Raw genomic sequence first — 57,671 nt, 5'->3', positions numbered from 1 at the left:
GCCAGAAGACCACGCTGGGCTCCCAGGACATGCAGTCCCTGGACCAGTCCCTGACCGGACTCTTCTAAGCGAGAAGTCCGGTCCCACCCCGCGCGGGTGGCTCTCCTTTACCCACCCTGGCCCCGCCGCCATCCGGACCCCGAGGGACGAGCACCGTGCGGACGAACCCGTCAGCTGTTCCCAGCGCGCCCGCCGAAGAGTTCGGCGGGCGGCTGGGGCAGCTCGTCCTCGGGGTGCTCGACGGGATCGGGTGCCAGCCCGCTGCGCCAGCCGCGGCGGCGGCCCTTCGGCCAGAAGATCGCCAGCGCGATCACCAGTCCGGCCATCCCCACCCCGATGCCCGCGGCGCCGAAGCCCCACGCCCTCGCGTGGTCCTCGGCGGCCGTGCGCGCCTTCTCCTCGGCGGAGGGCTCCTCCTGCTTCAACGGCGGCAGGACCGCGGGGCCTCCCTTGGCCATCTGATCGATCACCGCCTGGTACGGGTTGACGATGCCGTCCCCGTAGACCCGCAGGTCCGGCCCCACGTTGGCCGGGGTGGTCGTGGCCCGCAACCGCTTCACGACCTCGGCGTTGGACAGGGTCGGCCAGTACGCGCGCACCAGTGCCGCGGCCGCCGCGACGTAACCGGCGGCGAAGGAGCTCCCGCCCCCGGTCGCCAGCCCGCCTCCGGGCGCGGTCGTCAGCACGTTCAGCCCCGGCGCGACGATGTCGATCTTGCTGGCGGCCGGTGCGAGCAGGCCGCCCTCGTCGATCGCGCCGACCGCGAGCACACCGTCCTGGGAAGCCGGGTAGGTCGGCTTGCCCGCGTACGGACTGTCGCCACCAGCGGGCTCACCCGTCGCCGCGACCACGACGGCGCCCTTCGCGAGCGCGTTCTGCACCGCCTGCCGCAGCTGGGCGCTGTCCTCACGAGCGACCTCCGCCACCGCGATCACCGAGGCCCCCTTGCCCACCGCCCAGTCGACGGCTTCGGCGAGCAGACCGGGCTCGACGGCCTTCGGCGGCCCTCCCGAGGTGTAGCTGTCCGCGACGACCTTGGCCGAGAGCAGCGCGACGTCCGGCGCGACGCCGTGAAAACCGACGCCCGTGGAGCTGGCGGCGGCGATGATGCCCGCGACGCCGGTGCCCGTGCCCATGCAGTCCGGCTTGCCGCTGGCGTTGCGGCCGTCGGCGCGGGCGAGGGTGGTCGAGTCGGCGACCTTGCCGGAGAGCAGCGGGTTGTCCCCGGTGCCGGTGCTGATCACCGCGACCTTCTGCCCGGAGCCGGTGGTCATCGGCCAGGCGCGCTCCGGCGCGAGCAGGCGCTGCGGCCACGGAACGGAGCGGATGTCGGAGCCGCCGGTGACGCACTGCTGCTGTGCGGTCACGGTGGCGGGAGCGGCGAGCAGGCCTGCGGAGAGCACGGCCGACGCGAGAAGCACGCGGCCGATGCGCTTGGCGTTCACGGCGGCGATAATAGGATAATGGCCCAGGGGCGCCAAGCCGGCGACCCGAGAACACGGCGCGCGTCAAGGGAGGGCAGCATGGATTACTCGATGCCAGGTGACAACTTCTTCGAGAGCATGCTGGAGCAGTTGCAAAAGACGACCGCCGCCATTCCACAGACCCAGCAACGGATGCTGGACATCAACGGCACCGCCTGGTCGGACGACCGGATGGTGAAGGTCGTGGTCGGACCGCGCGGCCAGCTGGTCGATCTGGAAATCGATCCGAGAGTTTTTCGCAAGCCGGACGCGGCTGAACTGAGAAGCAAGATTTTGAATACCTCCAACGCGGCGGTCAAGGACGCGACCGAGCAGGCGCAAGATATTATGGGCGAGCATTTCCCCCCGGAGATGCGTGAGCTGCAGAAGCTCGCAGGTGGCGGAACCTTCGATGAGGAGGACCCGCTGGCGAACGTCTTCCGCAGCGACGCCGAGGTCTATGCCGAACGGAAGGAGAAGAAGAAATGAGTGGAAACCTTCGCGTACTCCTCGAGCAGCTGGAGTCCCTGGGCAACCGCATCTCGCAGGCGGGCAAGGACTTCGGCACCGCCTCCGTCGACAACGCCAAGCGCGGTCACGAGACGGAGAGCGACCCCAAGACGTTCGGCAAGGACAAAATCGGTTTGGCGATGAACAACCCGAACCAGTACAAAGACGGCACCGCCACCGAGATGGGCACTGCGGGCCAGGAGGTCGGCAAGGTCATCTCGGACATCGGGACCTACATGGTCCAAGCGGCGGGCGAGTTGCGCTCCGGCGAGCAGGACAACGAGAAGCAGCACGGCTCGAAGTAGGCCCGAGCACGAGGCCTACGCGCACGTCTCCGAACACATCAGAATAGCTGATCGGCACGGAGACGTGCCTTTTTATCTTTTCACTTTGAGGGTCTGGGGTGCCTGGTGGGGAACTTTGTCGACTCGGCTGTCGACCCCTTCGCCTACGCGATGCAGGATTTCGCGAAGAAGGTCGACAAGTACGTCGACGAGTTCCGCGCCTGGGCGTCCCATCTCGGCGTCTGGGTGCCGCCGATCAACATGACCATGGTGGTCAACGGTCTGCTCGGTGACTACCCCGAGGCCGACGCGGACCTCTCGGCCGAGCTCGCCAAGCACTACTTCGACGAGTCGAACCGCATCACGGAGTTCAGCGAGGAGCTGCTGCGGATCAGCTCCGAGATGGAGTTCAACTTCGAGGGCGCGACGGCGTACGCGATCAACGAGAAGGTCGCCGAACTGCAACGCAGCCTCTACGACCTCTCCCAGGCCATGAGCAAGGTCGGCATGGGAGTGATGAACTTCAACTCCCAGGTCGTGCTCATGAAGAGCATGTACCAGGCCAACCTCATCTTGCTCGTCACCGAGGTGATCCGGGCGATCGCCGTTGCGATTCCGTCCGTGGGCGCCTCCCTGGCCACCATTCCCGCCACGTTCGTCGCGCGCACCCTCACGGCCAAGGCGATCGCCAAGGAGGCCCTGGAGGCGATCACGCGGATCGTCGCGCGGGGTGGCCCGATCCGCTCCGTCACCCTCGGTGGACTCAAGGCAGCGGGGCGCCAGGCGCCGCGAGTGATCGCCAAGACCATCGCCATCACGATCCCGAAGCTCGTCGCCAAGGGCGTCGGCAAGGCCGCGGTCAAGGTCGCGACAGTCACCGCCGCCGGGGCGAGTCACCTCGTCGCCGGCGCGGTGAACCTGGTGAAGAACCCGATGAACCTGGTGCGCGGCGCGGGCAGGGGGCTGGCCAGGGTCGGCAACGTGGTCCGGCCGTCGACGATCGCCGGGCGCGGTGCCGCGCAACGGGTGCAGCACGAGCTGGCGCAACGGCTGATCACCGAGGCCGTGCGAGAGACCGCCCAGCGTGGCGGGGGGCTGCTCGCCAGGGCACAGGCACGCAGGGCCATCACGGCGCGGGTGATGAGCACGGCGACGAACAGGGAGGTCGCCCGGCTCGCCGCGGCGCGGTTCGCCGGGCGAGAGCTGCCGCAGACGGCGCTGGAGCCCGCGCTGCGCAGGCAGCTGGTCAACCAGATGGAGCGGAGCCTGGCCAACACGAGCGCGCGCCGCGAGCTGTGGCAGCGCGTCAAGGGCTACGGTCTCCGCTCCGCCCTGCTCTACGGTGTGGGCACCGACGTCGTGGCGCAGGTCGTGACGGGTGCGCGCACCAACGGCTTCTACGAGTTCAACCCACTGGCGACCGCGCAGGCCTTCGTCGGCGCGGCCCTCGGTGGTGCTCCGCTCGGCATGGCCAACCGGACCATGGGCTACCTCACGCTCGGTGCGGCCGGTGGTATCGCCGGCGCGTACGCCTCCTACGGCGTGCAGGAACTCGCGATCAGCATGGGAGCCGCACCCGCGGACGTGATCGCGCAGCGCGCGGCACGCGGCAACCTCCCCGCCGAGGAGCTGTCCTCGGAGAACCTCTGGCAGGCGGCCGTCGGTGGTGCTCTCGGTGGTACCTGGGAGCAGGTCATCGGCGAGCGCAGCTGGGCCGAGGCCCGGATGAGCGTCCAGGACTTCAACCTCGCACGCCAGTCGATGGGGCAGATCGCCTCCGTCTCCGACCTGATCGGCTCGGTCGCCCAGCCCGTCAGCCCGCCGGACCCGTCGGTCATCGGGGGTGGCGGGCACACCGGTGGTGGCCAGACCGGTGGTGGGCAGACCGGTGGTGGGCAGCCCAACACCGGCGGCAGGACGGGCGAGAACGTCCCCGCTCAGCGCGGCGGCGAGAGCGAGCAGAGGCGCGTCGCCGAGCCGGGCCAGCCGACTCCGCAGCAGCAACAGCAGCAGAGCCCGGACACCTCGCAGGGCCAGGGTGAAGGGAACACCCGGACCCCGGAGCGCACCGAGGAGACCCGCAGGCCCAACCCCTCCCCCGAGAACGAGGCCCAGGCACGGCCCGAGCAGCAGGGGCAGCAGGCGCGGCCCGAGGGCGAGCGCGCCCCCGACACCAACACGAACACGAACACCGGCGAAGCCAACACCGGCGGCCGCGGCGAGGCGCAGAACCAGTCCGGCGAGGCGAACACCGGCGAGAGCAACACCGGTCAGACCGACCCCGACGGCACCCAGGGCACGGACCCCGGTTCCCGCGGCACCAACGAATCCGGCGACCCGAACACGACCGATCCGAACACGGCCGACCCGAACACGACTGACCCGAACACCGGGGAAACCACCGGCAACGACCCTGACAGCAACAACACCAACAGCAGCAACACCAACAGCAGCGACCCCGACGGCGGCGACCAGCGGCGCGGCAGCAGCACCATCGGCGACACCCAGCAGGCGCCCGAGCAGACGCTGGAGACGCCGGAAGACCGGATGGCGGAGTTCACGACGGAGGGCGAGAACACCGAAGCCCCCGTCGTGCACTCCGAGGAGATGACCAAGGCCTCCTTCTCGGCAGCCATCGAGGATCTCCAGAACCGCGGCACTCTCACGATCGACACCGACTCGCGCGGCAGGCCCGTCAGCATCACCGCCACCTCCGAGGACGGGACCGTCGTCAAGGTGACCCTCGCGGTCGACCCGGACCTGCCGCCCGGTGCCGTCCGCGCCGTGCCCGGCAGCTTCGAGCTGACCCCCAACGGCTGGGTGCAGACCAGCCCTGCGCAGATCCACCTGTCCACGGCCATCGCGAGCGACCCCCTGGGCATGATCGCGCACGCCAAGGCCCAGATGGACCGGGCGCTGCGGGTGCTGTGGACCAGCAGCCCGGTGGTGGAGGCCGGCAACGTCGGCCCCGGCAACGGAAGGGCTACCCCCGCCGACCCCGATGTCGCCAGGGAGGGCGAGAGCTGGCACACGGTGCCGCGCGCCGTTCAGGTCGAAGCCCCCAAGACCTCGCCGGAGAACGCCGCCGACAGCGACACCGACGACTCGGACCGCTCTCTGCAGGTGCTGTCCGAGGAGGTGCAGCGGCTGCAGAACGGTGAGCAGACGGGCTCCCCGGACGGCAGCCCGAGGCCGATCGCGGTCACCGGTCACGCCAAGACCACGGTCCCGTCGGCGAAGAGGGCGGCACTGGCGTTCGTCCAGCAGGAAGAAGAGCCGCGGCTGAGCACGCTGCTCGTGCACTACTCGACCGGCACCCGCATCGCGGTCGACGTCGTGGTGGACTTCGAAGCCGACCACGTCGTGGTCGACGCCGGTGACTGGATCGGCCTGCACGACGGGACGATCGCCCAGCAGAGCACCGCGCGGGTCACCATCCCGGCGACGGCAGACGCGGCGCAGATGCGCTCCTACATCGACACCGCGCTGCGCGAACTGCACGACACCGTGCCGGGCAACGACCCCGACGGCGCCCTGCCGCACGCCAGGACCTCGCACAACGCCGAGAGCACCTCGGGCGAGACCAAGACCAAGCCGCTCGAGGACAAGGTCGAGGTCAGCGCCGACTCGGAGTACCACCAGGAGTTCGACGGCGACCTCGTCGACGCGGTCCGCAGGCTCGTCGGGCAGACGGCCACCGATCCCGACACCGGTGCCGCGCTCCCCGTGCGGATGGAGGAGGTCAGCGACGAGCTGATCCGGCTGCACTTCCCCGACGGCACGGTCGTCGACGCCCAGATCCGGACCGTCAACGACCTGCGCGCGGGCGGCATGCGGATCACGCCGCCGCGGCGGGTCGTCGTCGACGGCGTGCTGCGGCAGGCGACGCCGATGCTGATCGAGGTCTCCGGGTTCAGCCCGGACAACGCCGGTCAGCGCCGGATGATCGCGGGCGTGCTGATGCGCAAGGCGCTGATGCGCGCGCACGAGGTGGTCATGGGCGAAGGCCTGCTGGCCGACGGCGACGTCATGCTGCGCACCAGCCAGCGGGCCGCTCCGGTGCTCGCGGCCGTCACCTCCGCGGTGCCCTCCGCGCGAGTGACCTCGGACCCCGACGCACCCGGCGACCGCTCGCGCTACACGGTGCGGCTGGCGGGGCCGGAGCACAGCGACGACGTCCGGCGGATCATCCTCGCGATGGAGGCGAGCGGGCACACCCTCGTCGCCGACGAGCACGGTGACGGCCTGGTCAACGGCTGGACGGCGGGCGGGCTCGGGGTGAGCACCACGTGGCTCACCCCCGGCGGCGACACCGTCGTGCTGAACCTGGAGACCCCGGGCTCGCTCACCGCGCGGCTGACCGGGATCAGGACCGAGCAGGCGCTGGACGGCCTCGCCGAGGACGACCCGCTGCGCGAGGCTCTGGCCAAGCGGATGGAAGAGGTCTACCGGGCCGTACAGGTGCCCGACGGTGTCGCCGAGCTGAGCGCCCAGGGCGACTGGCGCGAGGACGCGGGCGAGCTGCTCTCCCGGCCCAGCGCCGAGCCGGAGGCGAAACCCCGGGACCGGGCGATCGAGGCGCTGAAGAAGGCCGCCGAGCAGGCCGGCGAGGGCGTCGACATGCTGAACGACCTCGCGCTGCCCGGCGACGGCCCTTTGGTGATCGCCGCGATGGCCCGGCTGCCCGAGACCGGTCACGCCGACGCCGCCCGCGACCTGCTGCAGCGACTGCACGGGCTCGGGCTGCAGCTGGACGGACCGATCGTCAACGCGTGGGCCGACGGCGACAGCGGCCTGGTGGCCCAGCTGCGCGACGTGCGGACCGGGCAGCTGGTGCGGCTGCGCCTGGTCACCCCGCAGGGCGCGGAAGCGCGCAGCGTCGCCAACGGGCTGACCAGGCTGGACAGCGAGGAGAGCCGCCTGCGCGAGGCGGTGGAGGAACTCGAGGCTACCCGGCGCGACCTCCAGCGGCGCGCGGCCGAGGGCACGCTCACCGAGGAGGAGATCGACCGCAGGGTCGAGAGGTTCCGCCAGGAGCTGGAGCAGCGGGAGGAAGCTCTCCGGCAGCAGGAGGCGAAGCGGGCCGAGGCCGCCGAGCCCTCGCTGCGGAACGCGCCGGAGCAGACCCCGGAACAGACCCCCGAGCAATCGGAGCAGTCCGAGAACGCGCAGGGCGATCCGCTGGCGCGCGCGCTGGCTGATCTCGAGCGCAGGCTCGAGCAGCTGGAACAGCGGCGGGCCCAGCAGGTCCTGGGGCGCACCGAGCTGGAACAGCGGCGGGACGAGCTGGCCGAGGCCAGCATCGTGCCGCGCGGCCTCGACAACGTACGGCCGGAGGTCACCCCGATCGTGCGTTCGGCCTACACGCAGGCCAAGGCGCCCGACTGGGTCGCCGACGCGGTCGACGGCGAGGCCGCCGCCGAGCGGCTCGGCGAGATCCCCGAGGACATGCCCGAGCTGTCGCTGGGCGCGATGGCGGTCTTCGCCGACTCCGCGGAGGAGAACAAGCGGATCACCGAGGCGCACCAGAAGGCCTTGCAGATCCGCGCCGACAACCTGCGTCATCTCGAGCAGCAGCGGGCGCTGCTCAGGCCGGCGGCGTCCCTGAGCTACGTCAAGGACTTCCGGGGCAACCTCCGGGAGCTGTCGAGGCTGCGCAAGCTCGCGCGGAAGGAGAAGTGGGCCGACACCAGCCGGCCGATCACCGCCGAGGAGCTGGTGGAGACCGGCGTCTACGAGGAGCTGGTCGACGCGGAGGCGTTGAAGCGCTGGTACGGCTTCAACGACGTGCGGGTGAAGAACGAGCAGACCCTGCTCGCCAAGCGGGACGCCCGCGTGCTCAACGAGATCGCGGAGAGCCGCGGCGAGTACGAGACCGCCGTGACCGGTCCGGTCGCCGTGCGCTGGGGCTTCGAGGACCTCGTCGCGACCGTGGGCGCGGACGAGGCGAAGCTCATGGGGCACCGCTTCGCCTACGAGAGCCCGATCGCGGCGTCGACCAACACCGAGCACGCCGCCGACAGCGCCTACGAGGCTGTTGTCTACGTGCCCGGCGACGCGCGGGTCGTGCACATCGGCTCGGACGGCTGGACGGCTGACACGCTGCTGCCAGCCGGCTCGGAGTTCGAGGTCGTCCGCGTCCGCGAGGTCAACGGCAAGATCCAGCTGCACATCGTGCTCATCGGCGGACCCGCGCTGGGCACCTCCGCGATGGACACCGCCGACGCCGACGCGGACAACGAGGACGAGAGCAACGCCGAGCGCGTGCTGCGCAACCTCTTCAACGCCATCGACCGGACCGCGGACGAGATCGAGCGCGAGGAGGAGCGCCTCCCGGACGGCGCCCTGCGGCCGCACGTCATGGTGACGCTGCCGGAGGAGGGCCACGCCGACCACGTCCGCGCCCTGCTGCGGGAGATGCAGGAGTTCTCCCTGCACCTGGAGGGGGCGATCGTCAACGGGTGGCCGGACGGCGACCCGGGACTGCGCTTCACCGTGCGCGACGTCCACACGGGCGAGCGGGTCGAGGTGCGGGTGGTCACCGAGGAGGGCGCCGACCTCCGCCGGATGACCAACACCATCGCCAGGCTCGAGGCGAAGGTGGGCGACAACAACGAGATGATCAACCAGCTCAAGGAGATCAAGAAGACCCTCCTCACCTCCCCCGGCACCGACGAGGAGCGGGCCAAGGCCCAGACCGAGCTGAACAACCAGCTGGACAAGCTCCAGAACCAGCAGGAGGTGGACGGCGCACGGCGGCTCCGGCTGCTCACCCAGCAGGACGCCCTGCGCGAGGCGCTGGTCACCCCGGACGGGGTCGAGTCCGTGCGCGCGCCCCGGCGGATGACCCGCGACGAAGCGGCGCTGCGCAACGAGACGGTGGACCTGGCCGTCGACGCCGACGAAGGCTCGGTCAAGCGGATGACCGACGCCTCCGGATGGACCATGGGCATCGACCGCTCGTGGCGGATCACCGATGCCGACATCGACGCGCTGCACGGGCTCACCGGCGTCGGGTACGACGTGCGCAACAACGCCTACCGAGCGGTGATGGCGGGGCGTCCGGTCGAGGAGCGCACCGAGCCGGTCACCGGCGACGAGCTGTTCGCCACCGGGCTCTACGCGGACGCCAGCGGCCGCTTCAGCGAAGCGATGCTGCGGCGGGAGGCCGCCAAGGACGCCGAGTACCTCAACGGCGCCGCCGAGGTCTTCGACAAGGTCAAGCCGACGAAGAAGCCGGTGAAGCTGTACTGGGGCTACGACAACCTCGAACTGCTGGTCGGGCAGTACGGCGACCCCGGCGAGCTGCACGGCAGGCGGTTCACCAACCACGCGCCCACGTCGACCTCGGTCGTTCCGGTCAGATCCGGGCACCCGCACCGGGCCAACGTCTACGTGCCGAGCGGGCACAAGGTCATCCACATCGGAGACCTGTCCGGGACCCCCTCCGAGCGCGAGGCGCTGCTGGCCGCCGGCGCGGAGTTCGAGATCATCGACACCCGCGTGGTCAACGGCGAGCTCGTGCTCGATCTGCTGCTCGTCGGCACCGCCGCGAGCCCCTCCGAAGCGACGCAAACGTTCGTCCGTCCGGACGAGAGCTCGCGGGAAACCCCCGAAAGTGTCGCGCTCGACGACGCCGCGACCGAGCGGGCCATCGAGGTCCTGCGCGAGGCGTCGGCGCTCGCGCTGGGCGAGGGCAGGCCGGAGCTGGTCCCGAGCACCCTCGCCTCGATGGTGATGACGGGCACCGCGCCGCTGACCCCGTCCGGCACCGAACTGCTCTCCGCCGCACGCGACGTGCTCGACGCCGTGCGCGACCAGGAGCGGCTGCTGGCCGAGCGCGTGCACGCGGTGCGCGAGCTGCTGGGGCTGGCCAAGCTGGACGCGGCGACGACCGCCGCGGCCTCCACCACCGTCACCGAGCTGGACGAGCCCACCCGCGAGCTGGTCGGCAGGGTCGCGGAGTCGGTCGCACAGGAGATCTCCGACCTCACCGGACGCCCTGCCGAGGAGGCGCGGCGCATCATCCGGGACACCGTCGGGACGATGACCGTCCTGACGGACCCCGACACCGACGCGCGCGCCGTCGTCGACTGGTCCATCGGCGACGGACGGCTGGCCGTCCGGGTCGAGAACGGGGTCACCGTCGCCGAACTGGCGGGCCGCGTCGTGCACGAGGCCACCCACCTGCTCCAGGGCGATCCGCGCGGCCTGCCGACGGATGTGCTGCGCTCCATGGAGATCGAGGCGCACAAGGTCGAGCTGGCGCTGTACCAGTCGCTTCCGGCCTCGGTGCTCACCAGGGAACTGGCCCGGGTCGCGACGTGGACGCCGGACATGGTCGAGCGCGGCGCGGGTGCCATCCACCCGGCGGACAGCCCGCTGCTGGCCTCGCTGACCGACGGCGACAGTTCCCCGTGGCTCTCGCGCCGGGAGGACCCCCTGCGCGGCCTGGCCAACCGCGCCGACGACGTGATGCGCTCGGTGCTCCCCAGCGAGGGGATGACGCCTTCGGTCGCTCAGTTGCGCGGCCTGGTCGACAGCGTTCTGGAAGGCCCGGCCGGACAGCGCGTCCGGGTCTCCGAGGACGCGTTGAACGCCTTCGTCAACGCGCTCCCGGTGGTCGAGGGAACGCGCGGGGACACCTTCATCGCCTCCCCCAGGACGCGCTCGGCCGCGTTCGACGCCTACACCGCCGAGATGGCCCACTCCACCGAACCCGGCAGCGTGGGAGGTGCCCACAGGGAGAACCTGCGGCAGTTCGCCGCCGCTCAGCTGGCGGGGCGCTTCAGCAGGAACGAGGACGAGGTCACGCTGGAGCCGCTCGCCGACGGGCGCTCCTTCCGGGTGGTCGCCGACGGCGAGACGCTCGCCGTGCTCACCGTGCACAGCTCGATCGAGGACCTGGCCTTCCGCTTCTGGGCGAACGGGCAGCTGGCGGAGCAGGGCCGCACCAGCTTCGAGACGCCCGACTTCCTCGGGCTCGGTGTCGTGCACGGCCCGAACGACCTGCTGCTGGGCGTGTCCCTCACCGCGACGGCGCCCGGCGAGACGCTGGGCACGCTGATCCAGCGGGTGGCCGACAACCCCGGCGACGAGCAGGCCGTCGAGGACCTCAAGCAGGCGCTGGCGCTAGCGTCCAAGGCGCTCGCCGAACTGCACGCGCACACCCGCGAGGCCTCCGGCGAGGACGCCCCGGCCGGGGCGCACTGGCTCGGGCTCGCCACGGAGCTCGCCAACGCCGCCCACGAGCTGGCGGTGGCCGACGGCAACGGCGACCTGGTCAGCGGCGAGCTGGTCACGGCGCTGGCGAAGACCACGCGTCCGGCGGAGTTCCTGCCGAGCCGGTGGATGTCCGCGGTGAGCGGTGACGCTCCCGTCGACAACTTCCGCTTCTACCGGGACGAGCACGGCACCGGCAGGCTCGTCGTGCACGACAGCGCGGGTGAGACCGCCGCGGTCAGCAGCGACGTGGACGTCCGCAAGTTCGGCGACTCGCTCCGCTCCCACCTGGTCACCGCGGGCAGGCGCGACCTCGCCCAGGAGCTGGTCCGGCACTTCCGGGACTCCTACGACTCGGCGACCCGCGGGCTGGTGCTGGACGACGAGCTGGGCAACTACCAGAAGTTCGTCGCGGCGCAGCAGGTGCTCAGCGCCTACCGGGAGTTCAGCGAGACCGGCGACCGCACCGTTGTCGAGGACGCCGTGCGGGCGCTGCACGACCTGCTCGACCCGGGCCTGGCCACCGTGGCCGCCACCACCGTCACCGACCTCGACGCGGTGCGCGCGGAGATCGCCAGGGTCGCGGAGCTCGGCGTCGACGCGATCGCCGACGTGGTCGGCACCGCCAACGGCTACTCGCGGGAAGACATCGTCGACGAGATCCACCAGGTCGTCGAGACGATGACGGTCCTGCCCGACGGCACCACCCTCGCGGTGCTGAACTGGGAGAACGGACAGGTCTCCGTCCTGTTGGAGCCCGGCGTCACCGTCGGCGAGCTCGCCGGGCGCGTGGTGCACGAGGTCACGCACTGGTTGCAGGGCCCGCCGCAGGGGCTGAGCACGCTGGAGCTGCAGGAGCGCGAGGTCGCCGGCCACATGGTCGAGCGCGCCGTCTACCTGGCGGTCCCGGCCGAGGCGCGGACCGAGCGGATGGCCACCATCGCCGAGGCGATGGACTTCGAGTCGATCGTGCGCAACGAGCTGCACCCGGCGGGCAGCGAGTACCTGGCCGCGCTGAGCAGCGGCGAGACGATGCTGCAGCAGTCCGCCGACGACCAGGTGCTGCCCAGCGCCGCCCAGGAGCAGGCCTTCTGGGAGGCCGTGACCTCGCTCGGCACCTCGCTGGAGGCCGCAAGGCTGGTCCAGCCGGGCGCCGACGTCGACCTGCGCGAGCTGCACCGGCTGTTCGGGTCGCGGGACCTCGCGGGCGCCACCGTCACCGCGCTGGCGCGCGGCATGGACTACGTCAGGGCCATCAGCAAGACCCAGGACGCGCAGATGCGCCGGTCGATGCTGCACCACGCGTGGATCGGCGCCGACGACGAGGGCAAGGCGCGGGTGCCGACGTCGCTGCTGCGGGTGGCCATCGCCAACCGTTACGGCGAGAACGTCCCCGCCCGGGTCGCCCAGTTCCAGGTGGAGGTGGCGCGGCTCAGCCCGGCGACCGCGCCGCTGCCCGCCGACATCGGCAGGGCCGCCCAGCTGTTCGGCTACGACCGCTCCAACGCCGTCGACATGGCCGACTTCGGCGCCGCGCTGGAGCTGGCGGGCATCGACCCGGACACCCTTTCCTTCACCCAGCTGAAGGCGCTGCGCACCGCGGCTGCCGACATGTCCGTGCGCGGTGGTCTGGCGACCGCCGCGCAGCGCCGCACCGCGATCGAGGACAACCCGGAGGCACTGGGTGCCGCGGTCCGGCTGCGCCCGTCGTTCCTGGGCCCGGCCGAGACCATGCCCGCCCTGCCGCTGCCCTCGGACTCCGCCGCGCGAGCGGCGCTGGACGCGAGCGCGCGCCAGGTGCTGCTGCAGTTCCTGCACGGCCAGCCCGCAGGCTCCCCCGTCGCGGGCGGCAGCCTCGCCTCGCCGCGCCTGTGGGACCAGGTTCGCTCGACGATCTACTCCTACGGCATCGGCGCCGCGGCGCTGATGGTCAGCCAGTTGCCCGGCGCCCGCCAGGTCTCCGGCCTGGCCGACGCGGACTTCGTCGCACTGGTCGGCGACCCCAACGCGCCCTCGCGCGCGCAGCAGGAATTCCTCAACGACGGGTTCCTGCGCATCGAGTGGACGATGCCCGGTGAGGGCACGCTCGGCGCGGCGCTGGACCGCGCGGGCGCGCGCACGGGCACCGCAGAACTGGACGGGACCTCCGAGGCCGACCTCGCGGCCGTCGCCGACCAGCTCGGCGTGCGGATCGTGCTGGTCTCCGAGGACGGGTCCGTCCTGGAGCACGGGGAGTCCGGGCGGCGGCGGATCGTCGTGCTGCGCCAGGGAACCCACTACTTCCCGGCGCACACCTGGGCGCTGAGCGTGCCCGCACCGCTGGGCGAGGCCGCCCAGCCCGGCACCGGCACGGACGCCATCTACGTCAACGCGGGCGCCGACAAGGCCGTCGCGGCGCTCACGGCGCAGGAGGTGCTGCGGCGGCTGGTCCCGGAGTTCACCGGCGAGATCGATCCCGACGCGCTCGCCGCGGCCGGGCTCTCCAAGGACGAACTGCGCGTCATCGCCGCCACGACCGCCCCCGAGCTGCTGCCCGCCGTGATCGCCGCGCACCTGGTGCAGGGCGCCCGGGGCATGCGGTTCATGCCCTTGTTCGAAGAGCCGCAGTTGGTGAGGCGGCAGCTCGCCCTGCTGATCAGCGAGGAGTCCGGGCACCGCGAGCGCGTCCCGCTGCAGCTGCTCGACGTCGCGTTCAACCGCCTCTTCGGCACCGAGCTCCCCGAGTACGCCGCGCGGACCAGGGCCGGGTTGGTCGTGCTGCACGGCGAGGACACCTCTTCGGGTGCTCCCGTCCGCCTCCCCCGTCGCATCGCCCCGCGTCTGCCGCAGATCACGCCGATGGAGGCGCTGCGGCACTACGTTCCCGCGTTCACCGGGGACCTCGACGCGAACGCGCTGCGCGAGGCCGGGCTCGACGTCCAGGCCCTGCGCCAGATCTCCCGGGTCTTCGGACCGGACCAGGCGCCCGCCGCCGTCGTCACCGCCCTGTTCCACGGCATGGACTACCTGCACCAGGTCATGAGCAAGCCGCTCGACCCGATCATGCACAGCAACGACTGGTCGTCCGCGTGGTCCGGCCTCAGCGACGAGGCCCTGGCGCGGATCCCGGTCGAGTTGTTCCGGCTCGCGATCGAGCGCAGCTTCGGCACCCGCGTGCCCGACGCCGTCCAAGAGGTGCGGGACGCGCTGGCCGGGGCGCGCGAGCGCGTGGCCCAGCTCCAGGCGGACCAGCAGGCCGAGCGGGCAGCCGCCGAAGCTGAGCGAGCCGCGGAGGCCGAACGGGTCGCGGCAGCCGAGCGGGCCGCGACGCCGCTCAGGGTGGCGGTCCCGGTCCTGCTGGAGTGGGAGAACGGCACCAAGAACTCGGTGCACGTCGACACCCACAACAGGTTCGTCGCCGACCCGGACATCCCGATCACCCTCGCGTCGCCCGACGCCGACCACTACCTGCTGCACATCGGCTCCACCACCGCGCAGCTGGTGATCCGGATCGACGAGGACGTCACCTCGCCGCACCTGGAGCTCGGCCCGGACGGCCGTCTCGTGCTGTGGGTCCCCCTGCTGCCGGAGGACACCGCCGGTGCGCGCGCCGTGCTCGGCCCGCTGATCGCCCAGCTCCCCGAGCTGGCGAACGACCTGCTGATCGAACGCCGCCCGAACGTGCCGATCGCACCGCGGAACGTGGCGGTCCAGGTCCTGGAGCCGTGGCAGAACGGCACCGAGACCGAGGTGCGCCCCCAGGTCCTCGACAGGCTCTTCGACGCCTCGGACATCCCGGTCACCAACGATCCGACCAACACCGACGGGCTCCTGCTGCACATCGGCCCCAACGCCGAGCCGCTGGTGATCCGGATCGACACGAGCGCGACCGCACCGCACGTCGAAGTCGGCCCGGACCCCGGCGTCGTGCTGGTCGTCCCGGCGCTGCCGGACAGCACTCTCGACCAGCAGGTCGTGCTCGGCTCGCTGCTCGCCCAGCTCCAGGACCTCGTGACCGAGCAGCGCGCCGAGCTGGCGGCCGAGGCCGTGCGCCAGCAGGAAGCCGCGCAGCAGGCCGCCGAGCGACGGGCCGCCGCGAACCGGGCCGCCGAGGGCGAACAGCGCGCCGAGGAAGCCGAGCAGAAGCCGCAGGAAGAGCAGCGGCAGCAGGGTGCTGGGCCGGAGGTCTCGGTCTTCGACCGGGGCGAGCAGGGCGTCACCGTCCACGTGCCGTTCCGGGCCATGGCACCGTGGGGGTTCCCCGGCTCCATGGACACCCTCGACCTGATGGTCGTCGAGGCGCTGCACAACTCCGGTGATCTGCCCGGCGACCGGGCGCCGACAGCCGCGCACGACCTGGCCGTCCAGATCGACGGTACGAGCGTCCCGGTGGTCTTCCGGGGCGGGCACCCGGACCCCATCGTGGTCGTCGCCGTCTCGCCCGACGGTTCGCTGCGGTCGATCGAGGTGCTCGTGCCCTCGCTGCCCACGGGCCCGGACGCGGTGCGGGCCATGCTCGAAGCGGTCGTCGCCCAGCTCCCGGCGGTGGTCGCCGAGGCGCGCACGCACGCCCCCGCAACCACACCGGAGGCCGAGACCCAGCCGCTCCCGGCGGTCCCGGACACCGACTTCGCCCGGATCGCCGTGCCGTGGTCCAACGGCACCGCCGACTCCGTCGCCCCGTCCGTCGTGGGGCTCCTGCGCGGACAGTCACAGACCTCGGCCGACGACCTGGCACCGGACGAGGTGTGGGTGCGCATCGGCGAGGACGACGTCGCGGTGCTGATCACCGTTGACCCGTCCGCCACCGACGCGCGCGTGGACGTCCTGCGCACCGAGTCCGGCGACATGGTCGGGCTGACCCTCGTCGTCCCGTCCCTGCCCGCCGACACCGCCCAGCAGCTGGGCGTGCTCGCAGGACTGCTGGCGGAGCTGCCCACGCTGTTCGCCGCCTCGCGCGGCATCAGTGTGCCGCTCGCGGAGCTGAGCCCGTGGGCCCACCAGGGCACCGCCACCGCGGTCGACCCCGACGTCCTCACCGCGATCGGTGGCGACGACGCCTTCGCGGGCGAGCTCGCGCCGAGCGGGGACCACCTGCTCGTGCGACTCGGCCAGGACTCCGTCCCGCTGCGGGTCAGCGTGGCCGTCGACTCCTCGACCGAGCCCCAGGTCCTGGTGACGCTGCGGCCGGACGGGACCGTGGAGGACTTCCACGCGATCGTCCCGTCGCTGCCGGAGGACGCGGCGGCGCAGCGCCTCGTGATCGAGCAGATCATGGAGCAGCTGCCCGCTGTGCTCGTCGAGGCGCAGCAGCAGAACGCCGCCGGGCAGGGCGCCCCCGAGGAGGGCAAGGACGCCCAGGGCAGGCCGACCAGGACCGCGAGCGGCGTTCCGCTGGTGTACGACCAGGGCCTGGAGCGCGACGCGAACGGCGATCCGGTCCCACCGGGCGAGCCGACGCTGGCGGGCTTCATCAACGGCGCCGCCATGGGGCACATCCCCTACGCCGCCGAACTCGCCGAGATGCTCAACGTCACCGTCGCGGACGTGAACCAGGCCATCTCGGCGCACTGGCAGAAGGTGCTCGGCCCGGACGGCGCGGTGATCGATTTCCGGACCCAGGACGGCCGCCAGATCAGGCGCCTGATCCACATGGACTTCAGCGACCCGCGACGGGTGCGCACCGCGGTCCGCCCGCACGAACAGGGCCACGGCCTGCTCGCGCAGGGCCAGGGCGGTTTCGACGAGTCCTCCAACCGCAGCAGCTCGATCAGCTTCGGCCCGGCGCTGTCGGCCGACGACGTGCTCAGCCTGGCCACCACGGGCCTGCCGACGATGATCGACGAGAACCCGATCCTCTCCGGCAGCGTCGCCAAGAAGGCCTCCTACTTCACCGGCCAGTCGGTGATGGCCCACCAGTTCGGCGAGACCAACCACGCCATCGTCACCAACCGGGGACCGGCGACCGCCTTCGAGGTCGCGGTCACCCTGCGGATCTCCGAGCCGAGCAAGACCGACCCCGGCAAGTGGGTCGAGGTCAGGACGTTCCGGCCGTTCGAGAGCGCCCCCGACGGCAAGTGGTACCCCGGTTCCCCCGACACGCTGCTCGTCGGCGTGCCGGACTCCTTCCTGCAGCGGGCGGGGACCAGCGTCCGCCGCGACCTCTCCGGCGTGGACACCACCGCGGCCAACACGCCGCACATCGCGATCGCGATGTGGCACGGCAGGAACGCCACCGTCGACCGGCTCATGGAGATGCTCGGCCCGGCTCTGTCCGCGACCGTGCCCGACCTGCACCGGCAGATCGAGACCGCGGTCCTGGAGTTCGAGGCGGACATGGTCCGCCCGGCGAACCGGGAGAGCGGCTTCTCGTTCACGATCACGGACGCGGGCGGCACCGTGGTCGCGCGGCCGATGCTGCGCCCGACGATGGACCCGGCCGGGTCCACGATGCTCGGCGGCCACGACTCCGGGCCCTTCGCCAAGGGCGGGCTGCTGCTGGAGCGGGTCCTGGTCTGGTTCCTCAAGACCGGTGGCGTCACCGCCGTCGGCCGCGGCTTCAACTCCGAGGCCGGGGCCGGCTCGAAGGCGCTCGGCTGGCTGGACAAGATGGTCGACGGCGTGCTGCCGCACAAGGGCGGCCGCATGTGGGGCCGTTCCGAGACCAGCGTCACCTACTCCGACTCCACGATCATCCCCGTGCGTGTGAGTCGAGAGCGAGCGGTCACGCTCCAGGTGCCCACCGCGATCGAGATCCAGCTGCAGAGCCCGCTCGGGACCAACGTCGGCGACCCCTCGATCGTGGACAGCACGCTCATCGTCCAAATGTCGCGCCAGGACGCGGTGGAGCACGGGTACCCGACCTCGCGCGACGCGGTCGACGCAAACGGCGAGTCGGTTGACGCCATCCGCAAGGACCCCAACGCCCCCGACGCGAAGCTGCCGGAATACGTCTCGAAGGTCGGCGTCGGCACGGGCATCCTGGAGGGCCTGGTCCTGAACGGCCCGGACGGTCAGCCGCTCGGGGGCAGGAACCAGGGCGACGCCCTCGCGTCGTTCATGCACGCGGTGCGGGCGAAGGCTGCGGACACGGGCGCCGTCAGCGGAACGGTCACCGCCTCCGAAGAGGGCAGCGACTCCCAGGGCAACAGGGCCTGGCGGCGTCGCACGCGGGACAAGCAGGTGCTCAACGAGCAGTGGTTCGAGCGCCAGCTCACCGAGGCGATGGTCGAGTCCGAGATCGACCAGCTGGTGCAAAACGGCAAGATCTTCTTCCTCAAGCACCAGGACACGCGCACCCCGGAGATCGAGCGGGTCACCCAGGTCCGGGTCGACGCCGAGCTGGACCACGCCAACGCCGTCTACCTCGGCACCCAGCGCAAGCAGCTCGCCCGGCTGCTCATCGAGACCGCCGCAGTCTCCTACTCCACCATCAGGGCCAAGGTCAAGCGCTGGTTCACCGGCCGCGGCGGCGACCAGGTCGAGTTCGGTGAGTTCGGCCAGGGCGGCGGCCGCGGTCGCAGCGTCAGCACCGGCTCCTCCAACGCCGAGCGCGCCAACGACGTGCACCTGTTCGAGACCGACGGCGAGATGGACGCCTGGCTGGTCCCGATCACCCTGACCGGAACGGTCACCGGGCCGGACGGCAAGCCGCAGACCGTCACGCAGACCGGCATGGTCAAGGTGTTCCTGCCCAAGGGCTTCGCCGAGCAGATGCAGCCGGTCAAGGTCGCCGACACCACCGACAAGAAGGTCTTCGCGACCAACGGCACCATCGTCACCTCCGTCGAGTCGGCCGGCCTGCGGGACGCGGTGAAGGGGATCGCTCCCGAGCTGTTCGAGCCCGACTCGGACTCCGTCGAAGTGCTGGAAAACATGCTCGACACGACGACGCTGGCCGCCAAGTTCAAGCAGATGATCGCCAGCGGCACCACCAACGACCAGCTCTTCGAGACCGGTGCCGGGCGGCACGGCAAGTACAAGGTCACGTTGCGGGCGGTGCCGAAGCAGACCCACCGGATCGGCAACGTCCCCGGCGCGGTCACCGGTCACTTCACCTTCCGGCTCAACGCCGTCACCGGCAACGTCAACCGGTCCACCCCGGGAGGCGTCGAGGGCTCCTTCGGCGAGGCCATCGAGGGACTGCTCGGCCAGACCGGTCTGTCCGCGAGCATCAACGCCGCGACCACCACGGGCTCCACGCGCACGCAGATCGGCGGCGAGGAACAGCTCCCGCTGAGCTTCGAGAACGAGCAGCCGCACCTGCGGACCGAGTTCGACCTGGTCGTCGAGGTCAGCTACGAGCCGGGCGGCAGGCTGCCCGGGGAGCTGGGCTGGACCCGCGAGATCACCCACGACGTCGCCGCGACCTGGGTCAAGGCCGAGTCCGAGATCATGGAGGACTACGCCGACGGCACGCTGGCGCTGCCGGCGGAGGACGTCGCTCGCTCCCTCAAGCGCTGGCAGGAGGGCGACGCGAAGTTCGGTCGCAACACGGTCACGCTGTCCGCGGTCCACCTCGCCCGCGCGCAGCGGGCCGAGGGCCTGGACGTCGACGTCGATCTGCTCACCGCGGCACTGGAGCAGTACTCCTCGGACGAGCGAGGGGACTTCACCCTCACCACCCGCATCGTGAGCGAGGCGGACCTGGTCCGGCTCGAGGACATCGCGAAGGCCGCACCGGCCGCCTCGGAGGCCCTGCGGTCGCAGCACCTGCCCGCCTCCATGGCCAAGGGCCAGTCGATCGGCGGCAACTCCGCCGTGCGGTCGCTGCGACTGGAGCACGAGGTCGACGGTCAGACCGTCGAGGTCCACGAGCACGACCTGTTGATGGACCTGATCAACGAGAACGCGCCGCACCTGCTGAACCGCATCCGCGGCCTGCACGGCGGGCTCGCCGCCGAGACGGCGGGCACGCGGCTGCGCGGGCAGATGAAGTCCATGTTCAGCGGGAAGCACAAGCTGTGGTCCGGGACGGTCCCGGTCGGTGTCGCGGGCGGCAAGCTGCCTCTCACGGCCGAGCACCTGGCCATCCACGGCAGCATGAAGGCCGTCGGAGACCCGGTGATCGTGGGTCAGGTGGACGCGCGCGGCATCGAGAACCTCTTCTACGAGTACCAGGAGACGGCGAGATCGGCCGGCGTCAACGTCTCGACGGGCGTCGGCCTGATGAACGCGGGTGCTGTCGGTCACGGCCTCGGAGACGCACTGCCGGACACCGTTTCGGTGGGCACCGCGCGCGGGAGCTCGGCCTCCGGGGAGGAGAAGGATCAGGAGACCAAGCTCGCAGGCAACGGCGCCTGGAGCGGTATCCACATCGTGGAGATCCCGGTAGAGCTGACGTTCTCGGTCGACAAGTCGAAGCTGCCGGGCAAGCTGCTCAACAACCTGCTGCTCTCCGGGCGCAACAAGCTGCCGCAGGGCATGTTCAACGCGACGAGTTCCGGTTCGGTGACGGTGCGCGGTGTGCTCACCGTCGAGATCGCCTCCGGGCGGGTCTCCGACGAGCGGCCGGCACCGCCGGAGCACATCTCCTTCGGTGAGATGACGGGACCCGCGCCGCACACCCTCGGCGTGGACAACGTCCAGACCGAGCCGATGCGGGAGCCGTTCCGGAAGTTCCTCAAGGCCCTCGGCGTCGACATGGTGCAGCACGGCGACATGGCCGACGCGGTGGTCGGCGTCGACCACGTGGAGAGCTCCCTCGCCAAGTGGATGGACGGCAAGAACATCTTCTCCGCCGAGAAGATCCCGGGCCGAGGGCGGGCCGGGTACAAGCACGACGAGATCTCCGCGACGGGCAAGATGAAGTTGCGCGGCGTGCACGTGACCGCGGAACGCCCGGACGGGTTCAACCAGGGCTTTGCAGGCAGGAGCCAGCACACCTACGCCTACAGCGTCGGCAACCAGAGCACGTTGCCGTTCGGATTCGGCGCGGGCGAGGACATCGACAGCGCCGCCGACTTCCTGCCGGACGGCATCGGCGGCAAGCTCAGCGCCTCGGTCGGCGCCCAGCGCGGGCGTGGGCTGTCCACCGTGCGAGGCCCCAGGGAGGAGCACTTCCACAAGATCGTCGGCGAGGTCGTCGACGTGTTCGCCTTCTACCACGTGGACTTCCAGGGCACTCGGCACCGGGTGGCCCTCAATGGCACGAGAACGCTGGAGAACAGCGTCTACCGGCCGAACGCCGCGCGCGGCACAGTCCAGTTCAAGGTCTTCTCGCAGGACGTGCCCGCGATGCTGGCGATGCTGGAGAACCCGGACTCCTGGGACCGTAACTCCGTACTGGAGCTGGCGGGCCTGAGCCCCGACAAGATCGCCGCGAAGCTGCGGGAGCGGGAGCAGAACGCCCCGCGCTTCAACCTGACCCAGCTGATCAACCAGGCCGCAGAGGCCGCGGAGGCCGCGGAAACCCCGAAGGAGAAGCGCGCCGAGTTCGACACCGACTACCCGTTCCTCGGCGCCGCCAAGCAGGCCGAGGCCGCGCTACCGCGCTCCGTTCTGAAACTGTTGGAGCAGAACAAGCACAGGGACGCCACCGGCCAGGTGCTGGTGCGTCTGGACAGCGATCCGACGATCGCGCGCGTCGACGAGCACCGCGACCTCGCGCAGCGCGTCCTCGCCGAGGTCGTCGCCGTCCAGAACCGGGTCGAGGCGCTGGGCACCACGGAGGCCCAGGAGGCCGCCCAGCAGGCCGTCGCGCACATCCGGGCCGCGGCCTCGATCGCGGCCGAGATCATCGCCACCGGTGACCAGATCCCCGCGGCCCGCGCCGCGCTGCGGCGCGCCGAGAGCGCTCACGACGCGGCGGAGGCGGTGCTCGCCGAGCAGACCCGGCGGCGGGACGAGCCGGGCACCTTCCGCAAGCTCGGGCAGCGGATCGGCATCGGCAGGCCCGACGTCGACACTGCCGAGGCGGCCGCACGGGAGACCGGCCGACTGCTCGACCTGCGGCTGGCGGACATGACCCGGGCCATGGGCAGCTGGGAGACCGCGGTCCACCGCGGCACGGAGTTGCAGAACGCGCTCACGGAGCTCGACCGCGCGGTCAAGGGCGTGCTCACGGACCGCGACAGCCTCACCAAGCTGCGCAGCACCGAGCTGAAGCACGAGGGTGACTCGCTGGAGATCGCCCGCGGTGTGGCTTCCGAGCTGCGCGCCGAGGTGTTGCTGACGCTGACCCAGCCCGACGGGTTGACCGTGCGCCACTGGGTCGCGCCCGACGGTGGTGTGCGCCGCGACGACGCCGACGGCGGGCCGGGCTTCGACCTGAGCACCAACGAGGCGCTGCAACGGACGGTCGAGCGCAAGCGCCTCGACCGGGACGAGCTGATCGAGCGCTCGGTGGCCACCGGCCGCCCGATGCACATGCTCGTCGCCGAGGCCCGTGACCCGGCCGTGGTCACCGCCGCGCGCTACGGCGTGCACGTCGACCGCGTCCTGGCCGGCGCCGCTGTGCGCCGGGCGACGCTGGAGCAGTCGGGCATCGAGATGGGGGACGTGCGCGGCGACGCGCTGGCCGACGCGACCGAGTCCGCCCAGCGGCGTTGGGACGCCGTGCGCGACGGATTCGCGCAGGCCCTGGTCCAGGGCGGGATCACCGAACAGGACGTGATCCGTGCTCTCGTCAACCGCATCGACCTCCGCTCCCTCTACTTGCAGCTGAAGGACACGAGCAGCTCGCCAGGCGCTGAGCTGCGCAGCATCGCCAACGCCCTGCCCATGTTCGCGGGCCCGGCGACGATGGCGGAGCTGGCCACGCTGTTCGGTTTCGCGGCCACGCCCGCGGACGTGGCCGACTTCCGGCACCTGCTCTCGCTCGCGGGCATGCCGGACGTGCTCGACGACTACGACGCGGCGCTGCTGCGCGGTATCGCGGCGGACATGGCCGTCACCCACGGCCTGTTCGAGCCGTGGCAGCGCAGGCAGCTGCTGGAGGTCGACCCGCAGCACACGATCTCCGCGGCGCGGTTGCGCCCGGCGGAGCCCAGCAGGGCTCCGCTGGTCACCGACGACCCCGCCCAGCGGCAGGTCCGCGCGGGCACCGTGGACGAGATCGTCCGGCGCTACTTCCACGGCCTGCCACTCGGCAGCGCCTACCGAGGTGAGCACGACCTCGGCTCCGAGGGTCGCGAGCGGATCGATGACGCGCTCGCGCGGTGGGGTGTGCCCTACGCGGCGTGGGTGGCGACCCAGCTGCCCGGGTCGGCGTTCACGGGCGACATCACGATGGAGAACCCGGTGCGGCAGACCGGGGACCGCAACGCCCCGACGCCGACACAGCTGCGCTACCTCCACGACAACGAGGCCTTCACCGAGTGGGCGGCCAACGGGTCGATCAACCCCTTCACGGCGATCTTCCAGCAGCTCCCGGCCGACGCGCTCGCGGGCAAGGGCATCTTCACCGCCGACGAGCTGGCCAAGGACATGATGGCCGCGCTGACGGCTGAGCTGGGTCTTCCCGCGGCCGAGCGCACGCTGTTCCCGCTGGTCGAGGGCCTGCGCAGCGAGGCGCAGCGCCAGGGCGCGCTCAGCGACTGGCGCAACCACGACCAGCTCGGCGGCGATCTGCTCACGATGATGCCGAAGCTGCTGGCCACCCGCCACGGCCTGGACGTCCTCGTCATCGGCAGGAACGCGGCTCTCACCCGGTTCGGCGGCGACGGACACCTGGTCGCGCTGCTGAGCACGGGCGAGCACTTCATGCCCGTGCGCTTCACCAGCACGGTGCCCACGCTGCCTGCCATGCCCGTGCCGGTCGCACCCCCGGCCCCGGTGCTCCCGACGCGCCCGCCCTACACCGGCGAGACCGCCTTCGGGACCGCGGCGGTGCGCTTCAAGGGTGCCTGGGCGAAGGGCACCGCCACCACGATCGACCCCGCCGTGGCCGCCGCGCTGGATGCCTCCCCCACCGCCCCGGTGGTCATCAGCCCGGACTTCCTCGGCGAGTTCCACCTCAGGACGCCCGGCGGTGGCCGCATCGCGCTGGTGATCGAGACCAGCCCGGACATCAGCGCACCGCGCCTCGTGCTGAGCAAGAACCCGGACGCCCCGACCCAGCTGCTGATGCCGCTGCTGCCTGCGGACCCGTCGGCGCAGCAGGCCGTCCTGGAGCAGGCGCTGGACGGGCTGCACCAGCGGATCGTCGACACGCGTGCGAGGTTCGGCGCCCCGTCCGCTCCCGACGACCCGCTGGCCGCCGCGCTCCAGGCGCAGTTGGCCGCGCAGGGCGCGACGCTCGACCCGCTGGCCGACCTGGACTTCTTCACCAACGGCGAGATGCTCGGCCTCGACGGGCAGCCCGTCGCGCCGGGCAAACTCACGCGCGCCGCGCTGACCGAAGCTGGCGTGATGAGCGGCATCCCGAGGATCGCCGAGTACGCGGAGCAGATGGACGTCACCCGCGGTCGGCTGGAGGCCAAGGTCCTGGCCAACTTCGCGGATGTGACCTCACCTGGTGGCAAGGTGCTGACCCTGACCACCCGCGCGGGCAAGACGGAACGGTTCCGCATCTTCCAGCCCATCAGAAACGAGGAGCAGACCCGTTCCGGCGTGACCATGGCCGACCAGGCTCGCGGCCGGTACGCGCGCGGTCTGTGGGGCCAGGCGATGAACCTCGCCCGCGGCAGCAAGCTCGGCGTGACCGTGGCCGCCGGGTTCGGCACCTTGATCAACACGGTGTCCGGTGTGCCGGGGCTGAGCAAGGTGGCCAACGCGACCCTCGGCCGGGTCCTGTCGTGGAGCCAGGCTCAGCAGGTCGGCGGGCAGACGACCCGCGAGAGCTACCGGGCGTTCAAGGGCAGCCAGGGTCCGTTCTCCTACTTCGAGGTCGAGACCGAACTCGTCATCACGAGGATCGAGGACGACGGGACCGAGGTCCCGCTCGCCCCGCTCCCGCACCGGGAATGGTCCGCGGACGAACCGAACACGCTGCGGCTGTCGGTCGACGAGTCCTACCTGCGCCCGGTCACCGATGTCGTGCGCCGCCGGGTCGACCCCGGGCACTTCGACGCCAAGATGCCGAGGACCAAGGCCAGCGCGCTGTCCGGCCGCGACGGCATCGCCGACATGGTCCTCGACCAGTTGCGCACGGCTCTGGGCTCGCGCTACGAGGAGATGTCCGCAACGCGACGCGCGGCTCTGCGCGCCCAGGTCGAGGACTCGATCCCGAGCATCTTGACCGAGTGGCAGAAGGCGGTGAACTCCTCCGTCGAGCTGCCGATCGTCCTCGACACCACCGAGGTGGTCTTCGCCGAGATCTCGGCGAAGATGCTGATGGACACCGCGGTCCTGATGGGCGACGGCGCCAACTCCTACCTGGAGTTCTGGGGCTACACCACCTACAGCTCCAACGGCAGCATCGCCATGAGCCGCGGGGCGGGCGTGCAGGCCAAGGCCGTGTCCAAGGTCGTCGGCGCGAAGCTGACCCGGCTGTGGCAGCGGGTCACCAGGAACGGCCTGTCGACCAACTCCACCGGCATGTGGCTGCAGATCGACCGCTACCGCGGTGGAGTCGCCAGCCACCTCACCGACGCCGAGGTCACGGTCAGACTGCTCGGCCAAGACCGCAGGGAACTGCCGGTCGCCGCGCAGACCACGACGGTGAAGGTGCACACCGAGACCCCGGACGCGGAGGCGTTCCGAGCGGGCATGCCCGTGGACGCCGCCCTCATCGGGCCTGATGGCAAGCCTGTGCGCAACGTGCCCCGGAAGGAGTCCGAGGACGAGGACGTGCCGTTCCCGGAGCACTTCCGCTCCGGCGGCCCCGGCATGGCGGCCGTCGACAAGCTGACCGTGCAGAACCGGGACGGCTCACCGCGCACCGCCGACGACGGCGATCTGCTGGCCCCGGTGCACGACATGCTGATCGAGGCCTTGGCCGCGGAGGACTTCGTGCTGTCGGGCGAGGGCTTCCCCGCGACCATGGACCCCGGCGTGCGTGCGCAGCTGACCTCCCGCGCGCAGCTGCTGCTCACCATGAACAGGGCGATGATCTCCGACCAGCTCTCCAGCGGTTCGGTGGCCCTGGACTACACCACGCTGGTCCACGAGGGGATCAGGCTCACCGTGAAGCGGCTGAACCCGCTCAAGGGCTACGCCGAGGAGAACGTCGAGATCGTCATCGGTGGTGTCGCCGACTACAGGTCCGCCACCTACCTCGGTGTCGACAGGTCGCGCGATGTCTACGGGATGTTCTGGCACGACGCCTCGACCACGGTCTCCAACGGCGAGACCAAGGCGAAGCAGCTGGGCGGCAACCGCTCCGGCGCCTTGGACGCCATCGACAGCGACGGTGCGGTGGTCGGTGGCCTCGGCAAGGACGTCAGCACCAGCGTCTCCGTCACCAACGGCGAGGTCAGGGTCAACCTCATCCACAACGACAGCCCGGTGCTCGGGTGGAAGGTGCCGCTGAAGCTCGTCGTCCGGGTCAACGACGCGAAGGGCCCGGTCGCGCTGCCGGGGGCGGCCAGGGACGGCTCGGTCACCTTCGACGCCAGCACCGAGATCTACGTGCCGGAGGGCTTCGTCCACTCCGAGGCACCGGTCAGGGTGGCCGAGAAGACCGACCCCGAGCTGTTCCGCGACAACGACGCCAAGGTCGTCTCGGTCTCGGTCAAGGGGCTGCTGGCCAAGGTGGAGGCCAGCGCGGGCCGGCTGCTCGGCGTGAACTCGCCGAACAGGCAGGCCATCGCGGCCGAGCTCAGCGCGGGGTCGCTGCACGCGGCGATCACCGACTACATGATCAGCGGCAGCACCAGCGACCAGCTGTTCGAGCTGGGCAGGTTCGGCGGTCTCGGAACGCACAAGCGCTACGCGCTGAAGATCTCCGCGGTGCCGATGGAGACCGATGTGCTCGGTCTCGTCAAGGGCAACGTGGTGATGGCCGACGGCTCCTTCAACTACACCAGCCTCGGTTCCGGCTACAGCCGGGGCGCGAGCCTCGGCGCCGAGGGCGCCGTCACCGAGGGAACCGAGTTCATCGGCGGCGACGTGGGCCTCAGCCCCTCCTTGGGCGGCTCCGTCGGCACCAGCCGCTCGCAGGGCACGATGGCGGCCTTCGGCCAGGACATCCTCAACCTCGAGTCCGACCAGCGGCTGCACCTGCGCACCAGGCTGCAGTTCAAGGCCGAGCTCATCGAGCAGACGGTGGGCGACCGGCTGCGGGGCCGCCTGTTCAAGAAGCGCGCCGCCGCCAGGACCCACCTGAAGACGGTCACGGTCTGGCACCGCGGAGACATCACCTGGGTCAGCCCGGAGTCCGACCTCGTCGCCGCCTACGCCACCGGCAAGCTGGACCTGCCCGCCGAGTACATGACCACCTCCTTCCGGCGTTGGCGGGACGGCGACAGCGACCTCAGCCGCAACGTCATGGCCAGGGCGGTGCACCGCTTCTCCCTGGCTCAGCGGGCCGCGGGCGAGGACCTCGACCACGAACTGCTGCGCGATGTGCTGTTGCGCTACTCCTCGGAGGAGGTCTACGACGCCGCCGAGCGCGCCGGGGCCGAAGAGGTCCTGGACGTGGTGGCGGCGGTCGCCGAGCACGCACCCGAGGCCTCGGCCGAGCTGCGCGCCCTGCACCTGCCGCAGTTCCTGGCCAAGGGCGAGTCGCTCGGTGGCAGCCGGGCGGTCTACTCCTTCGAGACGTCCCGGACCGACGCGGACAGCGGTGACACGCAGCAGGTCCAGCTGGACCAGACGGTCAGGGACCTGCTCGCCAGGACGGCGCCGAACCTGCTCGCCCACCCGAACATGCAGCGCGCCCTGGAGACCAGCCTGGCGGGCAACCGCCCGTACGCGCTGCTCAACGACGCCTTCAACAGCGAGCGCTCGCTGATCCCGGAGGTGCTGGTACCGGTCAGCTCCAGGTTCCCGTGGCTGGTCGAGCGCGTCCAGCTGGTGATCTCGGTCCGTCAGGTCGGTGACCCGGAGGTCGTCGGCCAGCAGAAGGCGCGCGGCATCGAGAACGAGCTCCGCGGCGCGGACCAGGAGTCCGAGTCCACCACGGCGGGCACCAGCGTCGGCGCGAGCCTGTCCGGTGAGGGAGTCCTCGACACCGGCCCGGACGCCCTGTCCGCGAGCACCCAGATCGGCACGAGCACCACGCAGAACAGGCGGGGCAACCTCACGCGCGCCACCACCCAGCTCGACTGGCGCGGGACGCACGACGTGAAGGTCCCCGTCGAGGTGACGATCAAGGTCGTCCGGAGCGGGGTCGAGCGCGGCCCGCTGAACAACGTCCTGCTGCGCAGCGCCAACCGCGCGAGCACGACGACGGAGGTCCTCCAGGGCACGATCGGGCTGCACGTCTCCGACGGGCAGCTGCTGCGGGAACGGCCTGCGCCGCCGGAGCACGTCGACTACCGGTCGATCACCGAGTTCCCGTCGGGTGACCGGGTCGGTGTGGACAACGTGACGAACGAGCCCGTCAGGAAGGCCGTCACCGACTTCCTGACGGACCTCTACGGTTCCCGGGTCAGGCGGTTCCGCGGGGCGATCGAGCAGATGACCTCGGTCACCGCGCTGGGCTCTCGAGTGGCCAGGATGGTCAACGAGCAGGACGGCGCGGAGCTGGGCTCCGACCTGCACATGCTGCGCAGGCGTGGGCGCGGGGGCTTCACCATCAACAAGGTCCAGGTCCGGGCCAAGTTCGACGTGTCGGGCGTGCACGTGGTGAGCAACCAGCCCGACAACGGCGGTATCGGCCGCGTCCTGCGCGACGACGAGGGCATCGACCTCACCATCAGCAGGCAGCACGCCACACCGGTCGGCCTCGGCGGCGAGGAGGCGCTCGTCGAGGCCCTCGGTGTCGACAGCGCCGGTGGGGTGTCCGCGGGTGCGGGCAGCCAGCGCAGCGTCACCGCCAGCACCGGCGCGCGAGGCGACCAGAAGACCGAGGAGTTCGGCGCGCTCGTGCACGTCCGGGCCCGCTACCACGCCGGTCTCATCGTGCGCGAGTTCACCACCAAGGCGAACAACAACAACATCCTCACCCGCGAGCGCAACCGGCCGAACGCCGCGACCGGCTGGCTCAACTTCAAGGTCTACGAACGCGATCTGCCCGCCCTGTTGCAGGAGCTGGAGGCGGCGAAGCCGTGGGACCGGCTGGTGGCGCTGGGCCTGCAGAACAACGACGGCGACGCGGTCCGCGAAGCCCTCGCCCGGCGCGACCAGGAGGCACGGGAGTTCGACCTGGGACGCCTGCTGGCCGACGCCGCGGCGAAGCGGGTTGCGCTGGAGGCCGGCGACTCGAAGGTGAAGCCGGACTTCCTGGCGCTGGCCAAGGCGCTGGACACCGACTACCCGCACGTGGCGGTCAGCCACGGCATCCTCGACGGCCTTCCCGACAACATCGCCAAGGTCCTGGTCAGTCAGCGCAACGACATCAGCGGGCAGATGCTCGTGAAGCTCGCCAGCGACCCGATGCTGGACAGCGCGGCCGAACAGGCCGAGCGGGCCCAGCGGATCTCCGACGCGATGGTGAACGCCCGAGCCCAGTTGGCCGGGCTCGACCCCGACAAGGTCGACCGGGCGCTGGTCCACCGGGCGCGCGAGGCCGCTGACAACGCGGTCGCCATCGCCGAGCAGCAACGCACCACCGGGGAACCGCTCGCCGAGGCCCGCGCCGAACTGCGCGTGGCGGAGGAGGAGTGGAAGGCCGCCGTCGAGCGCGCCTACGCCGAGCACGGCGCGAACGCCAAGGAGCGCTCGGCGGTGCGCCGGATGCTGGACCGGCTCGGTCGCAACCGGCTGCCGCGCACCGGGGTCGCGGGCCTGGACGCCGCGCTGGAGAAGGTGCGTCGCCACGAGGGCGTGCGCCTGGAGCGGGCGCGCACCGAGTTCGACGCCGTGGTCGGGGCGTGGGAGGTCGCGGCGGCGCGCGAGAGCGAGCTGCGCGAGTCCCTCAAGCGCGTGGAGCACAACCTCACCCGGCTGACCAACGGCCAGGAGGGCGCGGCCAAGGCGCTCAGGGCGCTCACGGTGCTGGCGGCCGAACGACTGCGGAACTCCGGTGACCCGATCCAGCTCGCGCGCGGCATCGCCAACCAGCTGCGCGTCGAGATCTTGTTGTCGCGCAAGGAGAACGACGGCACGGTGACCACCTTCCGGGTGGCACCGGACGGCGCGGTGGTGCGCGAGGGCGAGGATGCTCCGTTCGCGGAGCTCTCCCAGCTGATCGTGCCGCAGGACGCGCCGACCGACGTCGACGCCGAGGGCGCGCAGATCCGGGACTTCGACCTGTTCAGCGACGCGATCCGGATGCGGATCGACCTGAGCGAGATGATGGAGCGCTCCTCCGCCATCGGCAAGCCGCTCGCGGCGGTCGTCGCCGAGGCACGGGACTCCGCCGTCATCGACGCCGCGTTCGCGGGCGTCGACGTCGACGAGGTGCTCCACCAGGTGGCGCAGGACCCGGACACCACCCGGGCCGAGCTGCTGGTCGAGCACACCGAGCGGGCGCGGGCGGAGTGGGACGCGATCCGTCCCGGCTTCCAGCGCGCGATCGCGCAGGCGTGGCAGGGTGCCTCGATCACCTCCAGCACCGCGGTCACCTGGGCCGTCGCCGGCGGCCTTGACCTGGTGGCGGTCTACCAGCAGGCCGTCGAGGCCGGCATCTCCCCCGACGTCGCGCTGCGGTCGGCAGTCTCGGTGCTGCCGATGCACGTGCCCGCGTTCACGCTGGCCGAGCTGGCCCCGATGTTCGGGTTCAAGGCAACTCCGGGTGAGCTGGCGCGCTTCCGGCACCTCCTCAACCAGGCCGGGCTGACCAGCACGATCCGCACCTACGAGTCGGGACTGCTGCGTGATCTCGCCGCCGAACTGGCGATGAAGCACGGGCTGTTCGACCCCGCGGCGCGGCGCCTGGTGCTGGAGGTGGACCCGCAGTGGCTGGCCTCGGCGGTGAACACCCGCCCGGCACAGCTGGAGCAGCCCCCCGCGCCCACGCTGGACTCCGACCGCGCGGCCAGGGCGGGCACGGTCGAGCAGGTCGTCCGCAGCTACTACCACGGCCTGCGGATGGACCAGGCCTACCGCGGCCCGGAGCCGCTGAACGCGGCGGGCCGGACGGCGATCGACGAGGCACTGGCGCGCTGGGGCGTGCCCGCCGCGGCCTGGGTGGCCTCACAGCTGCCCGGCTCCGCGTTCACCGGTGCCCTGACGACCGCCGACGTGGTCAAGCAGACCGGGGACAAGAACGTCCCGACGCGGGCCCAGCTGGAGTTCCTCTCGCTCAACGAGGCGCTGACCGCGTGGGTCCCCAACGGCACGGCCAACGTGTTCGAGGCGATCTTCCGGCAACTGCCCGCGGGCACGCTCGCGGCCAAGGGCATCCACGACGCGACCGCGCTGGCGCAGGACCTGCTCGCCGGGCTGGAACGCGAACTCACGCTGTCCGGGGAACAACGACGGCTGCTGCCGCTCATCGGCCTGCACAGTGAGGCGCAGCGGAGCAAGGCGGTCACGACCTGGGGTGGAAAGGGGCAGCTCACCGCCCCGATGCTGGCGGCGATGACGCAGATGATCGCGGCGCGCCACGACCTGGCCATCGCCGTGGTCGACGGCGAAGGCGTGGTCAGGCACGACGGCCGCTCCGGCGTCCCGGACGCCGTCCTGCTGCACAACAACGGCCATTTCATGCCGGTGCTCTTCACCGAGCCCGCCCTTCGCGCGGCGCTGGGCTCCGGCGACGACGGGTCCTCGCCCGACACGGGCGGTGCTGACACGGGCGGTGCTGACACCGGCCGGGCGGTCCCTGGTGTTCCGGTGCCGGTGGTCGGCGCACGCACCTGGGCGGGTGGCACGACCACCGTGCTGCAGCCCGACGCGGTGCGCGCCGCGGCGGCCAAGGTCCCCGGCGCGGTCGTCGCCGAGGACGACCCGGGCGTGGTCAGGGCGCACCTCGTCAACGGCTCGGTGGTGGACGTCCTCGTGCTGGTCGACGGCAACGTCGACGCACCGCAGCTGGTGCTGGCCGAGGGCTCGCGAGCGGTCGAGCTGCTGGTGCCGCCACTGCCGCGCAACACGACCGGACAGCGGCTGATGCTGTTCCGGTCGCTGGAGTCCGCGTTCCACCAGCTCCCGGACTTCGTCCCCACGTCCTGGCTGACCACCAACGGCGACGGCAACGGCAACGGTGCCGGGCTGACCGCGAACGAGCTGACCAACCAGAAGCTGCGGGCCCGGCAGGTGCAGCAGAGCGAACAGCGCGCCGCGGAGGAGGACGACGCCCGCAGGCAGGCCAAGGAAGCCGAGGCCAGGCGGCAGCAGGAGATCGACGAGGCCAAGCAGGAGTCGCTCGCCGAGGCCGACGCCGATGCGGCGGAAGCGGAAGCCGAGGCGGAAGCAGAGGCGAGCGCGAACGCCGTCGCCATCGTGCCCAAGCAGGCCGCCACCCCGGCGGTGATCGTCACGTCCGCGCACGACTTCGGCGCGGACGGCAAGGTGCTCGGTGAGCTGCGCCAGCTGATCGAGAAGATCGAGGAGTTCCGCGAGAGCTCGGCGCTGGCAGGCGGCGAAGCCACCACGATCGACAACGTCCTCTCCGAGGAGCGGGTCGCCGGCACGCTGCTGGAGGACGCGATCCTGCTGGCCGAGCAGACCGACGTGCTGGTCGACGTGCACGCGAGGCCGAGCGCGGAAGGCCTGGCCGCAGCGCAGATCCGGCTCTCCGACAGGTACCGGAGGCTGACCGACGCGCTCGCCGTGCTCATGGACGTCGCCGAGTCCCGCAGGGACCTGCTGGCGCAGGCTCGCGACGCGGACCTCGAAGCGACGGCCTGGTCCTTCCAGGCCATGGCCGCCGAGGCGACCGAGCAGCGCAACGTCACTCCTCGGCTGTTCGGCCAGGAGATCTCCTCGGAGCGGCTGCACGCCTTCTCCGAGCAGACCACCGCGCTCGCCGACCAGGCGCGGGCGGAAGCGGACAAGCACCTCGCCGCACTGAACAGGGCGCTGGCCCGGGTGCAGCGCGAGGCGGAGCTGCTGGAGGACCTGCACGCCGCCAACCCCGTGGTGCTCAACGCCGGCGACGTCACGCTGGGCATCAAGCACGACACCGGCGTGTCGGTGCTGGCCGCCAAACCCAAGCCCGGCCGCTGGCCCGGCATGAGCAAGGTCGCCACCAGCGACGTCGAGGCCGTCGAGAACCTGCTCGCACTGCTGGACCAGCACGCGCGGCTCGTCACCGAGCTGCGGACGGAGGTCCCCGACGGCCGCAGGGCCGCCGACTTCGCCGCGCTGCGCGAGGACTCGACCAAGCCGGAGTCCGCGCGCCGCGCGGCCGCCGAGCTCGCCGAGGTCGACCTGCGGCTGCGCACCCTGATCAACGGTGACGGGCGGCAGCACGGCTTCGGGCTCAACGAGGTCGTCAGCGGCTCGCGAACCCGCATGCACTGGCTGGAGAAGATCCTCACCAACCACCCGCGCTTCCGCGGGCTGCCCAACACGCTGGCCGGGCTGCGGCTGGTCGGCGAGATGTCGCGGCTGGAGGAGCACCCGGTCCCGGAGATGACCAGGACCCTGCGGCTGCTGGGAACGAAGAACTACGCCGAGAAGACCTCGGTGCGCGGCAGGCTCAACGACACGCTGAAGAAGATCAAGGTCGAGCAGATCACCGAGATCTCGGTCGACGACGTCAGCTTCGCCTTCGGCCAGCACACGCTGCCCAGCCAGCACGACGCGGCGAACCCCGCGCTGACCACGCAGCTCAACGTGTCCTGGACCTCGGGACCGCTGCGCCTGTTCCGCCCCGGCTTCACCCTGCAGCTGCGGGTGGTCGACATCGCGGACGGGCCGGCGGTGCGCCGTTCCACCGTGGCCAAGGACGGCTGGGTCGAGCGCGGTCAGCTCGTGCTGGACGTCCGCAAGGGCGCCACGACCGAGGAGATCGACACCGCGCTCGGCGAGATCCTGCTCGCCGAGGTGGCCAACTACGTCCCGCAGGTCCCGCCGATCAGTGTCGACGTCAAGGCGACGCTGCTCTACCAGGTGGGCAACATCCTGGGCACCGCCGCGGGCGTCGGGGTCTCGCTGCTGTTCGGCGCATGGGTGGGACTGCCGTACGTCGTCGGCCTCGGCGCGGTGGCACTGTGGTCGTCCCTCGCGGGCATCACCACCTGGTACACCTACGCGGGCAAGAACACCGAGGCGGGCAACGCGGCCCGCAGGCTGCGCTCGAGCTGGCGCGGCGGCATCGGCCCGACCGTCAAGCAGCTCATCGACACCATCTTCACCACCCGCAAGGGCCTGGCGGCGGCGACCGAGGCCTTCGGCGTCGCGCTGCCCGACGCGGTGCCCTACGAGGAACTGCACCAGCTCACCACCGCGGAACGCAAGACGTTCGAGAGGTGGACGCGGTCGGCGGGCTACGGGAACGCCATGAAGCTGACCCACGGCGCGTTCGTCGACAAGTACTCGCAGAGCGGCGACATCGACAAGCTCATGGCGGAGGCCACCGACGTCACCTGGTCGCCGGACGAGAAGATCGCCGCGAAGGACGCATCGGGAACCCAGCGGCCGAACGACCTCGGCACCCTCTCCCTCACGGTGTGGACCGGCGATCCGAAGAAGGACGAGCCGAGGCTCCCCGTCCACGTCAAGGTCTCCCTGGTCGAGGGCGACATGGCACACACCGACCAGTTCCTCAAGGGCGCCGCGGTCGACAAGTCCGAACTGCGCTACTGGATCAAGGTCTCGCCCAACCTGATCAAGCAGGGACCCAGGGCCGTCGAGGCCGAGGTCGCGATGAAGCTCGGCACGCTCGTGGGTGCCGCGTCCCGGGTGATGCTGCAGCCCGCGATGAAGAAGTACTTCAAGGAGAAGTTCCTGCTGTTCGCGAAGTACCCGCTCGACCCCGGCCTCACCACCGCGTTCGCGTTCCTCACGAGCACCGTGCCGATGTTGGCCCCGGCACTGCTCGCCAGCGCAGGCATCCGCGCGGGCTCGGCGCTGCAGGCGTACTTGAACGCCCGGCACCGCAAGGCCGCGTTCGCGCTCTACACCCACTCCAGCCGCGAGCGCCAGGCCGGGCAGGAGCTGGTCAGCACCGACGACATGACCAAGCACGCGAACAACGCGCTCGGTCTGATCGGCGCGAGCACGAGGGTCACTGACGGGCTGCGCGCGGAGGTCGAGTCGCAGCTGCCGCCCCACCGGGCGGGCCAGGCGGTCTCCGACGACCCGCTCGGCGGGATGCTGGTGGCGGCCAGGAGGATCGCCGCCGAACTGCAGGCCCAGCCGGACGCCGCGAAGGTCCGGATCGAACTGGACGAGACCAAGGACTACCGCCCGACCCTCATCGTCTCCTTCGACGGCGGCAAGCCGGACGACCGCGTCACGCCCACGGAGAAGGCCCTGGCCGAGGCGCTCACCCACGTGCCCGACTCCGAGCGCGAGGAGGCCATCAGGCACGCCGCGATGACGATGGCGGCGGCCAAGCACCTCAAGGCCGAGGCCGAGGGCCTCGACCGGGTGCAGAGCGTCCGGATCGAACTCAACGAGGTCGACGCGTTCCGGCCCGTCGTGGTCATCGAGAGCAAGCCCGAGATGCGCAACCCGAAGATGCCCGCGCTGATCAAGATCGGGCTCTCGGAATCCGCGCACCTGCTCGGCCCGTTCAGCCCGTTCACCACGCACGCGGACGTCCGGACCGGCTCGGACAAGGGCCCCGCGTCGGAAAAGGGCAAGGACATCCGCGAGTTCGCGATGTTGCTGCCGACCGAGTGGACCGAGGACGGCACCCGGCTCACCCTCGACGAGGCCAAGGCGTGGCTGTCCGAGCACCTGGACGAGATCATGGTGACGGAGCGGCTGGTCCACCCCCGTGAGAGGCGCCAGCTCGCGTGGAACGCCGGTATCCGGACGCTGGGCCGCGGCGTGCTCAACGCCGTCGTCAGCGGTGTGATGAGCGGATCGGAGGCCGACTCCGCACGGGAGAAGGCACTCGCGGACGGCATGTCCCCCGCCGAGGCCGAGGTCGCCGCCGAGACCGCCGCCGCGGCCAGCATCGCCTCGATGAGCCAGTCGCTCGCGGACTCGGTCGCGGCCATCGGCGAGAGCATGACCGTGGTCATGACCGCGCGCCGCCTCATGGAGCAGGCCGCGGAGACGCTGCGCACCGGGGTGAGCAAGGAGGACGTGACGCCCCGTGCGATGGACGACTGGGTGCGGCACGGCTCCAACCGCCTGCGCCAGACCAGCAAGGCGATCACCGAACTGGTCGGCACGATCACCGACGACGACCTGAAGGCGCGGCTGCGCCCGTTCACCGAGCGGCTCGAACAGTACGACAGGGACCCCGAGCAGATCATCGACGACTTCGACGCGCTGATCGACGCGGGCACCGTCGGCGAGATCCCGCACCTCGGCAACATCCGGCGGATCGGCAGGGGCCAGTACCAGCTGTGGGTCGACATGACCGCCAAGCCCGGCTGGAAGAACCTCGGCGCGAAGCTGCGGGGCAAGCACCCGCGCTTCATGAACCTGCGGCTGTTGCCTCCGGTACCGGGCACGCCGAACAGCCTGCTGGTGCCCAACGGCACAGACACGCACGCTCTGGCCATGGGCAGCGACGCGCGGGCCCTGCTGCCGCTGATCGAGACGTGGGTGGCGGTCTACCACCACGGCGCGACGGGCGTGCCCAGCCGGGGCGCGTTCCTGCTCCAGGACGTCGGAACGGGCAACCTGCCCAGCCTCTTCGGTCGGATCGCCAGCCAGGCCGCCGGTAACGGTGTCGAGATGGTCAAGACGGCCATCCAGGTGGGCAGCGGCATCGTCTCCACCGGGCTCAACGTCGGTGCCTCGGAGTGGCACGCGCGCGGGGCGTACCAGCGCGGCGAGCTGAACAACTACATCCTGTCCCGCGACTCCAAGGTGATGTCACCGGACCGCATCCTGTACTCCCTGGCCTACGCGGAGGGCTTCAGCAAGGCGAATGCCCAGCTGACCGAGACCTACTTGGAGATCGCCCAGCAGACCGGGCGGCTCTCGCCGAGGACCGTGGAGATCCTGCGCAAGCAGCTGAGCACCCCGGAGCTCACGCTGGCCCAGGTGCTCAACGGGTTCGGGCTCGACGCGGCGAAGCTGCCGGCGAACTGGTCCTTCGAGGACCTCGACAATCTCGTCAAGAGCGAGTACCGGAACCAGGGGCCCCCCAAGCAGCTCCCGCTGCCCTTGGACACCACCACGGCCCCGGTCAAGGCCGAACTGCCGATGACCGCCGCGGCGGCCGAGTGGGCGGCTGATCTGGTCGGCATCGACCGCTCCGACGTCACGTTCAAGATCATCACGAACCAGAAGACGCTGGACACGTGGGGCCGCGAGGACGCCCACGGCGCCACGCCGACCGAGAAGTACACCGACGAGGACGGCAAGCAGTACGAGAAGGGCGGGGTCGTCCTCCTGGCGCCGTCGGCCTTCCGCGACCTCGAAACGCTGGTGCGCGTCGTCACGCACGAGACGCGGCACGCCAAGATGCTGCAAGCGGACATCACTCCCGGCAACACGCCGGTGACGGTCCTGGAGGGTGACGCCGACGCGCACGACCGGGCGGCCATCGCCCGCCTGCGCGGACTGGCGGAGGGCGGTACTCCCCCGACGTTCCCGGAGAAGAGCACCTACGAGGGCATGCCGCTGGCAGAAGGCCCCGTCCCGCTGCTGTTCTACGGCGCCGACGCCTACCACGCCGCCGCCTCCGGCGCGGACGACCCGACCCACCTGCTCCGGTACGGGCTCTCGCAGGGCGTGGCGGCGGCGGAGGACGTCGTCACCAACTCCCTGATGTCCGAAGAGGACCTCGCGGACGTCAACACCGACAGCTTCGGTGACGACCTCAACTTCTCGCTCAACGAGAGCCAGAAGCTGACGCTGGGCAACGACGTCGAGGTCATCCACAAGCCGAAGCCGGACTACCTGGACGACGACCAGGTCGACCAGCAGGGCGTCAACGAGGTCGGCTCCTACACGGTCGACCGGCTCTTCAAGCTCGGCCTGGTCCCGCCGACCGTCTACTGGGAGGGCGACGACGACTACCGGCCCGGTGTCATCCGGCTGTGGCTCGACGACACCATGCCCGGTAGCCCGGACCCCTCCGTCTACGGCGCTTTCCACCGTGACGCCCTGGCGTTCCTGGACTGGTTGACGGCAAACGACGACCAGCACCCGAACAACTACGTCACCACCGTGGACGAGGAGACCGGCGAGCTGGTGCCGCGGCCGGTCGACTTCGGTGCCTCGTTCCCCGGCACCTCCGACCGCGCGTACTCCGAGGAGAACATCCGCACCAGCCCGCACCGCTCGCCGTTCGCGGGTGCGGTCGTCCAGGAGGAGCTGGCGGACCCGACCCGGCAGCTGCACCCCGAGCTGCTGGCGAACATCCGCGCGGTCACCGCCGACCAGCTGCGGGCCGACCTCGCCGCGATCGGCATGGACGCCGACCGGATCGAGGCCGCGCTCTCCGCCCTGGAGGTCATCCAGCGGACCGGCAGGCTGACCGGCGAGGCGAACAGCGCCCGCCCCGAGGGTGACGGCACCCCGGACGGGGGCACACCCGGTGACCCGGACCAGCGTCCGGACGCCACGCCCGAGGAGAACGCGTCCACCGAGGAAGCCGGGGAGGCAGGGCAGACTCCGGAGAGCGAGCCGGAGACGGAGACGACCGCCCCGGCGGCGACCACAGACGGACATCTCGTTGAAGGAGACAACAGTGACAGTGCAGTTCCAGGTGGCGTACGTGGACGACCTCCCGAGGAGGGCGGGACTGCTGGTGTCGGGGTACCTGACCGCCGGGACCATGACGGACGACCTGGTGTTGAGGGATCCGGAGACGGACACCCAGTGGCAGGTGCTCGGCGTGGAGTTCCCGACGCCGAGGGCGCGGGAAGAGGGTCGGACGACGGTGCTGGTCGAGCGGTCGGAGACGCCGCCTCAGGTCGGGATGACGCTCACGAGCTGACCGAGGCGCCCCGCGCCGACGAGGTCCTCGCCGCGGAGGGCAGCGTCACGGAGGTCGGCGACCTCGGCGCGCTGCTGACGCTGATGGGCCCGCTGCCCGGCATCTCGGTCGAGCCGAACGCCGACGGCGGGCCGCGGGTCACCTTCGAGTCCACCGGTCGCACGGTCGACGTCGCCATTGCGCTCACCGACAGCCGCCTGGGCTACCTGGACGTGCGAACCAGCGCCTCCGGCTCGACCGTCGCCCTGGTGGGCGTCGGCAGGGCCAGCACCGTCGTCGAGGCGGTCACCATGCTCGCGGAGCGGCTGGGCATGGTCGAGTTCTGGCACCGCCAAGAGGCCCAGCTCCCGCAGTCGGTGAACCGGGACCCGCGCACCCCCTACCCCGCTGTCGTCAATTCCCCGATCCAGGGGATGAACGCGGCGGCCAACGGGATCCACGCGCTGGGCCTGGAGTTCGGCGCGGACGGCGGGCTTGTCGGCACCAGTCTGCGCAGGAGCTTCCGGGACGCGCTGTCGCGGGTGCGGGAGCAGGTCACGCCCGCCGAGCTGGACCGGCTCGTCCGCGAGGGAATCCTCTCCGCCCGAGCCAGGTCGGTGCTGATCACGCTCGGGCACGAGGTTCCCCCTACCGCCACCGGTGGCAGGCCCGAGGCCGCTCTGCCGCAGGCTGAGGCGTGGGACGGAGTGCTCCGTTCTTCTTCCTCGCAGCGGGCGTTCGACACACGTGATCTCGTCACGGTGCTCGACACGCTCGCCGCGTCGGGTGCGGTGCCGGGACTGCGGCACGGCCCGCACGTGCCGGGACAGCCGATCCAGATCCTCATCGGCTCCACTCAACTGCGCCTGGACGTGGAGCAGCCCTCCCGCTTCCTCGGGCACGGGGGCGCGCTGTCCCTCTTGCTGCGCAGGAGCGACACCCATGTGGTCATCGAGGTCGGCAAGGGCGTCGACGTGGCACGGGCCACCCGGGAGCACGCCTTCCACCTGGGCAAGCTCGCGCACGAGATCGCCGAGGCGGGGCGGGCGGACACGGTCCGGGACCTCTCGCGGCGCATCACCGGCTCCCTCGTCGACGCGAACACCGCGGGCCGGATCGCGGTGCTCAACACCATGGCCGCGCAGTGGGCCGAGCGGCCCTCCGCCGCGCTGGCGCGGGACTTCCTCGCGCTGGCCCGGCGCACCGGCGAGGAGCTGCCGACCGGGCTGCGGCTCGCCGAGCAGCTGACCGAGACGGCGCGAACGCTGCTCACCACTGCCCAGGAGGCCAGCGCGGACAGGACCGGGGCTGACTCCCGGACCGGAACGCGACCGAAATCGGCGAACACGGCGCCTCCCGCCCGGCCCACGCTCCGCGAAGCGCTCGCGGCCGAGGGCGTGAGGGTCGCCTCGGATTCCACCAGCGTCACCACATCCCTCTACCGCGTCACGGGGCGTTCCGAAGAGATCGGCGTTTTCACTCCGATGCGCTCGAGGGGCGGCAGCGACACGCGCGGCGCGCCGCGTCGCATCGTGTCCGCGGCGTACGTCGCCGAGGCGCTCGGCGCGACCAGCATCGTGGACGAGGCGGTGTTCTGGGACAGCCCGGAGGGCCCGGGTGCGGTGCGCCGCACGGTGCCCGGCACGACGCCGGGGCACGCGGACGTCACGAGCTACTCGGAGTTCCACCAGCAGCTGGCCGCGGCCGTGCACTACGCGGTCGGGTACTACGCGGAGGGCACTTCCTCGGAGACCGGGCCCTCTGGCGAACCGCGCCTCTCCGGCTTCCACCGCTCGTTCCCGCCGGGCAACGAGCGCCGCGGGCGGCTGAACAAGCCGGTCATCAAGTCCGACTTCGTGGCATCCGTGGTCGAACAGCGCACCGTCTTCCGCGATGACGTGCTGGCCAGGCTGAGGGCCGTGACGCCGGACCGCCTCACGGCGCGGCTGCGCGCGTACGGCTTGACCGAGCAGGAGACCGCCGGGGTCCTCAAGCGGATCGAGGAGATGCTCAACCACGGCCGCATCCTCGGCGAGGGCGTCGAGGTCTACTGGTCCGACGGCACCACGGCCAGCCGCCTCCAGCCGGCGCCCCTGCCCGCGGAGGGAACCGTTCCCCCCGCGCTGGCGAACGTGCCCGCCGCGGGCCTGCACCAGCGCGAGATCGACATGCAGCGCCGCCTGGGCACCCGGGAGGCCGGCCGGATCGGCACCCGGCCGCGGCCCACGATCGGCCCGCCCCTGCTCGGGCCCGCCAAGAACCCGATCGGCAGCTTCATCGCCGACGAACGCCCCGGTCGCCACCCGGAACGGGCCGCCGACAAGACCACCCGCCTGCACGCGATGTGGCGCACGCTCGTCGTGGCGAAGTGGCCGCACCTCGGCCTGGCGACGACGCGCTTCGACGGCCTGGCACAGATCGGGTCCGGCGTGGTGGTGGAGTTCGACCCCAGCCTGCGCGATCCCCTGGCTCCCAAGGCCTACGACGTCCTTGACCGGCAGCGGGTCGCGGCGGCGCAGTACCTGCTCGGCAAGCGCAGCGAGTACTCCACGCACCGGACGCGGCCGGACGGGAGCCTGGTGCTCACCGACGACGGGGACTCCCTCCCCGGGAAGTTCGCCGGTCACCCGACGGAGCTGGCCATCGGGTCGGACTTCATCAACGACCAGTTCGGCATCGCTTTCGCCCCCGAGGTGCTCGCCGAGCTGCGCGCGATCGACCCCGTCGTCCTCGGCGAGGTGCTGGCGGAGACCGGGCTCGACCGCTACGAGATCGACGCCGCGCTCATCCGCCTGTGGGAGATGCAGCAGTTCGGCAAGATCACCGGACAGGCGTCGCGGGGCCCCGTCTCCGGCAAGGACAGCTACGGGATTCGCCGCGGGCGCGCTGAGCAGCACCTCACCGCGGCTGAGCAGGGCGTGGAGCTGCCCAGGACCGCCGAGACCGTCCTGCGGGCCGCGCTCCTCGCGGGCGTCGAAGGCGATCTGGCGAGGGTCACCGAGCTCGTCATCGAACACGACCAGCGGACCCTCGCCTGGTTCGCCGAGAACGGCGCCCCCGGCGCCATCCCGGTCGAGAAGCGCGGGACCGCGATCTGGCTCGCGCCCTCGGCCTTCGCCGACATGGCCACCCTGATCAAGGTGCTGACGCACGAGCTGGCCCACGCCAACCACCTCCGCAAGGGGATCACTCCCGGCAACACCGCCAGAAGCGTGCTGGAGCGCTACGCCGACAGCTACGCCGATGCCGCGCTCCGCCAGGCGCGCGGAGAACGCGGCAACCTCACCGGCCAGGTCACCGAACCCACCAAGGGCGAGGGAGACCAGACCGAGTTCGACGACGACATCGAGTTCCTGTTCCACGGCGGCCACCACCACGGTGCGCCGTTCCAGCCCAACGTGGGCAACGGAGTGCCCGCGACAGCGGTGCGCTTCGTCGCCGATCACCTCCGGCAGTTCCCCGGCGAGATCCGGGAGGCCCGGCACAACGACCCGGCGTGGTCCGCGATGGTGCGGGACCTCCAGAAGGCGGTTCAGGACGGCGACCCGAACGCTCAGCGGATCAACCAGGTCCTGGCGCGCCTGGACGCCCGGCAACTGCCCCACACGGTCGCCCTGATCGCGAAGGTGAACGGCAGGACGCACGCGGTGACCTTGGTGACGTTGACCGCCAAGACGCCGTCGGCGGTCAACGGCGGGCTCGCGGTCCAGGTTTCTGGCTCGCTCGGCCTGCGGCGGGAGGCCGCGGAAACCGCCACTCACCACCACCTCGCCAAGATCTCGATGAACAGCGGCCGCGTCGTGTTCGACCACAGCGGCACGCGTGGTCCCCTGGCCCGGAACGACACCTTCCACAGCGACCTCGGCCGCCGCCTCGGCCCGCACGCCCACGCCTTCGACGCGCCCTTCCAGCACCTGCTGCGCCAGGTCGGCCCGCAGCAGGCGCTGGAGCAGCGCTACCGCGGCTTCCCCGGGGTGCCGCTGCACGACTCCGTCTGGACCAGCGGTGACGCCGCTCAGCTCGTGCAGGGCGTCGAGGCGCGGCTGAGCGCCCCGGACCAGGCCCCCGCTCCCAGCCCGGCCAACGTGGGTCGAGGTGTGCCGCCGTCGGCGGTGGAGAAGATCGCCCGCGAGGCGCACGAGTTCCGCGAGCAGGGGCAGGGCAGTGGCAAGGTTGACGTCGTCTACCCCGGCCACCCCTACTGGGATCGGTTCGAGGCCCAGGCCAAGGCGTTGGGCGTCCACCCCAGAACCTCGGCGGGACTGGGCGGCACGCGCGGGGACGGTCTCGTCGTGGCTCACGTCAACGGCAACGTCCGCGCGGTCGTGCAGCTGGAGACGTGGGCCGGTTTCTACCTGGCCAGACCGCTCGTAACTGCTCCCGGCGTCGCTCAGACCGTCGCGGGCGCGATCGAGCTGGAGCTGGCGCGGTTCGCGAGCCTGCCGCAGGACGAGAACACCGATCCGTGGCGGATCGTGGGTGTCTCTGGCAGCCCGGAAGCATCTCGGGCGAGCCTGGAGATGGGGCGCCGGATGGACGGCGGCCACCGCGACCTGTCGCTGGAAGCCGACTCCATGATCATGCCTGCGGACGCGGGCGTCATCGTGTGGTCGGTGGAAGCGCGGATGGCCGTGCTCAAGGAGGAGGCGGCGCAGGCGGAGACGGAGGCTCGCTCCGGCGAGATCCACCGCGCGCGGTCGGCCGAGGACCTCGCCAGCCAGCGCCTGGAACTCGGTCGACAGGTCGCCGAAGCGGGGATCAAGCCCGGCGTCATCGACCTTCCGAACAACCGGCAGGCCATCCACCAGGCCGTGCGGGGCGGGGAGGAGAACAACGACAGCGCCGCCGTGCGGATGCTCGACGTCTCCACGCTCGCCGAGGAACTCGGCTCCCCGGACCTGGTCGCCCTCACCACCGGTGTCCCCGGTTCCGGCGCCGTCCAGCTGATCGAGCGCGGCACCACCATCACGCCGGACGAGATCGGTCTGCACTTCTCGTTGCGCGACATCAAGCGGGCCGCCGTCCTGGAGTACGTCGCCGGCGTGATGTACCGCGATGCCGGCGACGTCGTCTCCGTGAACGGCTCTCCGGTGCTGCACGGCAACTCGTCCTCGCTCCCAGGAACCGGTGTTCGCGAGTCCACGTCCTTCAACGCCGAGTCGGCCTTCGACCGCTTGCCGTTCCTGGGGCTCTGGCTCGACCTCGCCAAGACCGGCCACAAGCTGGACCCGGACATCGTCAGCTCGGTCGCCCGTCTGCTCGGCAAGAACCTGCAGGCCCTCCTCAGCCTCGGCGATCGGGACGCCAAGGCCTGGCTGGCCGAGCGGGCCAGGGAGATCAGCGAGACCGGGGCCATCACCGGCCGCGAGTGGGGCGTCGACCTCACCTCGACCGGCCTGGAGATCTCCCAGGAGACGGTCGCGAAGGTCGCGGCGAAGGCCGGGCTGAGCGCCGAGCTGGCCCAGGTGAACGTCCGCCTGTCGATGCTCGACCCGGAGGAGCTGGCCCACATCCGGCGCGAGGGCGCGAACGGCGCCACGCCCGTCGACAAGCACGGCCTGGAGATCATCCTCGCGCCCTCGGCCTTCGCCGACGAGAAGACCCTCATCAAGGTGCTGGCGCACGAGCTGGCCCACGCCAGGCAGCTGCAGCAGGGCATCACCCCGGGCAACACCTCCTTGGCCCTCCTGGAGAGGCACGCGCACGACGAGGCCGATGCCGTCCTGGAGCTCGTGGCGCGCAAGGAACGCGGTGAGGTCCCGGAGGACGAGCCCCGCGCCCGGGTGTGGTTCCCGACGATCGGTCAGGAGCCCCCGGACCCCGCTCACCAGAACGCCAAGTACATGTTCCACAGCGGCGCCGAGGTCCCGCCGAACATCGGCGACGGCGTTCCCGGCGAGGCGATGGACTTCATCGCCAAGCAGACCAAGCGCTTCTTCGGCCAGAGCGGTCGGATCACCCTGGTCGAACGCGGCACGCAGGAGTGGGCGCTGTTCGAGCGGCAGGCGCTCGCGCTCACCCAGAACATCGGCAACTCCTCCGACCGCGTCGCGCTCGGCCGCATGGAGGTGCGGAGCTCCTTCCGACAGGAGCACGACTTCGTCCTCGTCGCCCACGACGACCAGGGAATCCAGGCGTCGCTCGGCATCAAGGCCCAGGACGGCGACCTCACCGTGACGGCGTTCGGCAACGCCCACCGCGGTGTCCCCGGCGCGGGAACGGCGCTGCAGTACGCCCTCGCCGACCTGGCGACGCAGCAGCGGGGCCGGGTGCTCAGCGGCTACGAGTTCGACAGCATCGGCGTCTACCACCAGGCCATCGGGCGCAGGATCGCCGACGGCGCGGCCGCGGTCCTGCTGAACGACGACTACAACTCCATGTGGACCGCGGAGGACGCGGCGCAGGTCGCCGGCGGAGTGCGGCAGCGACTGGACGGGCGCCGCTGGGAGCACACGCTCTCCGACGCCGAGCTCGCGGCGCTGGAGGAGCTGGAGAGGGTTCGCGAGGAGAGGTGGGCGGCCGTCGTCGCCGCCGCCGAACGCGCCGGGCTCTCCGAGGTGCTCGACCTCGTCGACTACGTCGAGTTCATCGACGATGCCCCGACGCTGGAGTGGATGGAGCAGGGACGGGCGCTCGGAACGACCCCGGTCGACAAGGGCGGCAGGGAGATCTGGCTCGCGCCCGGCGCCTTCATCAGCCAAGAGGCGCTCATCGAGGTGCTGGCGCACGAGCTGGCCCACGTCCTGCAGTTGCGCGCGGGCCTGACCCTCGCCAACACCCCGTTGAAGGACCTGCAGGACCACGCGCGGGCCTACGCGGCGGCAGCGCTCGCCAGGGCTCGGGGCGAGCAGGTGGACGACGTCCCGCTGCCCCGGGAGAACGAAGACGCCGTGAAGCGGGAGGACATCCTCAAGCCCTTCCTGCACCACGACCACCCCGCCGGGCATGACGCTCGTCAGCTGACGGGGCCGTCGGTCGCCGACGTCCCGCCCAACACCGGGCAGGGTGTGCCCCGGGAGGCGATGGACCTCATCGCCAGGCAGGCCGCGCGGTTCTTCGGCGCGAACGGCGAGATCTCACTGGTCGAGCGCGGCAGCGCGCAGTGGGCGAAGTTCGAGCTCCAGGCGCGTGCTCTCAGCGAGAGCGGGAGCGGCACACCGATGTACGCCGAGGGCAGCGCCGACAACGTGCTCGCGCCCTTCCTCGGCAAGCCGGACTTCGCGCTCGTCGCCCACGACGGCAACGGCCTGCAAGCGGTGATCACCTTCTCGGTCAACGAGGACGCGTACTACGGGAACACCCTCGTCGAGCACCGCATCGGCAACGCCTACAACGGAGCGCCCGGTGCGGGAACCGCGCTCATGTACGCACTCGCCGATGTCGCCCAGGAGCGGCGCGCCACCGTGCTCAGCAACCACGAGGACGCTGGCGGCGCGCTGTACCACCAGACCATCGGCCGCCGCCTCGGCAGAACCGCCTTCAACCTCTACGCCAGCCTCAGGCACAACTCGGCGTGGAGCGCGCAGGACGCGCTGGAGATCACCGACGGGGTGTACGACCGACTGGGCGGCCGTGACTGGCGTTCTCCGGGCAGCGCTGCCGACGCCGACACGACGCAACGGCGGCGGGAGCGGGCGGCGAAGCTCGTGGCCGTCCATGACGTCGCGGCCAGGGCTGGGTTGACCGCGTTGCTGGGACCGGTCGACGTCGTGATCGTCGACGGCGGCCCGAAGCTGGCGGCGATGGAGCGCGGCGAGACGCTGTTCGCGGCGCCGGAGAACGAGTACGGACAGGAGATCTGGCTGGCACCTGGCGCGTTCGCCAGCGAGGAGAGCCTGGTCGCCGCCCTCGCTCAGGCGCTGACCTACGCACAGCAGCTCCAGCAGCACAGCCTCTCCGACGACACCCCGGCCAAGGCCGACGAGGCGGCCCGCGTCGCGCTGGCGAGGGCCCGCGGCGAGGACCCGGGCAACCGCCTGGTGGACGCCGTGCAGGCACGGCTCCGGGCGGGCAAGCAGTTGGTGCTCCGCTTCCTGCGCTACGGCGCCGAGCCACCCGTCACGCCCGTCCCGCCCAACACCGGCCAGGGCGTTCCCGAAGAAGCGATGGACTTCGTCGCGGACCAGACCGAGCAGTTCCTCGCCAACCACGGCCGGATCGCCGTCGTCGAGCGCGGCAGCGCTCAACACGCGGAGTTCGAGCGCCAAGCGCGGGCGCTGAACGCGGACGCGAGCGAACACGACTTCATCATCATCGCCCGCGATGCGAACGGCTTCCAGGCTGCGCTGGGGATCCAGGTAAGCAGCGAGGGCTTGGCATCGCGCACGCTCGGGAGCTCGCCGAGCCAGGCGACCGGTGCCGGTACCGCCCTGCAGTACGTGCTCGCCGATCTCGCACAGCAGCGAGGTCTGCCCGTGCTGAGCACCTACGACAACACCGACGACGAGACCTACCACCGGACGATCGGCCGCCGCGTCGGGCACGACGCGATCGTGCTCGACCAGCAGCTCCACGCCCAGGTCACGAAGCTGCGTTCGGTGGAAGGCGCCGAGGCCTTCTTCGAGGAGGGCCGCGGGCACCTCGTCAACTCCCGGTGGACCGCTCAGGACGCGGCGCAGCTGGCCGCCGGGGTGCGGGAACGCCTCGACGGCCGCGGCTGGGGTTCGCCGGGCGATGACGGACCGGCCCCGGACCCGAACCCGGTCCCGCCGAACACCGGCGACGGCGTTCCGGACGCGGCGCTGGCGTTCTTGTCCTTCCACACCAACGCCTTCCGGGCAATGGGCGGCAAGGTCGAGATCATCGACGCCACCGATGACGCGCGTCTGGACGAGTTCCGCGAGCAGGCGCCCGAGTCGACCAGGGCGACGGGGCTGCCCCCGTCGATGTGGGACTCGCTCAACCACGGCCAGAAGGTCGTCGTGGCGCACGTGGACGGCCTCGTGCAGGCCACCATCGCGATCACCGAGACCGACAACGGCTTCATCGAGGTCGATATCGAGACGGCGCTGACCGCAGGGTTCGGACTGGACGCGAGCGTGAACACCGCGGCGGTCGCGGCCGAGGCGGAGCTGGCCAAGTACGCCGCGCAGCGGAGCATGGCCGTCGTCAGCGTCGCGTTCGAGGACAACCACGTCCACAACGCGATCGGCCGCCGGGTGAACCGGAAGTCCGTGCAGCGCGGGCCGGAGGCGTTCGACTCGATCTGGTCGGCCTCGGACTCCTGGCGGATCACCGAGCACATCACCCCCGGCGAGGTCCGGGCGCCACGGGCCGAGGACGTCCCCGCGCGCACCGGCGAGACCGTCCCCGCCGAGGCGGTGGACTTCATCGCCTTCCGCACCGACCAGTTCTTCGCCGAGGGCGGCAAGATCACGCGGATCGAGCCGGGCACCAGGCGGTGGGCGGAGTTCGAGCGGCAGGCGCTGGCGCTCACCCCGGACACCGATGTCGCAGACGAGCGGGTCAGCCAGGGCAGGCGCAACGTCCTGGAGACCTTCCGCTCCACGCCGGAGTTCGCCTTCGTCGCCCACAACGCCGACGGCATCCAGGCCGTGCTGGGGGTCGAGCAGGGACCGGGCGGCCTCAAGGTGACCACGTTCGGCAACGCCCACCGTGGCGCGGCTGGTGCGGGCACCGCGATCCAGTTCGCCCTCGCGGACTTCGCCGGGCGCGACGACGTGAGCGTGGTCAGCGACCTCGGCGGGATCGCGGACTACCACCGGGCGACCGGCCGCCGCCTCGACGCCGGCACCGGCGCGCTCTGGACCGCGGACGACGCCAACGCCATCGCGGACGGGGTGCAGGAACGCCTCGGTCGCGGCTGGGAGTCCTTGGAGGACAACCCCTACGTGGTGTGGGGGCACGAGCGCGCGGAGGCGATGGAGCTCGCAGAGGCGCTAGCCAAGGTCCAGGCGGCTGCCACGGCCGCGCGGCTGCCCGTCGTTGCGTCCTCGCGCCCCGGCGAGGTGATCGTCGACGGCATTCGCGTGGTGGTCGTCGAGGACGCCGTGATCGAGGCGTGGATGGAGCGCGAGGGCGCTCACGGAGCGACGCCCGTCGACAAGGGCGGCGACGAGATCTGGTTGTCGCGCAGTGCTCTCGACGGCGACGACGTGGTCGCTCACGTCTGGTACCTCGCGCACGAGCTCGCCCACGCGCGTCAGCTCAAGGCCGGCCTCTCCCCCGGCAACACCTCCAGGAAGCTCCTCGAGAAGCACGCGCACTCCGAGATGGACGCCGCGGTGGCCAGGGCGCGCGGTGCCAAGACGATCCCCGACGTGATGGACATGCCCACCGTCGGGCAGGAGCCTCCGGAGAAGGGCACCGAGCACCCGCGATTCCTGTTCCTCAAGGGATTCTTCACGTCCGCGGTCGCGTCCCCGCCCAACGTCGGCAACGGGGTCCCGCAGGAGGCGATGACCTTCATCGCCCGCCACACCAACCGGTTCTTCGCCGACGGCGGCCGGATCTCCGTTGTGGAGAAGGGCAGCCAGGAATGGCTGGCGTTCGAACGGCAGTCGCGTGCGCTGATGGACATCCGTCCCGGCCGGTCCGAGATCGTCAAACGCGGTCAGAACCACGTGACGAACGCGTTCAAGGGTGAACGCGAGTTCGACCACGACTTCCTGATCGTCGCCCACAACGACGACGGCATCCAGGCGGTCTTGGGCGTCAAGGACGTCCCCAAGTACGACGGCCTGAGAGTGACGTTGCTCGGCAACACCTTCCGGGGGGTCGCGGGCGCCGGAACCGCCGTGCAGTACGCCCTCGCCGACATCGCCCGTGAGCGGGGACGGAACGTCTACAGCTCGTACGAGTCGAAGAACGGCCTGTCGTCCAAGCCCTTCCACCAGGCGCTCGGCCGACGCCTCGACGGGCGGGCTCAGCAGGTCAATCCGAGCTACCAGGCGCTGCTCGCCGAGCACGGCAGCGGCGTGGCCGGCGACCACACCACCAGGTTCACCTCGGCGTGGTCGGTGGAGGACGCCGGGCAGGTCGCCGACGAGGTGCGCAAGCAGATCGGACGCGGGTGGCGGTCCCCCGGAGCAGCCCCCGGCACCAGCGCGCAGCAGCAGGCCGAGCAGCGAACCGCTCGCCTGCACGCCGCTCGCGATGCCGCGGAGTGGGCCGGGTACGCCACGGAGCTCGACGCAACCGAGGGCACGCTGCTGATCGAAGGCGTGCGGGTGGTACTCATCGACGACGCGCCGACGGCGGCGTGGATGGCCCGGGAGAACGCGAGCACCGTCTCTCCGCTCGACCGCAGCGGCGGTGAGTTCTGGTTGGGGCCCAAGGCTTTCGTTAGTGACGAGGCCCTCGTCCACGCCATCGCGGCCGCGTTGGTCCATTCCAAGGCCCTCGAACGCGTCCTTCCGTGGGACGACCGGGGGTGGCAGGCCAAGGCCGATGCCGAAGCCGCCGCCGCGCTCGGCAGGGTGCGCGACGAAGACCCGGCCGACGTTCCCGCGCGTGACCGGAACGAGTCGCCGTTCACCAAGGGCCGCGCCTTCCTGGCGTACCGGCCGCAAACGGGGACAGCCGACATCACCCACGGCGCGGAGGAAGCCGCTCTCAAGCAGCGCTTGGCCGCCCCGGACGCACGGGTGTGGGAAGAGCAAGGCGGGTCCGCGCTCAGGGACTACGGCAACGCCCGGGTCGGCCCGGAGAGCGATCCGATCGGTGTCCTGATCCCCCAGGGGCAGATGGCACAGGACCCGAGCGACCCCGAGAGCACGATCAACCGCCTGCGTGCGCAGTGGCGGACGCTGCTCGCAGTGGGCTGGAAGCACCTCGGCGTCCCACCCGCCATGCTGAACTCCCCCGACGGAGACGGCGTCGTGCTCCAGCACGTTCCGGACTTCACCCGGGGCGTCGACCTCGCCACCCTGCGCTCCCTCGACGGGCAGCGCGCCGCGATCATGCACTACCTGCTGGCCAAGACCGGCCTGTACGGCGCGGCGGGCACTGACGCGGCGGGGCGCCTGGTGCTGCTCGGCGACCCGGACATCCTGCCGACGGAGGAACAGGTCGAGTCGGGCGATACGAGCATCGACTCCGAGTTCGTCCGGGAGCACCTCAACCGGCCGTTCGACGCCGTGGTCCAGCGCGAACTGCTCGACATCGACCCGAAGCGCGTCGCCGCGGCACTGCGCTCGTCGGGCATCTCGGAGGACCTCGTCCACGACGCTCTCGCCCGGCTGGCCGAGATGCGGCGGGAGGGCCGGATCACCGGGAAGGCGTGGGGACACGTCGTCCGCAGCCAGGTGAACCTCTCCGAGGAGTACGACCACGTCTACACCAAGTGGTTCGTCGAGGGCTCCTCGAACGTCGCTCCCACGCTGGAGGCGAACTTCGAGACCGTGAAGGAGGCCGCCAAGCGGGCCGGGCTCTGGAGAGAACTGCGCAAGGTCTCCACCGTCATCGAGCACAGCACGGAGAACCAGCAGTGGCTCAGGCGGGAGAACGCGCTCGGCGCAACCCCCGTCGACAAGCGCGGCGACGAGATCTGGCTGGCCCCCGCCGCCTTCGCCGACATGGAAACCCTCGTCCGAGTCCTCGCCCACGAACTCGCCCACGCCAAGCAGCTGCGCAAGGGCCGCAACCCGGCCAACACCTCCGTGAACGTGTTGGAGGAGCACGCGCACGCCTCGGCCGACGCCGCGCTCGCCAAGTGGCGGGGCGGCAGGGCGAAGCGGGTCCGCCTGCCCAGGATCGGCAAGCAGCCCCCGGTCCCCGGCACCGAGAATCTGGACTTCCTGTTCTTCCGGGAGCACGAGCACAGCCATGCGCTGCTCACCAAGGGGCTCTTCAGGTCCTCCCGCGCGTTCCCGCCCAACGTCGGCAAGGGCGTCCCGGACAAGTCGCTGGACTTCATCGCCCGCCACACCAAGAAGTTCTTCGACGCAGGCGGCCGGATCTCCGTGCTGGAGCGGGGCAGCCAGGAGTGGCTGGCGTTCCAGCGGCAGTCACGTGCGCTGATGGACACCGAGCACGCCCGGTCGGAGAACGACCTCCTCGGCCGGTACTACGTGGACGACGCGTTCACCTCCGACCACGACCTGATGCTCGTCGCCCACGACGACGACGGCATCCAGGCGGTGATGGCCGTCGAGGACCTCAGGCTCAGGGATCGGTCCATCTACCGGGGCCTGTACGTGAAGTCCCACGGAAGCGCGTACCGGGGCGCTGTGGGCGCAGGCACCGCGTTGAACTACGCCTTGGCGGACATCGCCAGTCAGCGGCGGCTGAACATCTTCAGCTCGTACGAGGTGCACGACACCCAGTCGTCGAAGCCCTACGACCTGGCGATCGGCCGCCGCCTCGACGCGAACGCGTTCAAGCTCGACTCGGACTACGAGCAGACACTCAGGCAGTACGGCAAGTTCCACGGCCGCAGGATGTTCCACAGCCGGTTCACCTCGGCGTGGTCGAGGGAGGACGCCGAACAGATCACCGCGGAGGTGCGGGCGAGGATCGGGCGTGGCTGGGAGTCCGACGGACAGGCCCCCAGCGCCGAAGCCGCGCAGCGAGCCGCGCAGCGGGCAGAGCACCTGGAAACCGCTCGCGACGCCGCGGAGCGGGCTGGCTACACCACGGAGTTCGACGCGGCCCAGGGCACGCTGAAGATCGAGGGCGCTGACTATGTGATCGTCGACGACGCGCCGACGGTGGCGTGGATGGCGTCGCAGAACGCCAGCAGCGTCACCCAGCTCTACCGGCGCGGTCACGAGGTCTGGTTGGGGCCCAAGGCCTTCGTGAGTGTCGAGTCCCGGATCAGCGCCATCGCGGCCCAGGTCGCCTACGCCAGGGCCACCGCTCGCGATGGGCGAGCGTCCCACCAGGAGTGGCGGGCCGAGGCCGACGCCGAAATCGCCGCCGCGCTCGCCAGGGCGGGGATCGACGTCTCCGCCGACGCGCCCGCGCGCGGGGCTGACGAGAAGCTGACCACAGACAACGACGACTTCCTGGCGCACCGACCGCGCGCGGTGATCGCCGACATCGCCCACGGCCCTGAGGAACGGGCCCTCGCCGAGCAGCTGACCGGTCCGGACGCGCGGCTGTGGGAAGTGGACGACCCGTTCAAGCGGGGCGAGCTCCGGGACTACGGCAACACCCGGATCGGGCCGGAGGACGACCCGATCGGCGTCGTGCTCCGCACGGGGAAGCAGCAGGTGATCGCCGAGTGGCGGACGCTGCTCGCGGTGGGCTGGAAGCACCTCGGCGTCCCGGCCGCCGTGCTGGACTCCGCTGAGGGCCGCGGTGTCGTGCTCCAGACCGTGCCGGGCTTCACGCGGGGCACCGACCTCAGCACCCAGAAGTCCCTCGACGGGCAGCGCGCCGCGATCGTGCACTACCTGCTCGCCAAGTTCGGTACGTACGGCGTGCGCGGCACGGCGGGCACCGACGCGGCTGGGCGCCTGGTGCTGCAGGGCGACCCGGACATCCTGCCGACGCGGGCACGGGTCGAGGCGGGTGGGGTGCAGATCGCATCCGACTTCGTCAGCGCGAACCTCAACACGAGGTTCCACCCCGACGTCATGCGCGAACTGCTCGCCATCGAACCCGACCGCGTCGCCGAGGCACTGCGCTCGTCGGGCATCGCCGAGGACATCATCGAGGACGCGCTCGCCCGGCTGCGGGAGATGCAGCGCGAGGGCCGGATCACCGGGCAGGCGTGGGGCCGGGTCATCCGGGGCAAGACCGACCTGTCCGGCGAGTACGACCGCGTGTACAACGAGTGGTTCTCCGAGGGCTCCCCGACCGCGCTCCCCACGCTGCCCATGAACATGGACACCGTGAAGAAGGCCGCCAAGCTGGCCGGACTCCGGACCGAGCTGCGCTGGGTCTCCAAGGTGGTCATGAATCACTCCGTGGAGACGCAGGACTGGTTCAGGCGGGAGAACGCCCTCGGCGCCACCCCGGTCTTCTACCGCGGCACCCAGATCTGGCTGGCACCCGCGGCGTTCTCCGACATGGACACCCTCGTCCGGGTCCTCGCGCACGAGCTGGCCCACGCCAGGCAGCTGCGCTGGTCGCGCTCCCCGGCCAACACCTCCATCGACCTGCTGGAGGAGCACGCGCACGCTTCGGCCGACGCCGCCATGGCCAAGGCACGGGGCGGCAGGGCGAAGCGGCCTCCGCTGCCGCGGATCGGCGAGAAGCCCCCGGTCCCCGGCACCGAGAAGGTCACCTTCCTGTTCCACCGGGAGGACGGGCACGACCACGTGCCGAAGGCCGGCGACGTTCCGGCGAACTTCGGGCCTGGCGTCTCGGACGAGGCACTCGGGTTCATCACCGCGCACGTCGAGACGTTCCGGGCCGCGGGCGGCGAGGTCGACATCGTCGACGCGAACGATCCGCGCCGCACCTCCTTCGCCGAGCGGGCACGGGAACTCGCGGAGACGCGGACGGGCGACCCCATCGTCGACAACAAGCACCGCGCCCTCCTCCGAGCGTTCGAGAAAGGGCAGAAGTTCCTCGTCGCGCACGTGAACGGCACGCCGCACGCGGCCATCGGGATCACTGAGGCCAACGGCACGATCGTGGTCGAGAACGAGTCGCTCGGCAGCCTGCACCACCCGGTCACGAGCACTGCCCCGGTCGCCGTCCAGGCCCGCCTGGCCGAGCACGCGGCCGAGCGGGGGCTGCCGGTGCTCACCGAGGTCGGCGGGGACCCCTTGCTGCTCAACGCGATCGGCCGAGAGCTGCGCCACGTGGTCGCCTTGCGCCACCGCGCCACGTACTCCTCGTCGTGGTCGGTCGAGGACGTCAACCGGATCGCCGGCCACGTCGTCCCCGAGGTGGCACCGACGCCCGTCGCACCGCCCGCCCCGGCCAACACCGGCCAGGGCGTGCCCCAGGAGTCGATCGCCTTCGTCGCCCGCCAGACCGAGCGCTTCTTCGCCGCGGGTGGGCAGCTCTCCGTTGTCGAGCACGGCACACCGCGGTGGCAGGAGTTCCGCAGGCAGGCGCTGGCGCTCACGCCGGACGAGGGCGACGGGAAGAGCCGGGCAGGCTACGGCAGGAAGAACGTCCTCGAGACCTTCCGCGAACCCCACACCTTGCTGATCGTCGCCCATGACGAGAACGGTCTCCAGGCGACGCTCGGTGTCGAGGTCCGCGACGACGGCTTGGTCGTCAAACGACTGGGCAACACCTATCGAGGCGCGCTCGGGGCGGGTACGGCCGCCCAGTACGCGCTCGCGGACATCGCTCGGCAGCGGGACACCGGTGTGATCAGCGGCTACCACGTCGACGCCGCGCGGTCCTACCACCAGCTGCTCGGGCGCAGGCTCGACGACGACGCCCGAGCGCTCGACCCCCACTTCCGCGCGGCGATCGAAGCGCACGGCGAGACCGAGGGCCCGTTCGTCTTCGCCGAGCAGCACCCGTTCTCAGACATCAACAACTCCAGGTGGACCGCACAGGACGCGGCGGAGATGGCCAGCGGGGTGCGGGCGCTGCTGAAGGGCCGCGGCTGGCAGTCGCAGGAGGCCGACCCCGCCGACGCAACGGCACGGGAGGAGATGCGCGCGGCCAGGATGGAACAGATCCGCATGGTCGCCGAACGCGCCGAGCTCATCGCGGAGCTGGCGACGATCCCGAACATCGTGATCATCGATGACGCGCCGACCCTTGCCTGGATGGCGAGTGAGAACAGGCTGGGCGCCGTCGTCGTCCAGGAAAACGCCGAGACCGGAGAAAAGGGCCAGGAACTCTGGCTCTCGCCCGCCGCCTTCGCCTCGCCGAACACCCTGATCGCGGTGCTGGAGCAGGCACTCGCCCACTCCGCACAGCTCAGGGAGCTCTCACCCACCACCACCGAGCGCGCGCGCTTCCTCGTCATCGGCGCCCAGGAGCACGCGGACGGTGACCACGGCGACGACGCTCCCCTGTTCCGGGAGGGCGGCGTCACCGAAGCCGGGAACCTGGAAGCGCTGATCTCGATGATGGGTCAGCTGCCACGGGTGTCCCTCGAGCAGCTCCAAGGCCGCCCGCCGAGGATCTTCTTCCGGGACTTCGGCGTGACGATGGACCTCGCCGTGACGGTGGCGGAGGGGGAGTTCATCGATCACGTGCGCGTCTTCGACAGCGCGCTCGGGACGACGACCGCAGTGCTGCACCTCGCGCGGCGGCACAGCGTCGTCAACGCCACGATCGCGGCGGCCGAGCTGATCGGGACCCTGGAAGCCGGACTGCGCCGCGACGCCGGGTTGCCCGCGCTGACCCCGCCGCGGCTGATGAGCGACGGCAGGCCGACGCCGTACGCGAACCAGGCGACCGGTGCGCTCTACCGGATGAACGCCATCGCCAACGTGATCACCACGACCGGATCGGGCTTCCACCAGGTCACCGGGCCGGGCACCGCACCGCTGTGGATCTCCTTCCGCGCAGCCGCCTCAACGCTCGTCGACGCGGTGGGCACGGACGGTGTGACAGCGCTGATCGAGCGCGGACAGCTCACCGGGCAGGCCCGTCTGGTCCTCGCGGAACTGGCGATCTGGGGCGAGGTGCCCCGTGGTCTTGACCCGGCCACCAACCTGTTCGCCCTCCCGAGAACCGCCGTGGGCGACACGGCGTGGAGCGATGTCTTCGAGCCCTCCGCCCGGCGCAGGCCGTTCGACCCGACGGCCGCGGACGTGACACGGGCGCTCGACGAACTCCGCTGGTCCGGCGCGGTGCCGGGGCTGGAGCACGGCACCAAGCTGCCGGGCGAGCCGATCGAGATCACCTTCGGATCGACCCAGCTGCGCCTGACCACCGACAAGCCCTTCCACCAGCCGGCGAGCGAGAACGCCCTGTCCTCGCTGCGGCTCCGCAGCGGCGGTGCCGCCGACATCCAGCTCCGCAGCGGCCTGGACCACGAGCGCGCCGTGCGCGAGTACGCCTACCAGTTGGGCAAGCTGGCCGTCGAGAAGAAGCCGTCGGGTCTGCGGAGCCTGCTGCCGTGGTCGGCCAAGGCCACCATCGACGCCGAGACCGCGGGCAAGCTCGCGGTGCTCAACGTCATGGCCTACCAGCTGGACCAGGCGAAGGGCGAGGGCGCGGAACTCGAGCGGCCGCTGCCGTCGACCAGGCGCGAACTCGCCGCGCGCGCTGCGGAGTTCCTGGAGTTCGCCGACCGCGTGCTGGCGGAGCTGCCGGAGGGACAGGACTGGGCCGCCCTCACCACCGCGCACCTGCGCGGAAAAGCGAACGAGCTGCTCGCGGGCACGGCCGCCTCCTACGTGGCGTGGGACTCCGATCCCAGCAAGCTGATGGGGCCGACGGAACTGCGGCTGC

General features: G+C 71.2%; 5 protein-coding genes (2 of these 5 cut by a window edge). 4 read left to right on the top strand and 1 reads right to left on the bottom strand.

Annotated elements, in window-relative coordinates; genetic code table 11:
* Positions 1–68: the 3' portion of a WXG100 family type VII secretion target gene (locus ABD798_RS19875; RefSeq protein WP_344876944.1), read on the top strand. The gene continues 223 nt to the left of window position 1, outside the view; 68 of the gene's 291 nt are visible here — the last part of the coding sequence; its start codon lies beyond the left edge, outside the window; it ends in the stop codon at positions 66–68.
* A gap of 102 nt (positions 69–170) precedes the next feature.
* On the opposite strand, the gene ABD798_RS19870 is transcribed toward ABD798_RS19875, so the two are convergent.
* On the bottom strand, positions 171–1,445 hold the full coding sequence (locus ABD798_RS19870; protein ID WP_344876942.1) for a S8 family serine peptidase: 1,275 nt from the start codon (positions 1,443–1,445) through the stop codon (positions 171–173).
* 78 nt (positions 1,446–1,523) lie between these two features.
* Between ABD798_RS19870 and ABD798_RS19865 the strand changes: the two genes are divergently transcribed.
* The 3 genes from ABD798_RS19865 to ABD798_RS19855 all read left to right on the top strand — a co-directional run.
* Positions 1,524–1,952 carry a YbaB/EbfC family nucleoid-associated protein gene (locus ABD798_RS19865; RefSeq protein ID WP_344876940.1) on the top strand — a complete coding sequence of 143 codons (429 nt, stop codon included), beginning with the start codon at positions 1,524–1,526 and terminating at the stop codon, positions 1,950–1,952.
* The gene (locus ABD798_RS19860) at positions 1,949–2,278 is read left to right on the top strand and encodes a hypothetical protein (protein ID WP_344876938.1); all 330 of its coding nucleotides are present in this window, start codon (positions 1,949–1,951) and stop codon (positions 2,276–2,278) included. Before ABD798_RS19865 ends, ABD798_RS19860 begins: the two co-directional genes overlap by 4 nt.
* Positions 2,279–2,383: 105 nt before the next feature.
* Positions 2,384–57,671 carry the 5' portion of a WXG100-like domain-containing protein gene (locus ABD798_RS19855; RefSeq protein ID WP_344876936.1) on the top strand. The gene runs 20,927 nt beyond the window's last position, so only the first 55,288 of its 76,215 coding nucleotides appear in the window; the start codon lies at positions 2,384–2,386; the stop codon falls past the right edge of the window.

The sequence above is a fragment of the Allokutzneria multivorans genome (genome assembly GCF_039537405.1).
Classification (GTDB): domain Bacteria; phylum Actinomycetota; class Actinomycetes; order Mycobacteriales; family Pseudonocardiaceae; genus Allokutzneria; species Allokutzneria multivorans.
This window is presented reverse-complemented; position numbering and strand designations above follow the sequence as displayed.

Excerpts from the sequence above, each read along its gene's own strand:
- ABD798_RS19865 (WP_344876940.1), top strand. The coding sequence starts at position 1,524 with ATGGATTACTCGATGCCAGGTGACAACTTCTTCGAGAGCATGCTGGAG.
- ABD798_RS19860 (WP_344876938.1), top strand. The coding sequence starts at position 1,949 with ATGAGTGGAAACCTTCGCGTACTCCTCGAGCAGCTGGAGTCCCTGGGC.